The following is a 46,179-nucleotide window of genomic DNA, read 5'->3' as shown; positions in this document are numbered from 1 at the left end:
GGGGTTGCCGCTGACCTGGGTATTACGTACCGAAGTCGGGAAAGGGCCGCTGGTATTATTGAAACTGAGAGGATTTACCCTGCCGAAAACCATTTTTGAGGAGAATAGGGGAAATAACCGGCCTGAGTCGGTGAGAAAGAGAAATAATGACAACTGGATGACAGAATAATCGCTTATTTGACGGCATAAACCGGCGGCGATAAATGGCGATTATCCTCCGGTTATTATCAGATAAATAAATTTTCAAAATAGTAGATCACTGGAAGGGAACTCAGTCCGATTTTTGCGATCTGATCAATTGCGAAAAATCCAAAACCCCAAAACGGACTGAGTGATGTCAATCATAGCATCCATACCTCAAAATGAATGCCAGAAAATGCCCAAACAGAGCAAGTCACCTATGTTAAAGGAATAAAAAAGAACTCTGATTTATTTATCAAAATGTTAGATGAACTGAATCATCAATATCCCCATGCGGAAACCCTTACATTACTCTTAGATAACTACGGTATTCATAAAAGTCAGAAGGTAAAGGAGTGGCTGGCACGACATCCCAAATTTACTCTGTTGTTTTTATCCGTCTATTCACCGTGGCTAAATAAAATAGAACGGTTATGATAATCGCTCCATGAGACAATAACGCGAAATCATTGTTGTCAATTTATTTGGCGGTTGCTTAATTATGTTGATGCTTTTTTGGCATCGTTTTCATTACAGCAAAAGCCAGGAAGAAAAAATAGGTGTAGTACTATTATGAAACCTTATTTAATTAACATAAATATAATCTAGTGGAATTATCATATAATAATATTGTTTTTTATTTAGATAGATTAGAGAGAAATATTATTACAACTAATTTCTATCTCTTTTGTGGACAATGGTGAAAACTATACTATTATGAAATTGGTGCATTGAAATAATTAATGCCAATATAACAGTTTAGTAACTACATCACAGTCTATAATAACAGGCTGAGCATATTAACGCTCTATTAGGGAAAAACTTATACCGTTCATGATGAAAAGGCAATGAAGTGTCATGATAACTCATTGGCTGTAATCGGAAAAGTAATGTTAACCAAGTGGAGATAGATATATGTCTAAATACAAATTAAACCGATATTTATTAGCAATTTCTGTATTGTATGCTTTCATATCAGGAAATGTTATTGCCGCCAATCCTAAAATATCTGCATATTATCTGAGTGGGCCTGCTGCGCAGGTTGATACTCAAGAATATTATGCCAGCCTTGATAACTTTAAAAAATTAAGTAGAGATATTTCTAAGAATAAGAGTAACTTTAATACGTTGGTATTATCTTTTGTCCAGCCTGGTTTTGTTAACTATGAAAAAAATAGCCTGAAATGTTCAGGATTGTTTGGTTATACCTGTATTTCTGGTCAAAGTGTTAGCACCCAAGAAGCTGAAAATGCCAGGGCCGATTTTGTGGCATTGAAAGGTGTTATCGCTGATTTAAAATCTCATGGAGTGAGTACTTATATCGCTGTAGGTGGATGGAATTTTAGTTGTTATCCGAAAATTTATGATGTAACCGCCGGCAAAAAAGATGCTTGTGGTAATGAACCCGGTGCGGTTTATGATATCTTCCCTAATCCCCTGACCAAAATTCCTCGATTTGACAGTACTATTACGGGCAAAGAAGCAGATAAGGCATATAGAAATATTGTCAATTTGGCGGCTGACTTGAAAGTCGAGGGAATTGATGTTGATTATGAGGAATTCTGGCACGCTGATATTAATGCAAAAAGTTGGAAATTAACCCCTGACTCAATCAATGTTCCCCCTAATAACAGCGAAACTCTTATTACATCAACTTTAATAGCCAAGGGACTCGGCGGTTATGTTTATGATGCGTCAATGAAGATTGTCCCTGGCGCAGAAAAAATTCCCCGTGCAATGCCTGTAACCGTGGATAAATTCGCCGCTATTTTAAAATCTTTTTACACTTCAATTAATGCCGTTAAACCATCACTTAAGCTAAGTACCGCAGGTCCTGCAACGGGAGGTATCCCGAATATGTCCGCTAACTGGGGAACTAATGCGAGAAATAGTGATATTTATGGTGGTGCCTGGTGGGGAGGAAACCTCTATGGTTTGATTTATAATACTGCGCTGAGTTATCCCGATTTGATCAACCGACTCAGTTATATTGGTGTGATGACCTATGATTTAAGTGAAAAAGATTGTGGATTTATTGGGGGAGGTGAAACATATATTCCTTGTGATCTTCCTGGACAGGTTAAGTATTATTATGGTCAATATATTAACTGGCTTAAATCCGGCAATGAAGTAGTCACCTTTCATGTCAAATTGAAAGGAGCGCGTAATTATGCTCAGGCATCAGTTCAACCGCAAAAATTATTGGTTTTGCCGCCTATTACAGTTGGGTTTGAAGTGGGTAAACCCGCAACCGGTAATTTACCGCTCACGAAGACAGCTCTCAATAGCATATTAGATGGTACGATCAAATATGGTAAAACGGGCCTTATAATGTGGGATCTATTTAAGAATGAACGTTATGACGGTAATAACTGGAAAGATGAGTGGGCAACACCTAATGATCTTTTGTCTACGGCTTGCAAAAAAATAGGATTGACAGGAGAGCATTATAATTGCGATAGCTCTGTCCCGACACCTGCTCCTGTTTCGGCTTTTACCAAGAAAGAACATTGATGTTGATATTTAATCTTTAATTCTGTCAATATGCAGGTTTCCTTGAAAGGCGACCTGCATTATTAAAGAAAACGGTGGAACTTAGCGGAAATGCTGAATTTTCATGGTTGATTGGATACTGCCCCGCGATGTACCGCGAGCGGGGCAACAGATAAAAATATGTAAAACTATGGGGTTCTTGATGCTGTATCGTTTTCATCCTCACTGACAATAAACCACGGGGTGTACAGCTTTTCTCGCAAATATTTCTTAGCAGTGATGACTTTGTATTCCCGTCCCAATGGATCATAAAGGTGGGTATCGGCAAACAGGTCATCTCGTGCGCTGTCATCACTAACGTAACGCCAGTCATTTAGAAAATAGGGTTGATAAGTACGCACAGGTTGGCCTTTGTCGTCATATTCTGTGCGACCGGAAACGGCCCATCGGGTGTCTGTAGGGGCACTGACCAGAACGCCATTTGCATCCACGACCAGCCCGCCATCCTCTTTACGTTGCCAGGCATCACCTGACTCATGACGAGCTGAACTCTGGAGTAACCGGCCAAAACCGTCACTAAAGCTCACCGTCTGTTGGTGCTGCTGTTGCGGATCGCTATCATAGCGATCAGTGGTGATCCCCAGTACATGTGGCGGTAAACGGGGAATACTTGCCAATAGCGAAATAAGTTGAATCGTCAGGTTCTGATGGCTTGTTCCTCGTTTCCCGCTTAACGCACACACTTTCCCATCTTCGGTAATCATATGAGCGGCACGCAGTTGCGCCCATAGCGCTTCTGCCTCTTCTTGTGACTGAGAAAGCTGAGACAAAGATAACGACGGCATCCAGCTATCAACGGCATAGACTAAACATTGGGCAACAGGGAGTGCGCCGGTTAATGCCAGCGCTTTATCTACGGAGTCCGGTGGTGTGAAGGGCTGGTTGGAATAGCCTGCGGCTTGTCCTGCCTCTGTGCCCCAGAACCGGCTGGTGGTTACGCGACCTAGCGCGTCCAGAGTCACAATATGTTGATTATCATTAATATCTGTCAGTTGTACCGGTGTAAGGAAACGATAATCGTAATGGGCTTGCGTCGTTAATCCAGCGGCATCTTGAGTCTGTATTATTACACAATGATGGGTATCCCAGGTCAGTGTGGTTTTCCCTGTCAGCAACGAGTTACGCTGAGCCTGAGGCCGCCAGAACTGTGCGGCGTCACCGTAATCGGTATAACCTTGCCGTGCCGCCCATACCGGGCTTTCTGATCTGGTATTAAACAACCGCGCGACTTGCTGATAACCGGCCTGTGTCAGCGCGGTATTCAACTCTTGCTCTTCAATCACGCCTTCATACGCCTGTAATGAGGTATCGTCCATCATGGCGGTTTCTTGGAACGCGACCAGTGCTTGTAACGTGGGTTTTTCTAGAGTGACTTCCGCTTGACCGGCGGTGTAAAACGTCTGTTGTTGTCCCAGATAAACGGCCGCTTTTTCATCTGCTAGCAGGCCATCATCTTTCAGCAAGATTTCAAGGGAAATCCCTTCGGTTGGAATTTTGCTCCGGTCATAAGTATAAACATCACGGCGTTGTGCATTCGGTAAACCTAATCGCCAGTTTTCCCCATCAGTCAGGTGATGCCAGCTATTTTTTTGTCTCACCAGACGTAATAGTTGTTGTTGATCATCATAGCTGCTGTCAAATAGCGTTTCCGGCAGGGTAGGCGGGTAGGGATTCACTGCTGGTTTTTCGCGGCGCGGCCAGGCAATATCGACACTTTGCAGTGATTGACCAAAGATATCGTGTTGCAACTTGATACTCTGGCTGAACTGTGGGTCAGTGATGATACGTTCATAGTGGTAGCTGCGATTTTCAATAGCAGTCACCCAGGCAGATAATTCAGTTTCTTTATTTACGGGAATAGAGCGTACCTGATAGCGCGATTCACTGACGGTATAAGGCACTGTTTGCTTATCTGTTCCGTCCAGACCGTAGAGCTCAGTGCGTAGCAGTTGGCCTTTAAGCGCTCGCGTCAGCCAGTTACGTTGTGTCTCATTGGGGGTAAATGCTTGGTCTGTCTGGTTGGTGTGATCCCAGACGGTATAACGGGTTTCAAATCCGCTATAAGCTTGCGTGTCTGCCTGCCAATATTCCGTAGCTAATTGGCTGTCTACTTCATCCATGCCGGTGGCAAACCAGCTAATACTCAGCGACGGTGCCGCCTGTTCGGGGGCGGTGCCGTGAGAAAACGTTGTGGTATCTGTCTGTTTGATGCAGCCAAATCCTCTGAATTCCCGCTCTTTACCATCCCAGACGCCGTGGCTGTAGTTGACTTCACTGGTGAGCCGGTTGCCGCTGATTTCATCCTGAATTTCGGTATACCATAGCAAATGCATTGGAAACGGCAGATAACAAGCCGGAGATTTGCCTGCTTTGGTGAGCTGTAATTTTTCATCCAACCAGAATTGCGCGGAACTACGATAATGTAGCGTGTGATGTGCGCCCCGGTTATTGTTCATTACATTCAACAACCAGGGTTTGGTCAGTGACAGGTCACAACGCCAGTGATGTGGCGCGATATGTGGCACAGTCAGAATCAAGCTGGCTATCCCTAATCCCTGAATATCGGCGACTTGAAGTTGGCAAGTGTTGTCAAATTGTACGCCTTCTGGCAACGCTAATGTCAACGGGGCATCAAACTGATTACCACTTTGGTTGAGATAAATGAGCAAAGAGCCGGATTGCGCATAGATAAGGTCGGTGGTGCCGGAGCCGTCGATATCCGCCAGAAACAGCCGTTCGGGATTGAAGCTATTTTCGGGCTGGCTAAATCCTGACAGAGTTAGTGGTTGACCGAAACGGCCATGCCCTAGATTCGGCCAACAGGTGACGCGATTAGCCTTGATTTCCACCAGATGTTGTTGACCGGAACCGAGCATATCACTGAAAGCCACCAGTTTGCGGGCATCGGTCCCTGTGACAGGCAGGGTGATACCTGTGGATTGGGGGACATCTTCTCCTTTACGCCAGCCGTTTCGCTGGTTGGCATATAGACGCACGCTTTTCGGCCCGATCAACACTAAATCAGATAAGCCTGCCCCGGTAAGGTCAGCGAACTGGATGCTTGGATGAAAATATTCCACGGGCAAGGCATTGATTGGCGTAAAGTGCGTCCACTTTCCATCGGGTTGCTGACTATGGTATCCGCGAATACCGGAGGCGGTAACAACCCAATCCAGTTGGCCGTCTCCGTTGATATCCATCAATGAGGCATTATCCTGCAAATTGGGTAGGGTAGGCAGTGGGGCGATTTTGTCGTAAGTGACGGCATTGCTGTCTCCGTCTTCCTGACGTTGCGGAGCTTTATACCACCAAGCGCCTCGATCTTGATACAGCATACCTGGCAACCCTTCTCCCCGCAGATCAACCAGTTGATAACGTTGCTGCGAGTTAAAATTATCTAGTGCGTCAAAGCGTTGCCATGTCGGCATTTTCTCCAGATCAAACCGTTGCCAGGCTAGTTCTAGTGGTGGCTGGGTGACTGGGCTGCCGTCCGATTCATGGCTTAATTGACGGATGGTAATCAACGTGGTGACGCTGGCGTTTTTGTCATATTCCAGTATTAAGCGTCCAACCAGTTCCGGGGCGTCATTGGTACTGGCTTCTCCGGCCATGAGCGCGGTGCGGTGAAACATCAGCACTTGTTGACATAAGCGGCGAGTACGCACTTCAAAACCATATTCATAGCGAGAGAAGATATCCGGGCGTACAGACCATTGCGCTGTACCTGCATCCCATGTTGGCACGGTATGAAGTGAGGTATCGCGCTCACCGTGGTCAAAGACCAGATGAAACAGCCACTCTTCCGGTGCGGGAGGTGCGTTATCCAGTACGAACAGGCTGGCTTGTGGTTTGATGTTGCCGTAGTTCACCTGTACCAGATAGCGCTGTGCGGTAACATTGGGATGAGCGGTTTTTTCATTGTCGTCACAATGGGCTTCATCTTCGGCTCGATATTGATAGCTGACATGTTCACCGGCTGGCGTCACAGTTTCTTCCAGCAACCACTGGGCGATTTGTTGGTCATTTTGCGGATTTGCCAGACAAGCCTGCGCGGTTTTCCCTAAGATGTGTAGTTGGCCGTCCGGTGACGATATCAGCCAGAAAGCGCGTCCTTCTTGACCGGAGGCAGGTTGCCAGTATTCGATTTTACTGAAATCCAGGATCTGGCGGGCTTGATAGCGGGTCACGGTATAGGAAATTGGCAAGGTAACGCCTTGCAGCGTTTTAACGTCTTGACGGATATCAGGTTGCCCTTGGTCATTCAGGGCGATATTCATGACCTCGCCTTGTGGGGATAGGAACGTGTCGTCATTACCGTATTGTGGAATGCCATGTTGGGTGCGTCGGCTAATGGACATAACACCGCATTGCCAGCCGATGCCGAAAGGCCCATTACCTGCACTGTTGCTGTAAATCAGCGATAATCCAGGAGCCGTCCCTCTGCCGGTCGAAAGGGGTAATGGCAGAGATAGGGAGGCCATTCCATCAGGGCCGGCAGCATTCAGTGCTTCTCCCATGCCATTGATAGCACCGCCACCTTTGGGAAGTGACAGCGTTGTAATCGATACTTCTGGTGAATCCTGCATAAAGTACTCCTTAATAACAGGCCCCTGATAGGGACCTGTAATCGACAAAGAAAAGAAATTTACGCGTCTCGAATGATGTAATTCAGATGCACAATGATGTCACTCAGATTCGCGACCAACTCGTGTTGCGTTCCCTCTTTACCCGCATGGAAAATATTGAGCTCCAGTGTGCCGGTTGTTGCATCTCGACCTTCAAAAGGCAGAAAACGGCTGTCGTTAAAGTCGGTAACAAACCGGCCTCCGTCATTCACACCGTGTGATAAGGCGGCGATTTCCGCACCCATTACCAGTGTGGCTTCAAGATCTTGATATGGCCCCAGAAGTGTTGGCAGGGTGACGGCGATACGTTTAATACGACGTTTCTTCTCGTTACCCAAGTTGTAAGAGTTATCCAAACCTAGCTGACTCAAATCCAGTGTTGCTTGGAAGATATCCCCTGTCAGCGCCAGAGTGACGCCACCGGATGGAGATACCGTTTCCCCGTTAAGCACTTTATTGATATTTTCACTTAACGTCCCTGTGCCAAACAGGGTATCCAGCGACACGGTGCGGATGGCTTCTAGCCCAATACCACCACGTGCAAGCCAGATGGCATCCAGTTTCTGTAGCTCTGAACTTAAACCTTCTCCTGCTAACAGCCCTTGCCACAGATCATTCCACACCGGAACCTGGAAAAGACTGTCGCTCTCTTTCTCGCCTAATTCCTGTACTAATGCGGCTTTTGCCTGGAGACAGATTGGCAGAGTGGAATCATACATTTGGTAATAGAGCGCGGAGAGACGACCGGCCATCCAGTTATACAGTGCCTGCCCGGTAAAACGAGTGGTTTGCAGGTCATAAATCGCTTGGGCATTCGCTTGTTCGGTTTCAGAGAGCGTGATCTGTTTTTGTGCCATCGTGATTTGCTCTTGCAGGCTTTGTATCTGGGCATCCAGTTGGGTTATTTCGTTATCAGCAATATCCCGTTGCAATGCCCATTCTTCCTGACGACGCTGATAGCCTGCTGTCACTTCTGAAATGCCCGCGCTCTGATCCTGGATGCCGGCGCCAACTTGGGTTGCTTGCCCGGAGCCAATTAATGGCGCTCCCCATTCCGATCCACCGTTAGCCAGCCCGAAGACGTTAGGTACCGCGTTGGCGATTCCGCCGGCAATCAGCAATCCCGTTGCAACGCCATTGGTAATCATGGCGGTGCTGCGTAGTGTCAGACCGGCGATTTCTGCCGCAGATAGACCACCGTTAATCAGGTCGCTGTAATGTTTTTGCCGCAATGTGGCGCCATCACGGCTAGCCTGTAATGCGGTCAGGCTGTGTTGTAATCCTTTTAGATTATTTTGTTGTATATCGTGCTGTTGTTTCAGGATGGCTTGCTGTTGAGTCTGCAACAGTAGCGTCATTTTTTCATTATCCTGATGTTCTAACGTTGTTTGTAAGCTGTTGCCGAACTGAGTCAACAAACTCACGGCAGAGCGGGCGCGTTCTACCAATAACGGATAGCGCCAGCCCTGAACACTGCCTTGACCACCAGCCGGACTACTGCCTGTACCGTCCCCTCCGGCTTGCTGGCGTTGCAGGGTTTTCGGGTCTACCGGCGTGGCATACAGTGGCAGATTTAGCGGTTGACCATCCAGACTCAGATTGTGGCGCAGGTTGTATAGGCGTAACTCAAGTTTATCCCAGTAACCGAGTAGTACATCGTTGTACGGTGGCAAGAAATCACCGTCGCCAATATTTGCGGTATCGCCTGCGCTTAGCCAGGCAGCGAACGTCATCACCTCCGGTGAACTGAGGAATGTCGGTGTGGCAATAGCGCCAGCTTCTTTACTCAAGGTGGGATTTGGCCAAGTATTGGTGGTATGGATATCAGGGCGCGGTCCCAGTAGCTGTTGTGCCTGAATGTAGTACATTTTGGCTTCGACTAGAGTATCGCGTTCAAGTTGACGGTAAGCGCTGTCGCCTCGGGCAATCAATAGATCAAGGGTATGCAGGAATATCGCCAGCTTGTAATGCATCGGGTCCGCCATAGCGATCACATCTGGATCAGTGGTGGCGGGCTGTGTGGTATCCCATGCGGTATCCAGTTGCAATGGCATCACATTCCAATAACGTGGTTTACTGCCATCCATAATGAGCTGGCCATTAGCATCGCGATAACCGGCGCTGCGGAAAATATATTTGTACCAAGTGTCCGCGTCTTCGTAACGTTGTTCGGTTTGCATACGGACCGTAACAAGGAACGGAATATGGAAGAAGATTTCCCATAGATAAATACCATAGGGACCACTGAAATTATCAACCGGATTAGATCCGCCAAACTGCCCCTGAACGTCATAATTAAGTAGTGAATCGAGGCTAATATCTAATAGCGCGTTGAGATCTACATAATTAGGGAGGTGTAAATCAATGGCAGAACCAGAAGGTGGTGTAAATTGTTTTCCATCTGATGAGAATGTGCCGTAGGAGGTGAATTCTATTGTATTAATAGAGAGTGTAAAATTGCAGTAGTTATTATCATTGTAACTTTGTCCATGACACATGCGTAATTTAGTTGTGGCATAATCCTTTGACGATAAATTTGCACTTCCTGTACTAGATAGGTTCTTAATCACGTTGCCAGAGTCATAACATAACGTCACTCCAGTACTGGGAGTAGCTCCGCCGGCATTCTGAAAAATAAGTACAGTCCCATCATCAGAAATATTCATCTGAGCATCAGAACCATATTGTGAAGCTACTTCAGTCGGGCTTGATGATCCTGTTGCTCCAACTCTATTGTAGTCAGTAAAAGAAAGTTCCAAGATTTTTTTCTTTGATGCCCAGCTATAATCGCTACTCATCACCCAGATGTTTTTATAAACAAAATCTATTTTATCTTCTTTCGAGATAGTAAACCAACGGATGTGCAGCTTGTTATTTTCCCAGAAAGGCTCGACATGCCCTGAATATGCCTCACTAATCCCGGCATTAATTGCTCGCCACTCTGACCATTGATCTGGTTTCAACTTACCGCCATCAGTGACTAAAGTTAATTTTCGCCAATAAAATGCATAGGGTGCATTCTGTGTACGGCCAATAAAGAAGATGGTTTTATTATCTTTGCCTTGGCAGGCAGTAATATAATCAAGGGTGGCTAAAGTGTCATAACTAATTAGATAATCACGTAATTTAGATTCGACTAATTCACTTTTTAATTTCCCTTGAGAAATACCTTGTTCAAATGCGGTAAATATCTCGGTCTTATTCAATCGCAATGTTGGATCAATATAATCCCCGGCATAGAATTTCAACCGTTCCTTGCCAGCCCAAGTGCTATAACGGTGGTTAAAACTATCCCAGTTATATAAAAACTGTTCATCGGCAAAATAGGGTTTTGCTGAGTCTGCCAGCGTGCCGTCATAGCCCTCTATCGCACGATGAATAAACAATTGCAGACTGCCAATCGCTTCGGACAGCGGTGAAGTAGTAACCAGATCGCTAATTTTGGTATCCAGCAACAGATATTCGTACAGATCATCCGCGGTCTGGATACTCTCTTTTAAATCTGCGGGCACCTGAGTAGCAATATAATGAGCAACCAATGCATCACGGCGCGCTTCTTTCAACGTTTGTGTAAATAAAGATTCAGACATAATCAATTCCTTCTTATCCGGTTACTGACGATTGCTGATTGCGGCACTTAAGTTTTGGGCTACTGATGCCAATAAAGCGCTACTCTCGGCAGCAGGGTCTGCTTGCATCATGGACAACAGATTGCCCAGAGTGGTACTACCGACATTCAGGCTTTGCCCGACGCGTAACCAGGTCAGAAGTTGCCAGAGAGAGGTAAAACTTTTCGGCCAGTTATTTTCACCTAATAGCAAGGTATTAACTTGCGCTACCGTACCTTTATCCATCTCATGCAATGTGGCGATCAGTGAAGCTGCATTTTCAGTCGTCATATCATTGGCATTTAATTGATCGAAACAGCGCATCGCTTCATCACGGGAAACGGTGACTTGAGTTTGCCACTGCTTAAAACGTGATAGCGTGAGTAATAGCTCCGGATTGGGTACAGGAACATTCGTGATGCCGTTGATTAAACGTTCGGGATAGGTTGTCAGTAATTGCAGATCCTGCTCGGTCAGGCTCAGCCATTTCACAATTAACACTAGCTGGCTAAGTTGCTGAGTAGCAATTACCAGAGAAGTGTCGGTTTGTAAGGACTCTAACGTGGCATTGTCATGGCTAAACAGGGTTTGAATATCATGCCAGTAGTTTGCCAATGTAAAAGGATTATCACTACCGATTGTGATTTTCTCCAGCCAGAAGGTGACGATACCCATCACATTGCTCTTAATGCCGAAACCGGCGCTTAGCGCCCGCAGCACTTTCTGCTGTAACGCCGAATCCATTGTTTCTTTAGTGGCAGCTTGACTATTCACGCTGTCACAAACGTTTTCCAAGAAATTGAACATCTCAGCGGTGGCGGTACCGCTCCATTGCGTACTTACCATCCCTTGCAGATAAGTCAGACTTAGATTTACGGACGACATCCAATCCAGCACCTGCTCGGTACGGCGTAAAATAGCCAGTGGTTGCAGGGATTTTGCCTGACCTAACTGTTGCAATAAGATATCTTTTCCGCCTTCCATCAGACGCCATAAAATTTCGGCTTGGGCAAATGTCAGCCCAAACAAACGGGGAATGGCGCCGAAGCGATACAACTGACTGGCGGTATATTCATCCAAGGTAAAACTGCCTGCATTACCGAAGCAATAGCGACCAATACGGAACAGTTCATCACTGGTGACACCCAATGCTTTGCAGCATATGGCGGCTAACTCATCCTGCTCATTTTCTGCATATTTCACCTCTGTACCTAGCGCAATGACATGATTACCGTCGGCAGAGCGGAAAGCGGTTTCATAGAAACTGGGTGTCTGATCTGGCGTATAAGGATTTACTGCACTAATGAAGGTCGCAAAGGTATTGGCATCAAGCCCATAGCGCTGTTTTAGGCTGACATACTCTGCCAGTGCTTCAAGGACCGGCTTATCCAGCACAATTTTGTCGTGGTGGTCCGGCACACTACGACTGGCATTGGCAATCAGCCAGTCCAATTCTTCAAATGATAGCCCGGTCTGGGATGATAAACGTACCAGCTTTTCAGCGCGACCGGCTAAGGCGACTACCGTATCGTCAGTGAAATTTAGGCTCTTGCCATCAGTCTGAATCCACAGATATTGACCATCAGCCGCGTCTGCCAGTGTGCTGTTCAGATAAGCGGCACCGTAGACATTGACGCGGGTTGGGGTGGTTTCCCCAAAACGAACATAGCGGCTGGCTGCTTTCGCATCAATGCTGCTTTGACTGTAAGATTGCTGAGCGGTCAAATCCATTAACTGATTGAAGCTTAACCGGGTCTTCTCACAGAAAGTATCGATAGAATTCAGTTTGCTGGTCAACTCGCTGGTTGACAATGGAGAAGCCCGTAAGCTAGCGCCGTTAAAACCATAATGGTTGGTAATATCATCTTCTGTCGGTGCCGGATTGGTCATCAATTGATAACTGACCGGCGTCAGTGACAGTGTTTCGCGGGCTGGCGGCGATGGAATATCATTGATAGCGGGAGGAATCACATCATCAGGGTTTGTCGGAGTGCCTGAGCTATCGCTGCAAAAGGTTAATAACAGCCCCTTGTCTTTTGTCCCATTGATAACCAGCGCGTTTTTCCAATTTGACTGTCCGGAACTATCTACCGTGATATAACCCTGCTCTGTTTTCAGATAGTACTGATCTTTATTCTCGCTGTGTTCCAGTGTGACCGGCAGATGGAAGCTTGGCAAAGGCTGAGTACTGCCTGATTTGTTGGCTACCTGAGCAAAAATACCGTCTTTATCCGGGTTAGTTGGGCTGTTGCCTCTTAAGAAACAGCCGGTCAGAACATTACCGTCTCCCATCGTTGTACCATCGGGAGCGCCGAGGTAGTAACACTGTTTTGCCATTGACCAAGTGAGTTTCAACGGTGCGACTATTGCGGCGGCGGCTTGGTCTGGATTACCTGCAATCAATTGTGCGCCGACAATGCCGTTCCCGCTGGTGTACTGTGACAGGTAAACCATAGGTTGCCCGCTGAATCCCACCGCTTTGAAATAAAAAGTGTTTCCGGAAAAAAATGTATCTTGATTACCATCTTGGGCAGCGAACAGTTTGCGTGTATTCGTATTACTGGTTTGTTCTGAAACCGCTTGTGCCGTGGTATCTGTCAAAGTATTCCACACACCGTTCAGCGTTCTGGCTTGTGCCGATAAAGCGGAATCGATTTGCGACAGATGATCGTCATAAGGTAACGTCATTGGGAAGAATGCGCCGGACAGCTCAGTAATATCTTTACCGCCTTTTTGTAGCACATCCAACAAGATATCAAGGGAAGTGACCTCTTTATTCATCGTCGTTTCGCTTAATATCAGATCCTTCAGATCAGCGCGGCGATTATCAATATGCAAACTGGAATCTGATTTATGCAGATCTTTAGCAACTCTGTAGAGTGCGGAAGCATAACGGCCCGGTGAAAATAGGGATTGAATAGAGGCAGCGTCAGCATATTGACTGGCACGGTTCATTAAATCGCTGAAATCCCCATCACCGCCAATATTCTCTACCAAAGCATCTTGAAGCACAGAAACGTTGGATTGTAGGTTAAGTTTAGCCAGCCCTTTAATAACCGGCTCCTGACGCAATTGCCAGGCTCGGTAGAGGGATTTCAGATTTTCCGCACGTTGCCGCGCCTGACGATAGACGGTATGAGCCTCTTTAACGGGCAGGGTGGGAACGGATTGAACGAAAGTAGCCCGGCTGATTGATGCGATATCAAATACGTTTTGATAACCGGCGTCAAGCAGGGGCTGTTCGGATGTACCTGATAAAAATGATATTTTATTTTGCATAACAGTCACCATTACATGGTTTAGAATTAGAACATCTTGGAAGGTTAGTTACGAAAATCGAGCTAGCTTTCTTGGTGTGACAATTCATAAACATTCCTTTTATTTCTGTTTGTTTATTGCTGGTTCAATTGAGGTGATACAGAGACAAACAAAACGACCAGTATGAGAAACTTCATCCAAGGTGCTGATAGCAAAAGTGTTATAAAAATGAAAAATAATTTATGATAATGAGCTAGTTCATGATTTATCTTAGGTATTTATAATCATTTTCACTATTTGGTAAGAGTTGTTAATTGATGGAGGCATGACTTTATAGCGTGGAAGCTTATTATGTTAAGCTCAATTTTTATTAATGTAGGAATAAAAAATTAATTTAATCGTAGCGGCAAATAAACCACGTAAATAGTTTCAATCTGAAAATAATAAAACTTACATTTATCGGGCATTTTTGGTCTTTTGCTGGCTAAAACGCACAAAAACTTATTTCGTTTGTTCTTGCCAGCTTCGTTTGAGCGATAAAGCGAGCTGTTGTTACCGCATCTTACGCCACAATGGCATGATATTGGTCAACACATCAGGGGGAGGGCAAGGATCATTCACCTTTGCCATTTTCCATAAGCCGCTATGGCTTTTACGGGCAGCATTATTGGACATAAAGACTTGATATAACGAACCTGTATCGCTGGCATGATTATGGGTATCAAGAAAACCTTTATCTCCCCATCGGTTATAGAGAGAGATACTATCGCCTTCTCTGATATTTTCATTTGGTGGGGTGGTTTCACAATAAATAATCCATTCTAATGTCGCTCTTTTGCGGGTATCTGAGGTATAGACTTGATGTATTTCGGTTAATTGTTCATTTTGATCCACTACATCATAATATTGTAAATAGCCGCCATCACAGTAATATAGGTTGTGAAGTAAAATAATATCATTATTGATTATTTCACTACCGACAGATTTTCCTGTTGCTGACTCAATTCTCCAGGCGCCGCCATAAATAGCTAAGGAAGCATCTACGGTTACTACGCCATATTTGGTTCCGGGTTTATTGCCGTTGCCAAATACACTGAGATACCCTCCGCTCCAGTTCTTGTAGCTGTTTAATATTGTCACGGTATCGCCATATTTAAGTATATTACCCATCATTTCCTCGGAAAATATGCTATTGCTCTTCAAACAACTGATGCTTACCCTGAAATGCCTTTACTTCCGATGATGCTATTACTGCATAACTTCCGGTGTCATTTCAGGGCTAGGTTATTGTCATGAACAGGTTATCTCGCCTTTTATCTGCTCCCTTGTGGACGTGAAATAGGGTCGAATTCCTGCACTGTTGAATATTCATAGCAACGGGAGATAGGAAAAGAAAAGATCAAAAAATTAATTTTTATCGGATAGGAGGCTATTTGGCGGATAACCGAGTTTCGACTATTATCATGTTACTTGAAAGGGTAAGTCATGTTTTTTCTATTTGTAACCGTGTGTCATATCAGTAAAAGCGGCATAATACCGCTTTAATTTATTGATAAATGTCATCTCGACTGATGTTGCCAGCGTAGTGTATTTGTGGCTTTTTGATTCAGGTCTGTGACCAAATTAACACGACTATGCTGTCATCGTAATTATTATTGCCCCCATTGCTGGCGCCGATAATGGCTGTTCCCGGTTTTTCGTCAAGGGTATTATAGGCGTAACGGAGTTTACAGGGTTTACTGTCGCCTATAATTTCAATGCAGACTTTGCCGGTGCTTGATGAGTAATTTTTAAAGCCCAACACACTATTGACTCCTTGGCTGATTAATGTATCGACTAACTGATCGTCAATATACACTTTTATCGTTTGCTGGTGGGTAGTATTACCATAGGCTGACAGGCTAAGCTTGATATTGTGAGGTAACTGGAAACAGTGTTTACCGGTGTTATTGCTGCCGCATATTCCGCCACAGTTTTTATACTCACTACCTAATGAATCGATATCAACCGATACGGCGGCTTGAACCTTTTTGAAAGTGATTCCGTTCCAGTAAGCTTGAATAAAGGAGGGTTCACCATCGATAACATGAGATTTTGTATTGTATTGGATGTAATAACTATCTTTGAAAAAGTAAATAATAGAACCGGTAATATTCTTCCATAAAATAACAGCATCGAGGTCTTCACTGAATCCTGCATATTTCCCGGTGGCGCCCCATCGTTCTGAAATGGTTTTCTTATTAATCGTGTGTGAACTGACAGTGTAATCGATGCAATCTCTGCCTTTGAAGAAACAGACAACATCTTGTTTTGTATCCATCCACTCTGTGGCTGCGTCTATACCATTTTCAAATCCAGTACCTTTCAACCCCGGCCAGCCGTCAATAATGGGTTTTGGCCCATCAATCACCAGGGCTTTGGCTATATCGAATTTAAGGTATTGTGATCCTTTAAAAAAATATAATGAGCCGCTTAAATTAATTACATCGTCAATATCTTTTTGAAACTCGATAGGGAGACCAGGCCAATCATGACTGATGAATTGAGGGTAATCGGTATCTGCTTTATCTTCTGAGTCGTTATATCTAATGTTTTCTGAGTTAAGAAAGAAATAGGTTTTTGAATTCATTTTTTACATCCTTAATAATGGTTAATCTGAATGTTATTCTGATGTGTTTACTCGATTTTCTATTTTCAGATATCACAGCGATATATTTTTGTCTCATGATAATGGCCAATTCAACACTACCACACTATCATCATAATTGTCATTGGAACCATTGTTAGCGCCGATAATGGCTGATCCCGGTTTTGCTTCGAGAGTGTTATAGGCATAACGGAGTTTGCTGGGTTTACCATCTGCTATAATCTCGACGCAGACTTTGCCGGTACCTGATGTGTAGGTCCTAACATCCGTTATGTGACTTATCCCCTTACCAGTTAAAGTATCGACTAATCGGTTGTCGATATAGACATTGATTGTTTGTTGATGAGCGTCACTATTTACGTAGGCTGTCAGGCCAAATCGGATACTCTGAGGTAATTGGAAACAGTGTTTACCGGTATTATTAATCCCACATGTTCCGCCGCATTTTATATTGATATCACTGCCTAATACATCTGGATCAACTGATACTGCCGCTTGAATTTTATTGAAAGTAACGCCTTTCCATTTAGTTTGAATAAGTTCGGGTTCACCATACAGACTATTCAACATCATATGTAAACGGAGATATTCATTGCCTTTGAAAAGATAGATAAAATAACCGGAGTTACGCCATAGAATAGCGGCATCTAAATTTGCGCTAAATTTCGCGTATTCCTCGGTAATTCTCCATCTTTCTGCGATAGTTTTCTTGTCAATGGCATGTGAGCTAACGGTGTAATTAATACACTCTTTGCCTTTGAAGAAACAAACGATATCTTCTTTTGCATCTATCCACTCTGTGGCGGCGTCGATCCCGTTTTCAAATTCCGTTCCTGCTAATCCCGGCCACCCCTCAATAATGGATTTGGGGCCATCAATCACTTGTGCTTTTGCAATATCAAATTTAAGATATTGCGAGCCTTTAAAGAAATACAAACAACCATTTAAATTAATCACATCATCAATATGCCTTTGAAATTCAATAGGCAGATTAGGCCAATTGTTACGAATGGGTTGAGGATAACCGGTATCGATATTATTTAATGGATCATTATATTTGATATTTTCTGAGTTAAGAAAGAAATAGGTATTTGTATTACTATCATTGCACATCTCGCTGCCTAATAAATCCATATCAATTGACGTCGCAGCTTGAACTCTTTTGAAAGTCACTCCACGCCAATTAGCGCCAATGGGTGCTTGACCATCAATGGTATTCGATTTCAGATTAATTCTGATGTTTGAATTATCTTTGAAAAGGAACAGAAAAGGGCTACCAATATTTATCCATAAAATAGCTGCATCCAGATTTTCACTAAATTCTGAGTATTGTTCTGTTATCCCCCATCTATCTGCGATAGTTTTTTTACTAATAGTATGTGAACTCACCGTATAATCAATACAATCACTGCCTTTAAAGAAACAGATGATATCTGTCATACCCGTTTTTGCTGCATAGGACCATTCTGTGGCGGCGTCGATCCCGTTTTCAAATTCCGTTCCTGCTAATCCAGGCCATCCTTCTATAATGGGTTTCGGTCCGTCAATCACTTTTGCTTTGGCGATATCAAATTTAAGATATTGTGAGCCTTTAAAAAAATACAAAAAACCATTTAAATTAATCACATCATCAATATGTCTTTGAAATTCGATAGGAAGATCAGGCCAATCGTTATTTATAGGCCGGGGATAACCGATGTCTGCCTCATACGATTTCTGATTGTGTCTAATGTTTCCTGAGCCAAGGAAAAGATAACTTGATGTATTCATTGATATATCCTTTTTGGTGGTTGGGATTTAATATGTTGTTTAAATTTATTTTTTACAACAGAAATAGATGAAAATAACATTAAGATACACCGATTTAACTCTGCCATATTGATCATCTGTCTGGTGAATAGGGAAATTTATATTATTTAAATTAATCCTGATGATAGGTTATAAGCAAGACTATATATTAACAACTCATTAATGGATTTAATATTGTTGGATTTTATGTGGATTACTTTATTTAAGAATTAAAGATGAACTTATCTGAGGTATAAAATACAAGATTAATATGTAATTTTATTTTTTATAGGAGATATTTTAGTCATGAAATTAGAACAACATGAAAGTTCAATCTCAATTGAAAGTTTCTCTAATTCCACTGCGGTTCCAATAACGGTATGGGAACCAAATTTATATCCTGAAGGTCGATGGATAGATGCGACAACACAGAGAGCTGGCGTGTTGTTTAAGGACTCAGGTTACGGGACTAGCGCTTGGGATATCATCAGTGTTGGGGGAAGGAAAGCTTTCAAGGCACAAACTTTGTCTAAATTCGGCAATATCGGTAGTCATTGTCTCGGGATTGCAACAGATACACCGGTTGATGCCAGACATTGTTATTGTGAACTTGACCTGTTTTGTAATCCATATCCTGACATTTCAGTGAGTGTGTTATCCAGGAAAACGAGTGCAAGCGGGACATATCAAAATATTGGTTACGGCTATATGGCGATTCACTTGACTGGTGGGTATCAAGGTAAGCCTCAATGGATGCCATCGAACATTTCATTAGGTACTTCGATTGATACTGCAACGCCTTATGTTATGGTTTGGAATCTTCAAGCTAATTTGATTCAGTCAGTTAATTTTGTTGGCAAACAGATAGATGGTATTTATAAAGGGCAACCGACACTAGGTAATACTCATTCTGGTGTTCCACTGAGTTATGAATGGCCGAAGAATTCTTGGTCGCGTTGGCGTATTGGATTGCTTGCAGCAAATAACGGTACATTAATCATTGAGTGGTATAACACTGTGGCAGATAAATGGAAGGTAGAGCTTTGCCAATATAATATGAACACGCTGATGACGGGAAATCTTGCGTCTGGTCAGATAGGGATTATTTCTGGTATGTCTTCTCAGGCTACCACAGTAGATCAACAAAACTCTCTTTACCGAACACCGTTTGATCGAGCGATATTTTTTCAAGATTTCTAATATGGAATACTGAGTCTGATTATTTAACCATCTTGTGTGATATATACCAAGGGGCTTTCTTCCTGGCCCCATAATTGTTGTAATATAGAAAAGTGATTTTAATTATAATCTTATTATCGTTGTTAAATATGGCGTACAAGAAAAGCGGTATAATACCGCTTTAATTGATTAGTAAATGTTTTTTCTTGTGGTGAAGTTTACCAAAGTATTTTTAATTTACACCAGCGGCCAATTTAATATTACTACACAGTCATTGTAATTATTATTGGTACCATTTTCAGCACCGATAATGACTGTTCCCGGTTTTCCATCGAGGGTGTTATCGAAATAACGTAGTTTGCTAGGTTTGTCATTTCCTTCAATTTCAATACAAACTTTTCCTGTACCTGATGTGTAGGTTTTGGTCGCCATCGGATTATTTGTGCCTTTACCGGTTAATGTATCTACCAGAAGGTCGTTAATATACACTTTTACCGTTTGCTGAATGTTCGTATTATTGTAGGCTGTCAGGCCAAATTGAATATTTTTAGGTAATTGGAAACAGTGTTTACCGGTGTCATTGGTGCCGCATTCTCCACCACAATTTGAGGGTTTGGTAGGCGGACAAGGGTCATTGATTTTTTCCATTTTCCACTGGTCTACCTTATGTACTTTACGAGCGCTATTACCAGAAAGAGATACACCATATAACGTGTTTGGTTTGTTGGCATTACCATAACTATTAAGGAAACCTTTATTTCCCCATCGATTATGTAGGCTGATAATTGCTCCTTCTATGATATTTCCCTTTATAGAATAAGGTGTCTCGCAATAAATAATCCACTCTAATGTTTTTGGAGAATATGTATTTATATCAGATGTGACTATCGGATGTATTTCTCCACTTGGTACCGGTTGATTTGGGCCATCATAATATCCCAAATAACCACCATCGCAGAAAGCCAGATTATGAAGCAAAATAATATCATCATTAATTATTTCGCTGCCGATAGCTTTTCCCGTTCCTGATTGTATTCGCCATATTACCCCTAGATCAGAAAAGGAAGGAGCTACAGTTAATACGTTATGTTTTGCTCCCGGGATGTCGTTACTTCCGTGTGTACTGAGATATCCTCCTTGCCAGTTATTGTAACCATTTAATATTCTTACTGTATCGCCATATTTAAGTATATCTGCCATAATTTATCCTTAATGTTTGTGGTTTATTTTTAACAATGAGTATGATACTGAAATTACCCTGGCTTAATTATTCTGTTTCATAATTTTATGGGTTATTTCAGAATAGGTTATTAAAATCAGCGAAATGCTCAATTTTTTTGTAATCCTAAAAAAATGATTAACGCTTGATTTGGATTAATTATGAATATTAATGGTTGTTGAAGAAAGGCAGAGGATTTGTTTCTTGCTTCTGACAATGAATATATCACTAAAAATTCCTTTACTTAATTTTCGATATTTTTATCTTGAACTGTAAAAAATAGCATTTACTGATTTATTTACATTGTTTATTAAGTTAAATTATTTAATCGTGATGGGAAAATAAAACTTAATTTTTATTGACGCGAAGGTTACAACCCTAATAGATTGATACTTTGATATAAATAACATTTATACCCAATAGATCATCTGGATGGAACTCAGTCCAATTTTTTCGATCTGAATATTCAAGATTAACGAAAATATAAATAATCAATGTTTTGATAAAGGGATTATTATTATGCGAATGAAAATTAAAAACTCATTTAAATTAATGGCTTTCATAAAGTAATTATTGTAAATATAATATTTTATCATTTTTCCTTTTCTGATATTTGATTCTTTAGGTTCTTCTATTAATGCATTCGGTAAAGATTTGCCTGAGGAAATCTGAGACAATGTTTTTTATGACTTGGTAGAAATACTATACCTTGGCAATGAGTGGTAATGACTAACTAATAAGACAGAGAAACAGATTGTGGTAAAGAAAGAAAAACAACGACCTCACCATGACGCGTTATTCAAGCATTTTTTAACGCAGCCCGAAACGGCCAGGGAATTTTTATCCCTTTATCTGCCCGAAGAGATCCAGTCGTTGTGTGATTTAGCCACATTGAAACTGGAATCCGGCAGTTTTGTGGATCGGGATTTACGTCAACTGCACAGTGATGTGCTCTACTCGGTTGAAACAGCTAGGGGACAGGGCTATATCTATTGTCTGATTGAACATCAGTCCACTCCTGACCCGCTGATGGCCTGGCGGCTGATGTATTATGCCATGTTAGCAATGGCGGCCCACCTGAAAAAAGGCCATACTGAACTCCCTTTGGTAGCGCCGCTGCTGTTTTATCATGGGGAGGTTCGGCCGTATCCTTACTCAAACCGGTGGCTGGATTGTTTTACGCTCCCTGAACAGGCTGCTCGCTTATACCACCAGGCGTTTCCGTTGGTGGACGTCAGTGTGCTCAGCGATGAAGAAATCCTGACACATAAAGGGGTTGCCCTGATGGAACTGGTGCAAAAACATATTCGCTGCCGGGATATGCAGGAATGGCTTCTCCAATTGGTGGAACTCTTGAATGCGGGTTATAATACAACCGAGCAGCGCAATGTGGTGTTACGCTATATTTTACTGAATGGACATACGCCGGATCTCTCCCAATTTGTCCATCAACTGATTGAACAATCTCCGGAGCATGAAACGATGTTGATGACTATTGCAGAACAGCTTGAACAAAAAGGGCTTGAGCGAGGTATCAAGCAAGGTATTGAGCTAGGTCGAGAGGAAGGCCGAGAGGAAGGTCGAGAGGAAGGTCGAGAAGAAGGTATTGAGCTAGGCCGAGAGAAAGGTAAAGTGGAAACGGCTCGCGCTTTATTACGGCATGGCGTGAGTTTGGACATTATTGTCGCCAGTACCGGACTGAGCCGGGATAAAATTGAAATGTTAAAGCATTAAATTCATCTTCTCTTTTACAGTAAAATGCCGATATTCAAGATCGGCATTTTTGTTTTTATTTTTACTGAATGGACATACGCTGGATCTCTCCCAATTTGTCCATCAACTGATTGAACAATCTCCGGAGCATGAAACGATGTTGATGACTATTGCAGAACAGCTTGAACAAAAAGGGCTTGAGCGAGGTATCAAGCAAGGTATTGAGCTAGGCCGAGAGGAAGGCCGAGAGGAAGGTCGAGAAGAAGGTATTGAGCTAGGCCGAGAGAAAGGTAAAGTGGAAACGGCTCGTGCCTTATTACGGCATGGCGTGAGTTTGGACATTATTGTCACCAGTACCGGACTGAGCCGGGATAAAATTGAAGCGTTAAAGCATTAAATTCATCTTCTCTTTTACAGTAAAATGCCGATATTCAAGATCGGCATTTTTGTTCTTATTTATAGAGAGCGGAATGACACCTTATTAAACATAAAATTATCCATCAGCACCTTCTATTATTACTGACATACATAGGTATCGTGTGGCGAAGGGCAGCGCTGATGGGTATTTAAAAGGGCAACAGAAACTATAGTGATACTAGGAAAAAACCAAAAACATGATTTTCATGCTGTAACTCTTACATTGATTTTGGATAATTACAGTATCCATAAAAGCCGACTGATCAGTGATTGGCTGGCCCGTCATCCTAAATTTAACCTATTGTTTTTATCTGTTTATTCTCCCCGGCTGAATAAAATTGAGCGTCTGTGGCAATCCTTGCATGAAACGGTGACATGAAATCATGGCTGTCAGTATGTGTGGCGGTTGCTTGAGAAAGTGAAAACGTTTTTAAATTCATCCCCTACATGAATAGCAGAGAATAAAAAGAGTCGGTGTCCATATAAGTTATTTATGATTGTTTTTTATCACCAAACCGAATTGGTTGCGTCAAAATAGAGTTTAACTTTTACATTAAAACTGTTAAATTCCGAACTTTCAAGATATGGCAGTGCCAACTCTGCTCATAACACCTTTATTGAGACAAAATTCATTTTGATTTCCAATGAATCATAAGGCAACAACACAGTGAAAACAGGGCTAAAACAACGCTTTCGTATGCTAATAGGATTAGCAGTAATACTGATCATAATACAATTGTTTGATACTTTAACCGGTGGCGCACTAAGTAATTTAGGCATCATTCCTCGATACTCCCGAGGGTTAATTGGTATTCCGCTATCTCCATTCCTGCATGGTGACTGGGGGCACTTATTCAGCAATCTCCCCGCATTATTAGTATTGAGTGCGTTACTAATGGCACACTCTATACGTTATTATGTGATAGCCAGCCTGTTTATTATCTTTGCGGGCGGAACATTAGTTTGGTTATTTGGGCGCACGGCTATTCATATAGGTGCCAGCGGATGGATTTTTGGTCTATGGGGATTGCTGCTGGCTAACGCCTTTTTTCTGAGAAGAGTAAAAGATTTCTTCTTTGCGATTCTGGTGTTTGTGTACTACGGTGGGATTGTGTTTGGCTTATTACCGTGGCAAGAAGATATTTCAACGGAAGGCCATATTTTTGGTGCGATATCTGGGCTGGTTTTCTCTTGGCTGTCGAAGAGATGGGTAATAACGAGCCATTAGTTTTATGGCATCGGGGATAGGCCGTAAGTAGATTATCCCCATTTCAGATATTCATGAATAGTATACCCTATGGATTTCAAGATGCATCGCGACGGCAAGGGAGCGAATCCCCGGGAGCATAGATAACTATGTGACCGGGGTGAGTGAGTGTAGCCAACAAAGAGGCAACTTGAAAGATGACGGGTATAAACAGTAAAAAAATAAACTTGGTTACCTTTATGCCAGGAATAAATGAATGACCATTTAAAATGGAATGACGAATTAGGGTATTGAAGAGTGCGATATTGCGATTTTAGCCCTAATCTCATTTCTGAATTAAGAATCATATTCTATATCATTTGAAAGAACTCAATTTATCTCTCACTTTATTAATCCTGTTTTTTAAACAGAACAATGAACTCTATTTTCATGAAGTAAGAATTTTATTTGTGTTTTAAAAAAAACCAAATAATATAACGTCAATAAAAGTATAAATAGGACATATTCAATGCGTAATAGACTTTTTCTTTGGTTACTTGCCTTGCCGTTAGTATTAAGTTGTTATGGTGGCTGGCAATATTACCGAACCAGTGAACTGACTGAATCCCTCGATAGTATTAAATTGTTACATGCCAAAGCGACACAGTTGTTGCAAACTGATCCCAATATTACAATGAAATTCGGCGACACTTCTTTTACCGTCAATCAAATCCTCAATAGAACAGATGAAATAATTAATAGCAAAGAAGCCACATTCAGCGAGTTTCAGTCAATTTTAGATCTAGGGACGATTGGCGGCGGCGTATTATCACTGCTGTTAGGCGGATTTGCGATTTTGCTATGTATACGCAGTGGTAATGTGGCCCGCAAATCCCGCGATGAATTATTGAGGGTATTTGATCGCTGTCGTCGGTTACTACCTTTTATTCTTATCGGACAAATGACATTAATTGGCCTCGGTATTTTTTCCCTGATCAGCTACGAAATACTTTGGTTTATTGGTAATTTTGAAATGAGAGGTGGCGGTGCAAAAATTGTTGCTGTTGCGGGCGTGATAGCATTGGCAATTCTGTGGTGCATCATTAAGGGTATTGCGAAACTCAAACACTGTTTTGTTATGTTTTCCCCTTCGGCTTCCCATTTGATGGGAAAAGCAGTGACTCCAGAGGAAGCTCCTGGCCTATGGCAATGGATCAATGAGTTAGCTGAACAAGTTGGTACAGCGCCGCCAGACAATATTGTTGTTGGTTTGACGGAATGTTTCTTTGTGACTTCCTACCCTGTTTGCATCAATAATGAGCAGGTACTTGAAGGTTGTACCTTATATTTTCCGCTAATCTATGGAGCATTGTTAAGCCGTGAAGAATCCGCAGCGGTGATCGGTCATGAATTAGGGCACTTTACCGGTGAAGATACTACCTACAGTCTCCACTTTTCACCTATCTACGCAGGAATGAGCCGCAGCATCGATGTGATGATCAGTAACATCAAGGATAGAGAAGATTACTATAGCCGTCTGGTGATGAGTCCTTCCATTTATTTGGGTATCTTCTTCATCCAACAATTTGATTTTGCGGTGAATCATTGGAGCCGTATCCGTGAATATGCTGCCGATGCTGTGGGTGCCAGGTTGAGTAGTGCTCAAGCTATTTCTAGCGCTTTATTGCGTATTTCTGCGGTGAGCGAGTCAATTAACCAGCAATTGTCAGTGTTGTTTGCAGGTAAATTGAAAGCCGATGATCTATTGCCTGTCATTATTGATAACCTGCGCGAAAATGGCATTCCTGATGCGGGCCAGTTCTTGGAAAATGAGCTTACTCACCCTACGGATACCCATCCAACAACTAAATCACGTATTGAAGCATTAGAGTTGCCAATAGAACAGGAATTGCTGGATTATGCTTCGCGTCCGGTTGAAGCAGGACATTACAATAGTATTGATGATCTATTTACTGATGCTAAAGCGCTTTCAGTGGAATTAACACAAAACTTGTCAGGTGAAATTGACGAGTATTATCAAGAGCAGAAACAAATTTGGGAAGAGCAGGCGGTATCAGCATCTGAAACTACCACTTTGACCGTATCCAGTAAACGTAATCTTATGTTTATTTCGCCTTTTATTTTTATGATTATGGTGGGCAGTGGGTTCTTTTTGTCTTTCGTTATAAAAGAAATCAATTCAGAGCGTATATTAGAGGCAATTTTTTTAGTCTCCGCACTAATTGCTTTAGTCAATTTACCTTGTTTGTTATTCGCAATTATCATCTATAAACGCTGCAAAAACAGCATGATAATTTGGGAGCCAACAAAAATCAGTGGCCCTGATTTTCAGACGCCTTATCCTCTGCATAATATTATTGATTTCAATTATACGACTTTTGATTCCTTCTTCTTCAAAGTGAGGACATTAACGCTTGAGCTGGCAGATGATGCCACTCTGCCAGATATGACGCCTAAAAAACGATTAGGTAGAGGAAAATTACGGAAGAAAAAACGCCATCTCTTTTATGGTTTTGTAGGAACGCTGAAAGCCAATGGTAAAAAAATATCTGATGGAGAAGTTATTGAAATGATCCATAACTATCTTCAAGCCGCTCATGCCCGACATGCTTTAAATCAGCATCAATCCGATTAATAACAACAACCAGCCCGTTTATTTATCATAACGGGCTGGTAATCTTAATATAACCACTGATTTTTTAATTTCGTGAAGTTATATCCATTTCAACGCGGCATCATCTACAGGCTGCTCCAAAACTTGTTTATCTTTTTTGTAATCATGTGGAACCCGCCAAGTTGAGCTATATCCCTGACGAGGAAGCAAGTCCTTTGCACGTTTTACGTAACCAGCTCGCAAGGCGCCAAAAATATGCTCGTCCTCCTGCATCTCACCCCGCTCAGCATGTGGCGTCACAACGGTAGCACCGCGACGGTCCATCTCGTTCAACAAACGGCAGATATAATCCGCAGATAGATCAACTTTCAACGTCCAGGCGTTATTGATATAACCAAACAGACAGGCAAAATTAGGGACATTCTGTATCAACGTTCCCTTATAAAGCATGCGATCATGAGCTTGCTGTTTTTGCCCATCAATAGAGAGTTCAATTCCACCAATAAAATGTAATTTCAGCCCAGTCGCTGTAACAATAATATCTGCGGGTAATTCCTTACCTGATTGTAATAAGATACTGTTTTCAGTTATGCGTTCAATATAGTCAGTAACGATAGAGGCTTTACCTTCTTTCAGTACCTTAAATAGGTTATTACTGGGAATAAAACAGAGCCGTTCATCCCACGGCATGTATTTTGGCGTCAAATGTTTCATGTCAAAATCTGGGCCGACACGTTTGCGAGCAGATGACAGTAAAAGTGATTTCAATAAATTAGGTAAATGTCGACTCGTTTTATAAATTAAGCGCTGGAAAAAGAGATTGCGCTTTCTACTCAATGTGTAAATCCAGCGCTGTGGAATAATGCCTTTGCAGAACTCTGCTATTTTGTCCCTGCCAGGGATTGAAAGAATATAACTCGGGGAGCGCTGTAGCATCGTGATATGGGCAGTATCATGTGCCATTGCCGGCAGTAAAGTGACAGCTGTTGCGCCACTACCAATGACAACAACTCGCTTTCCTTTGTAATTCAATGCCTCAGGCCAGAGTTGAGGGTGAATTACCGGGCCTTTAAAATCTTTAATGCCGGGGAATTCAGGTAAATGAGGTTCATCATAGTTGTAATAACCTGTTGCCGCGACGAGAAAGCGACAGGTAAATTGCTGAGTTTCCCCACTGATTTCGTCAATCGCGGTAACGGTCCACTGGCGAGTCGTATTTGACCAGTCAGTATGCGTAATTTTTAGCCCAAACTTTATTTTCTTATCAAGGTCATACTCTTTTGCCGTTGCATGGATATAACTTCTAATTGAAGGTCCATCGGCAAAAACACTGGTATCTGTCCAAGGGCGGAATGTATAGCCATAGCTCATCATATCTGTATCTGAGCGAATGCCTGGGTAGCGAAATAAATCCCAAGTACCGCCTATTTTTTGGCGACGTTCTAATATCATAAACTGCTTATCAGGACATTTCCTTGTTAAATGACATGCTGTACCAATGCCTGCAATACCAGCGCCAATAATCAAAACATCATAATGGTTATTCACTGTCTCTCTCCTACAAGGTCATTTTTTGATGAGTTGAAACTCACCTAGCTAAAGCAATGTGATTCTTGTCATCATTGACAGTAGCATAGCAATATGAAATTGCTTTAGTCTTACATTGCTCATTACCAATGTTTAACGTGTCAATATTTCCTACCGCCACAAATAAATAATTAGCTTGAGAATATTTTCAACCCTTAAATATGAATATTGGGCACGGTGCTTAAGTCACGTTATAGACTAAATAAACACAACTAAAAGTTTGCTAGAGCATTTTTGTCTGCTCTTGAGTCAATATTTTATGATGCAAGGATTTCGAAGTGAACTAGACAGAACTTGGCGGAGGGAGATTAGATGCATTTTATACCCGTTATCTTTCAAGTTGCCTCTTTGTTGGCTGCGCTCGCTCACCCCGGTCACATAGTTATCTATGCTCCCGGGGATTCACTCCCTTGCCGTCGCGATGCATCTTGAAATCCATAGGGTATATTGATTGAATATCTTGCCAAAGTTTTTAGAGCCTAGCCATTCGTGGGGAGATTTTTTGGTTAATTCGATAAAATAATCCAGAGAACAGGATATTCTCTGAATTATTTTAAATATGTGAAGTTGTTCAAGTGTTTTAACCGAACAGCATTATTTCTTAGGGATTTGGCATTTTATTTTTATTTGTGATGCAATTTCTAGAGCATATGTCATTCACACTAGCGGCCAATTCAGTATCACAACGCAATCATTGTAATTATTCTTGGTGCCGTTTTCGGCGCCGATAGTGGCTGTCCCGGGTTTTCCATCAAGGGTATTATAGGCATAACGGAGCTTGCAGGGTTTACCATCGCCTTCAATCTCAATACAGATTTTGCCTGTACCGGATGTATAGGCTTTAGTCGCCATCAAGTTATCTGTTCCTTTTCCGGTTAATGTATCTACCAGAAGATTGTCAATATAGACTTTTACTGTTTGCCGATGAATATCGGTATTAGAATAGGCTGTCAAACCAAATCGAATACTTTGAGGTAACTGGAAACAGTGTTTACCGGTGTCATTGGCACCACATGTTCCGCTACAGCCTCCATTATTTCCTCGGTCACTGCCTAATAAATCGATGTCAATCAATACCGCTGCTTGAGCTGTTTTGAAGATCCCTCCGGTATAAGCAGAAACAGGAACAATGTCATGTGCAAGAGTGTGTGATTGTGGATAAAATCCGATATGCTGATCCTCTTTGAGGAAATCAATAAAAGGATTATTTTGATGAATTTTTCTCCATGTAGCAGCATCCAGGTTTTTACTAAATGCTGGGTATTTCTTTGTTATTTCCCATCTGTCTGAGATAGATTTTCGCTTAATCGTGTGTGAGTTCACGGCATAATCAATGCAATCACTGCCTTTAAAGAAACAAACGCTACTTGTTGTTAATTCTATGGCCGCATCTATCCCATTTTCGAATTCGGTTCCTTCCAATCCGGGCCATCCCTCTGCAATAAATTTTGGGCCATCAGTGATTTTGGCTGTCGTTATGTTGAATTTAAGATATTGAGATCCTTTAAAAAAATATAAATAACCATTTAAATTAATCACATCATCAATATGTCTTTGAAACTCGATAGGAAGATCGGGCCAATCATTACTGATAGGTTGATGGTAGTTTGTATCTGGTATATTTAATGTGTCATTAAATCTGGCATTATCTGCATTAAGGAATAAATAGACATATGGATTCATTAATATATATCCTTCATGGTTTTTAGGTTTGTCATTGATTTCTAATGTTTTTTAAATCTACTATTTACAGATAAAATATAGCAATAATGATATTAAGGCTATTTGGTAAAACAGAAAAATTCACGCTATGAAAATTAGTATAAAAGATAGGCTATGGCAATGCTATATATTAATAGGTTATTTATTGATTTGATGATGTTGTTTTTTTGCAAAAATTCAAATATATACTATGAGGTAAGGCTTATATTGTGCAATTAAATTTCAAAACACTATTTTATATCTATATTTAATTTCTAATTTTAACAATAACATATTAACAATATATTAAATTGATAATGTTTTCATATGAAAAGCGGCATAATACCGCTTTAATGTATTAGTGATTTCTTGTAGTGAAATTAATAGAGTATTTTAAATTAATTCGCCAGTGGCCAATTCAATACCACTACGCTGTCATTGTAATTATTATTGGAATCATTTTCGGCGCCAATAGTGACTGTCCCCGGTTTTCCGTCAAGAGTATTATAGGCGTAACGGAGTTTACAGGGTTTGCCATCCCCGATAATTTCGATACAGACTTTTCCTGTACCTGATGTATAAGCTTTGGTATAGGTTCCTTTGCCGGTTAATGTGTCTACCAGAAGATCGTCAATATAGACTTTTACTGTTTGTTGATGGGTGGTTGTATTAGTGTACGCTATCAGACCAAATCGAATACTTTGAGGTAGCTGGAAACAATATTTTCCGGTGTCATTGGTGCCGCATGTTCCGCTACAGCCTCCATTATTTCCTCGGTCACTGCCTAATAAATCGGTGTCAACGGATACTGCTGCTTGGGTTTTGTTGAAGGGACCTCCGGTATAATTAGAAATAGGGGCAGGTCCATAATCAATAGCATTTGATTTCAGATTAAACCGGATATAATTACCTCCTTTAAAGAGGTCAATGCGAGAATGTATTCTCTGTACAGCCGCATCTAGATTGGTGCTGAATGCTGTGTATTTCTCTGTAATGCCCCATCTGTCTGAAATAGAGTTCCGTTTAATCGTATGTGAATTCACAGCGTAATCGATACAATCACTGTCTTTGAAGAAACAAACAATATTTGTTGTAAATTCTGTAGCTGCATCTATCCCATTTTCAAATTCGGTTCCTTTCAGTCCGGGCCATCCATCTGCAATGAATTTCGGCCCATCAATCACCTTAGCTTTTGCGATATCGAATTTAACATATTGCGAGCCTTTAAAAAAATATAAATAACCATTTAAATTAATCACATCATCAATATGTCTTTGAAATTCGATTGGGAGATCAGGCCAATCGTTACTGATAGGTTGAGGGTAAGCTATGTCTGCGCTTTTTAATGTTTCATTATATCTAGTGTTATCTGCATTAAGGAATAAATAGACATTTGAGTTCATTAATATATATCCTTCATAGTTTTTAAATTTGTCATTGATTTTGCGTATTTGTTAAATTTACTGCTCATAGGTAAAATGCATTAATAATGATATTAAAATTATTTTTCGAAACAGAAAAATTTACGCTGTGAAAATTAATATAAAAGATAGATTGTGGCAATGCTATATATTAATAGATTATTTATTGATTTAATGATGTTGTTTTTTTGCAAAAAAATTAAATATATACTAAGGGATGAGAGTTATATTATGCAATGAATGTGTAAGACACTATTTTGTATTTATCTTTGATTTATTTTGATTGTAATACATTAAAAATATATTAAATTGATGATATTTTTATATAAAAAGCGGCAAATAATACCGCTTTAATGTATTAATGATTTCTTGTAGTGAAATTAATAGAGTATTTTAAACTAATTCGCCAGTGGCCAATTCAGTACCACCACGCTGTCATTGTAATTATTATTGGCATCATTTTCGGCGCCAATAGTGACTGTTCCCGGTTTTCCGTCAAGGGTATTATAAGAGTAACGGAGTTTACAGGGTTTGCCATCCCCGATAATCTCGATACAGACTTTTCCTGTACCGGATGTATAAGCTTTAGTATCGGTTCCTTTGCCGGTGAATGTATCTACCAGAAGATCGTCAATATAGACTTTTACGGTTTGTTGATGGGTGGTTGTATTAGTGTACGCTATCAGACCAAATCGAATACTTTGAGGTAGCTGGCAGCAATATTTACCGCCATCACTCGTACCGCATTCTCCGGCGCAATTGGAGGGTTTGGTAACCGGGAGGCAAGGATCTTTAACTTGTGTCATTTTCCACAGGCCGGTATAGGGCTTACGGAGGTTATTAGCAGAAGTATATACATGACATACCGTTTCAGGGACGCCAACCCAACCATTAGTATCAAGAAAGCCTCGGGTTCCCCATCGGTTATATAACGTAATGCTTTCATCTTCTTTGATTTTCCCGTCAATAGATGGCATATCAGAATAAATAATCCACTCTAATGTTTCTGGGCGGATATTTTTATCTGATGTGTGTATCGGGTATATTTCACCTTCTGGAACTTGTTGACTTGATGATGAATAATGACCTAAGTAGCCACCATCACATTGATAAAGATTGTGGAGTAAAATAGTATCGTTGTTAATAACTTCACTGCCGATAGGTTTTCCCGTTCCTGATTCAATTCGCCAGAATGTTCCGGCTTGAGTGGTGGTTATCACAGTATATTTTCCGTCTGGAATACCACTCGTTCCATATACACTAAGATATCCGCCATCCCAGTTTCTGAAACTATTTAATATTTTTACGGTATCGCCATATTTAAGTATATTCGCCATAATTTCTCCAGAAAGTTTGTTATCTATTTCTAATCGTTGATATATCCCTTGAAATTGTTCTGAGCTCACCCTATTACCACTCAATAATCCTTAAGTTGAGCCATTGTGATAAGCAGGAGGGCTTCACTCTTGTGGGGCTTGGTAGGGATAGCAGTAGCGATAAATGCCTACGGATTGAGTATCAATCCTAATGATTATTCGGTAAAGGCAGTGCCTTTGTGACTTACTTCTAACAATGAATTAGACTGCTGAAATTGTTGTTGCTTGACTATGTTACTTTACCATCATCAGCCTCATTCCAAGCTTGATTACGCCGTGCATTCACTGGATGATACAACGGTGCTTTTTTTTGCTCTGCATGTGAGGTAAATTGCTCACTATGTCGATGAAATTTAAGCCAACAGGAATTGGGATTCATAATGTCGAAGTTAATTGGAAATAATCAGGTAGTTGGAACTAATAATATAGTTGTTATTGCGATGATTGTAGCATTAGTGCAATTTATTAATGCATTAGAGTACATGATGGTCACGCCGCTTTTTGTTTATATGTCGAAAGATTTTCACATGCCGGTTACGATGGCGGGGGTTGTTGCTGGTGTTTATGTCTTCTCCTCGGTATTTTCTGGCCTAACATCCTTTTTCTTTATTGATCGCTTTAATAAAAGAAAGGTTCTCATTTTAAACACCCTGTTTCTCGGTTTAATTACGTTCCTGACGATTTTTGCTTCGGAACCTTACCAACTTATTCTGCTACGTATCATTGCCGGTCTGTTTGGTGGTGTGACATTGGGAGTCGGCATCGGGATCTTACTTAATAACTCCCCGGAAAGTATGCGAGGAAGGGTGTTGGGCATTGCGTTTTCATCTTTTTCATTCGTTAGCATTTTAGGTATACCATTGTGCTTATATTTGGCCGAGAGTTTTCACTGGAAAGTCTCTTTTTTACTCATCGTTATTTTATGTGTAGTGAGTGTGCCTCTGATCCTCTTCTTTATTCCAGGCGCAGAGAAAGTAAAAAATAGTCAGAACAAAATTGTGCTAACCAAAAAAATAACGTTGGCCGGGATGGCAAGTGGCGTCAGTAATTTTAGTCCTTTCATGCTTATTCCGATACTTGCTCCGCTATTAACAAATGTGTTTTATATCCCGGAAAATCAGGTTTCACTGGTATTCTTTTGCGGTGGTATTGCCTCTTGGTTAGGCACTTATTTAACCGGGAAACTTTGTGATAGATATCCGCCTCAGAGAATTACCATTGCCGCGGCGACTTTATTTATTGTTAATATCTTTCTAGGATTGACGGGAAAAGTAGATGGATACGTTTTCTTCTCACTTTTTATGTTCGCGACTTATGTACAGGTGATGGCTGCAAACGTGTTGGCTTCTTATGCTTCGACGCCTGAAAATCGTGCGGGCTTTGGTGCCCTCCAGATGGCATTTTCCAATTTGGGCGCCGGTGTGGTGTTTTTCTTCTCCTCTATTTTCTTAGACGGTAAGGAGATTATTGCTGAGAATGTGCGGCCTATTTTCATACTGACTATGGTTAGCGCCCTGATATTACCTGTATATGTAATGAAATTAGCTCAAGTGATGAAAAGAGGGACGAAAAATTTAATGAATAATGCTTAGCGTAATAATTAAGGAGAAATAACGACAGATATGTGATCTAGCCTTAATGGTAAAATAGAGATTTTGCGCTATATTTGAATTTAAGGCTAATCATTGATATAAGAAGACAGAGGTGATTAGTAATAATTAAATGTTGTTTGGAGTGTAATGTCACTGGAGGAAATTAATATTATAAGGATAATTTTGGTCAATGCTGGATGATAGTGTGCGAAAGGATGAAGTTATTATAAATCCTATCATAATTATTATTGAACTTATTAATTGATATAGGTGGGTAAAATGGAACGAAAATCAAATAACGCTCAGAATAAACCAGCCATGAATATTATCGCGGGAGTGACAAATATTAAATCTATTTATAATAAAACGCCTTGTAAAATTGTCATTGAACATGGATATGTTGCCAGGAAAAATTTTCATGTGGATAAAATGTCTGAATGGCATGGCGATTTATGGGCGCCCTGGATAGGTGATAAATATGAACCTAATAAAGCAATTCATATCTATACTGAAAGGGGATTGAGATCTGAATTCAGATTTAATATTTGGATATTTCAGGATTATTGGAATCCACCAAACGAAAATGCAGTTAAATATTCCATAAATAGGGAATTTACTTACGATGATGCATTAGAGATCCCTGGTAATAATCGAGGTGGTGGAAATAAAATCCTAACGCTGGAATTTAATGATAATGATATTAATTTGGAAATGATATAGCGTTATAAGATATTGAATATATCGGGTAACGTTCTGTATCAAATAGACATCTGTTGAAATGACAGCATTTCTTCGCGTGTTGTTCGGCATTTTTAATTACTCTATTGATGGTTAATCTTGTTGACTATCAAGTGAGTTTTTATTTGAACTAATAACTAACTTATTGAAATGCTGATACGCGTAGAAATCGGTTATATCTCTAATGATTAACTCCAAAATACTTATATTATTAAACTATTTAATTTATTGATTATTGTAATAAAGTGTCAATTTGTTGAAAAGAGAGGGATGGTGTAAATCATTTGTCATGTATGGCATGTGTGTTAATACGCTTGTTAATGGAGATTTTTATATAAGTCATCATGTAATTAATAATCAATCTCATTTGAGAAAATAAGATCAAATAAAGTCGTGAAACAAAAATAACAATTATCCGATGTTTATTGCATATTATTACTGTTTGTTACAAATTGTTACAATTTGTAATAAATTAAAAGTAAAAAATAGTAACAATTATAATTGGTTATGAAATGTCATTAAGAATTTCCTGAATTTTGTTTATTTTTATTTAATTAAATCTTGTTTAACTTCTGTTGATGTTTGCTCTTTTATTATCTATGTAAGCTTAATTTTTTCTTTGTTGGATGTTATCTAACATAATTCCTTCATTAGAATGAGTATAAATTGAGGTTGTTTGCATTGGTTGATTTTGTTAAGTCGTTCGTCAGTTAAGGTGCCATTATTCGTTCCCTCATATTGGGTGTCTGTCTAATTATCGATTCGTAACTATCTGATAAAGCGTGTTATTCCGTGAAAATATCATGCCATAACCATGATGTTTTTATTCTATTTTTGCTAGTAAGGAGTTATCAATGACTGCAAGTTTTCAAAATGAAGTTCCTAAGTCGCGTATTAATATTAAATTGGATCTACATACCGGTGGAGCACGGAAAAAGGTTGAGTTGCCGTTGAAATTGCTGGTCATGGGTGATTACAGCAACGGGCAGGAACAACGCCCGCTTTCGGAACGGGAAAAGGTTTCTATAAATAAAAACAATTTTGACAGTGTATTAGCTGAGTTTAACCCTGCGGTCAATTTGACAGTGGAGAATACCTTGGCCGGAGATGGGAGAGAAGAAAATATCGCTTTCATTTTTCGGCAAATAAAGGACTTCGAACCTGAGCAAGTGGCGCGACAAATTCCACAACTGCGAGCGTTGCTTTCTATGCGCAATTTGTTGCGCGAGCTGAAATCCAACCTACTTGACAATGCCGCCTTTCGTCGAGAATTGGAGCGTATTCTCCAGGATGAAATGTTGAGCGATAAACTGCGAGCTGAATTGGCAGCGCTAATGCCGCCAGACAGGTCGCCGCAAGACAGGTAATGGTCACATTATTTTCACGAGATTTAAGTAAGGGCATTTGAATGACTGTACAAGAGCAGGCCACATCTTCTATGGCGACGGCAAACCATCATGCCGGTGGGGTTTACTCGTCTTTGTTTGAGAAGATCAATTTACGTCCGGTGGAGCGATTAAGTGATATTGCATGCTTTCATAACAGTGACGCATTGGCGAGCGTGACGGAAGATGAACGGGTGACCGTGGCTGTTAGCGTTCTTCTCGATCTGCTGCAAGCCTCCGCGCAAAAAGTGGCCCAGTTGGATAAAGCATTGCTGGATTTTGAGATCGGCAAATTGGATCGCAAAATTGGCCGCCAACTGGATGTGGTGATACATCAACCGGAATTCCAGCGAGTAGAATCTGCCTGGCGAGGTCTAAAATTTCTGGTGGATCGAACGGATTTACGCCAGAACGTCAAAATTGAAGTATTGGATGTGGCCAAGGATGATTTGCGGCAAGATTTTGACGATACCCCGGAAATTGTTCAGAGCGGTTTCTATCGTCACGCTTACATTCAGGAATATGACACACCAGGCGGCGAACCGATTGGCGCAGCGATTGCCGACTATGAATTTAGTGCCGAATCGCAGGATATCGCCTTATTGCGCAACATTGCCAAAGTCGCGGCAGCGGCGCATATGCCATTCATTACTGCTGCTGCGCCAGCCTTTTTTGGCAAGAAGAGCATGGATGAAGTGGCGGTGATGAAAGATATCGGTCACTATTTTGAACGCGCCGAATGCACCAAGTGGAGAGCTTTCCGCGACAGCGAAGACGCCCGTTATATTGGCCTCACTCTGCCAAGAGTGTTGGGACGTCTGCCATATGGCCCGAAGAGTGTGCCGGTGCGAACGTTTAATTACACCGAAGAGGCAAAGGGGCCGGACCGCAATAAGTATTTGTGGACCAATGCCGCTTTTGCTTTTGCCGTCAATATGGTCAGGAGTTTTGTCAAAAATGGCTGGTGTGTGCAGATCCGCGGTCCGCAAGCCGGTGGCGCTATCACCGATTTACCGATTTCTCTCTATGATCTGGGTACTGGTTATCGGGCTAAGATCCCATCAGAAGTGTTGATCCCGGAAACCCGTGAGTTTGAATTTGCCAATTTGGGCTTTATTCCGCTCTCTTACTACAAAAATCGCGATTACGCCTGCTTCTTTTCGGCTCACTCCACGCAGAAGCCGGCGGTGTATGACACCGGTGAAGCCACGGCCAACAGTCGCATTAATGCGCGTCTGCCCTATATCTTCCTGCTATCACGCATTGCCCATTACTTAAAGCTGATCCAGCGGGAGAACATTGGCAGCACTAAAGATCGGCGTTTGCTCGAAATTGAACTGAATAACTGGGTCAACACACTGGTAACAGAGATGAATGATCCGACTGACGACATGCAGGCATCTCATCCGCTGCGTGAAGCACATGTGGTGGTTGAGGATATTGATGACAATCCGGGATTCTTCCGAGTCAGGCTGTATGCGGTGCCGCACTTTCAGGTGGAAGGGATTGACGTCAATTTATCTTTGGTTTCTCAGATGCCGAAAGCGAAATCGTAATCATTTTATTGGGAGTTATGATGAAAATTCTACGTCCTCTCTGGATTGAAGACGCCTTTTTAGCCCCTCAACAATTTCAGCAACAAGCGCGTTGGGAGGCGCTGACTAACAATTGTATTGCCCATCTGGGGTTGATTCATCCCTGGGGAGTGCTTGATATTCGGTTTGATCAGGAAGCACTGCGCTTAAACCGCCTGAAAGTTCAGCATCTCAAAGCCCGTTTACAGGATGGGACGCTGATTGATACTGATTATGCTGACAATCTGCCCGCGGCCTGTGATTTACAGCAGGCGGCGCCGGAGGATATGCGTACTGTTGAGGTATTGCTGGCGTTACCGCTGGAGCATGCCAATGGCGGCAATTGCCGCCAGAGTAGTGAAAGTGTGGGGCCGGGACAACCGCCGCTACGTTATCAGCAGGAGTGGGTTGAGATACAGGATAAGTACGGCGATGGGCGTGAATCCATTGCGGTCGAGCGCCATGCGATTTCCCTACGCTTTCAGCATGACCAAAATGAGGCTTATCTGACATGCCCATTGGCGCGTCTGGTTCGTGACGGGCAAAACGGTTGGATGCTGGATAACCGTTTTGTTCCGCCATTGCTCTCTTTTGCGGCTCATCCTCCGTTGCTGGAACAGCTTGATCTGTTGTTGACTCAGCTACGTGCTAAGCGTACCCGTCTGATGGGAATGCGCCGTGAAAGCCATCAACGCATGGCGGATTTTGCTGTCGCGGATGTATCGCTGTTCTGGCTGTTGAACGCGCTTAACAGCTATGAACCGGTGTTGAATAATTTTAAAGCCGCGCCTGCACTGCATCCGGAAATCATCTACCGTGAACTGGTGAAATTAGCTGGCGCATTACTGACGTTTTCACTGGAGAGTGATCTCGACGCGATCCCTGATTATCAACACAACCAACTAAGTGAGGTTTTCCCGCCGCTGATCCGGCTTATCAGCACATTACTTGAGGCGAGCCTGCCATCAAGGGTGATTTCCATTGAACTGGAAGTGGTGCGTGAAAATCAGTGGAGAGCATCACTGCATGACAGGCGATTGTGCGAAGAGGCCGATTTCTATCTCTCTGTGCGATCGTCAATGCCGGCTCACCTGCTACAAACCCAGTTTCCGCAACTGTGCAAAGTGGGGGCGCCTGATGATGTTGAGCGACTGATTAACTTGTCACTGAGCGGCATTCCTTTACATCCACTCAGCCATGTACCGGCGGCGATCCCGTTGCGGTTGGAAAACCAATATTTTGCTTTCGATCTGAATAATCCAATGGCTAAAGCCATGCTGGAGGCGGGAAGCTGCGCCTTCTATGTGCCCGGTACGTTATCGGGCGTTCAGTTAGAACTGTTTGCGGTGTTACGTACATGAACAAAGAAATTTCAATTGATGACCTGATGCTTGACATTGGAATGTTAGTGATTGCGCTAAAAAGCGGTAATAAATCGCTGCACGGAGAGGCGTTATATCAAAAAGGGGTTGAATTGGTAGACGCGGCACGGCAGCGATTAAGTACAAGCAGCATCAGCGAAGAGAACATGGCTCACATCATTTATGCCTTGTGTGCGTTGCTGGATGAAACCGTACTCAGACGTCCTGAGCGGGATAAAGGCTATGAAACCTGGTCGAAAACGCCGTTGCAGACACGATTTTGCAATAGCAACCATGCGGGAGAACGGTTGTTTGAACGTATACGTCAAGTGCTGGATCAACCACAGCCTTCGCGGCTGGTATTAGCCGGTTTCCAGCGCGTATTGGCATTGGGCTTTCAGGGCGGCGACTTGGAAAAGATCTCTCAGGAACGCCAGTTATTACTGGATGTATTGACTGATCGTGCCGGTGTGATGGTGGTGCAACCTTATCAGATGATACGTCCCAATGCAGACCGTCATCAGGACCGATGTTGGCATGCACGCTCTCCGTGGGGTTGGGGATGCTTGGCCGTAGCCGGAGTAACTTTGGTGTGGTGCGGTCTGCGTCTCTACCTTCAACAATATTTGTCTGTTGGATAAGGCTAAGGAGAGCAAATTGAGTTGCGTACTAAAACGAGCGCTGTGGCTTTTAGCTGGTGTTCTGGCGGCGCTGTTATGTCTGTTTTTCTTGCCGCTAGGGAATGTGTCTGTTGCATGGTGGTTGGCCGCGATCTTGATGGCGGCGGCGATTGCCTGCTGGCGGGTGGGACGTCCCACATCTGGAATCTCCCATCAGGACAGTGTTTGCCGTTTGCTGGCGGCATTGCCTGCGGCTTCGTGGCGTCAGCCTGTGGTGCTAACTTGCGGAGATAACGTGGCGACGCTATTTGCGGAAGAGCCGGTACGCTGTACGCCACAGGGCTGTTTTATCTGTGTGCCGAGACAAAGTGAGATGAGCGCACTGGTAGAAGCGATTATTGCCGCCAGACCGGATTGGGGTAGGCAGATCAGCGTGCTATTAACACTCTTTCCTGAACAGCAACGAGATCACGCGGTGATGACGGCGAAGATCAGAGAATTTCGCTATCAGGTTGGCCGTGTTGCGCAACTGACCGCCTGCCATACACCGGTATTGATCGCCGGTTATCTTGATGGCGATATCAGCTCGTGGTTCGAGTTACAGGCAGACAGCCCGACAATGACGGTATGGGGAGAAAAACATGCCGCTGTTGGGATGAATATCTGGTTGACCGAAGGGGATGCACAGCAACGCGCCGCACGTTTGCAACAAACGATTGCGGCGGCGGCATGGCAACGCTGGATGGTAGAAAACATCTTGCATGAATGCCGATCACAGGAGCTGGTCAGTCGGCCTTGTTACCCGATAGCAATGGCGCTGACGTTTTTGCCGCAAACGCCGCAAGCAAACAACTTGTGGACGAAATGGCTGATCGACCGTACTACTTTACCTCGCATTAGCCACAGCATGGCTGAGGCGGAGAACGTACCACCATTTCCCGATGCCATGTTACGCCTGTTGCCACATTATGTTGGTCATACACCGCATCGACGAGCGGTCATCTGGGGCATCGGCTTGCTGAGCGGATTTGTCTGTCTGGCATTGGTTTCCAGCGCCTGGAACAACTTGCGCCTGTGGCGCCAGATACGCAGTGATTTACAGCATTATCAGGTCGTTGACGTAAAAGATCATAGCGCGAAAGTTCAGGCTTACCATCAACTCAAGCTTGATGCGACATTGCTGGAGAAATATCAACGTGATGGCGAACCAGTGCGCTTAGGGTTAGGGCTTTATGTAGGCGAGCGCCTTTATACGCCGCTGATGGATGTGATCAATCGTGCAGTGTTACCGGTATCTCCGCCTCCTGTGCCGAAGAGCGGCAAACCGTTGCCGCAGACATTGAACCTGAGCAGCATGTCACTGTTTGACGTTGGACAGTCACGTCTTAAGCCAGACGCGGCCAAAGTGCTGGTCAACGCATTGATCGACATTAAAGCTAAACCGGGCTGGATGGTGATGATAACGGGCCATACTGATTCAACCGGAGATGCCGCAAAAAACAGCGAGCTATCACTGGCGCGAGCCAAAGCAGTACGCGATTGGATATTACAAACCAGTGACGTATCACCGACTTGTCTGGTCGTAAAAGGTGAAGGCGCAACGCGGCCGATTGCTGCCAATACAACCGCTGCGGGGCGTGCTGTCAACCGTAGGGTTGAAATCAGTTTAATGCCGCCGAGCGTAGCCGCCTGCCAACGGCCGCAAAGAGAAACACGATCTTTGGGAGCACATTGAATTTCGCGATCAGAAAATCACTTGGGCTGATAAAGACGTCAGCACCATTCACTCTGATGTTTGGGAACACAATCAGACCAACGCGCTAACAGGCTGCCATGCGTGGGTATGGCGACTCTTTAAGCAACTCTTTTAATTCAGCGGATGAAGTGTTTGTAAACGTAGAACTGGCTAGGGGAACCTCGCCAGATAGATAAATTTTTACCTGAGAATGGGGGCTTGTTGAATGCCGCCTAACCTCTTAATGACAACTGGAACTTTAATATGGATACCATATTTACTGCACTATTGTGCCGTTTAAACCCCTATTGCGCGCAGGCATTAGAAGCTGCCGCTGCATTTTGCCAGACACGGGCACATGCTGAAATCACGGTGGAACATTGGTTGCTCAAGCTGCTTGAAGGCGGCGAAGGCGATATTACGGTGATTGCTCGACGTTATGAGTGGGATATGGATGCGCTGTGGCAGTCGTTGCTGACGACGATTAACCGTTTGCCGCATAGCATCAATCAACGCCCGCGATTATCAAGCGACCTGTGTAGTTTGCTACAGGTTGCCTGGTGTGTGGCTTCGCTGGAAGAGGGTAATGAATCGATTCGCTCGGTGCATCTTTTGCAGGTACTGCGCGGTCAACCGGCTTGGTTGCGTACCCATCATGGCTGGCCGTTACTCAACCTGAGTGTGACGCAACTACAACGTTTGCGCCCATTGCTGGATCAACAATCGGACGAACGCCCGGAGATACAGGTTGCGGCATGTCTGACGACGGATAGATCAATCGCTGAAATTGAGGATAACGACACAGATAACTATGCGCTAAATTCCCAACCATTATCATCCGCTTTGCAGAACGTATTGGACAAATTCACGCTGGACATCACAGCCAGAGCCGCTGAGGGTGGCATTGATCCGGTATTTGGTCGCGACAGTGAAATCCGCCAGATGATCGACATCCTATCGCGTCGGCGTAAAAACAACCCGATTCTGGTGGGGGAACCGGGAGTAGGGAAAACCGCGCTGGTGGAAGGATTGGCCCTGCGTATTGTTGAGGGCAATGTCCCCGATAGCTTAAAAACCGTCAGCGTGCGGATGCTGGATCTGGGCTTGTTGCAGGCAGGGGCGGGGGTAAAAGGCGAATTTGAGCAGCGACTGAAAAACGTCATTGAAGCGGTGCAACAGTCACCAACCCCTATTCTGCTATTTATTGATGAAGCGCACACGCTGATTGGTACCGGTAATCAGGCGGGGGGCGCTGATGCGGCTAACCTGCTGAAACCTGCGCTGGCACGAGGGGAATTACGCACGATTGCCGCCACCACTTGGTCGGAATACAAACAGTATTTTGAACGGGATGCCGCACTGGAGCGACGTTTCCAGACGATTAAAGTCGATGAACCGGACGATGAGACAGCTTGCCTGATGCTGCGTGGACTGAAAGCGCGTTACGCTCGTTATCATGGCGTACATATTCAGGAAGATGCGGTGAAGGCTGCTGTTGCCTTATCTCGCCGTTACCTGACTGGGCGACAGCTACCGGATAAAGCGGTAGACCTGCTGGATACCGCCAGCGCACGAGTCAGGAGGAGCCTGGATACGGTACCGGAGGCGTTGACGCGACTCCTGTCCCAATTGACCGCGCTTGAGATAGAACAACAGGCGATACTGGAAGATATTGCACTGGGGCAATGCCATCACTCGGACCGTTTGGCACAAATTGAAATGCAGCGTCATGAACTGTGCCGACAGCAACAACAGCGGGATAAACAGTATCAACAGGAAAAACAGCTCACGCAACAGTTGCTCGATGCCCGGAAGGACATCAGCCGACAGCATGATATAGCCCTGTTGAGACAGCAACTGGCGACACTACAACAAGGGCAGCCGTTACTATCGTCGGATGTTGATGTGCGTTCCGTAGCGACAGTAATCGCTGATTGGACAGGCGTTCCATTAAGTAGCTTGTTGAAAGACGAACAGACCGGTTTGTTGCATTTGGAGCAACATTTAGGGGAGCGGGTTATTGGTCAGGAGGCGGCGTTACGGGAAATCGCCCAGCGTTTACGTGCCGCTAAAACCGGATTGACGCCGGAACAGGGGCCATTGGGCGTATTCCTGTTGGTTGGGCCGAGTGGGGTAGGGAAAACCGAAACCGCGCTGGCATTGGCGGATAACCTGTTTGGCGGGTCGCGTTCACTGATCACTATCAATCTATCGGAATATCAGGAACCGCATACGGTGTCTCAACTTAAAGGCTCACCGCCAGGTTATGTCGGATATGGTCAGGGGGGGATCTTAACGGAAGCGGTACGTAAACGCCCATATAGTGTGGTGTTATTGGACGAAGTTGAAAAAGCCCATCGTGACGTCATTAACCTGTTTTATCAGGTATTTGATCGTGGCTTTATGCGCGATGGCGAGGGGCGCGAGATCGATTTTCGTCATACCGTAATCTTAATGACCTCTAATCTGGGCAGTGATCAACTGATGGCGTTATTGGCGCAACAACTTGACGCCCCGAATGCCGCGTTGCATGAACTATTGCATCCGATGCTGCGTGATCACTTCCAGCCGGCTTTGTTGGCTCGCTTTCAGACCGTGATTTACCGCCCGTTACAGGCAGATGCGCTCAGACGTATTGTTGAAATCAAACTGGAACAAGTTACTCGACGTCTTCATCGCCATTATGGCCTGACTTGCACGGTGGAAAGCAGCCTGTGCGATACCTTGGTGAATGCTTGTCTGTTGCCGGACAGTGGAGCGCGCAATATCGACAGCCTGCTTAACCAGCAAATATTACCGGTGTTATCACAGGCGCTGCTGGAACGTCTGGCCCATCACAATAAACCTGCTGGCGTGACGTTAGGTTTCGACGAAGAAGAGGGGATCACCCTTGCTTTTATTGATGTTGAACCGGTCGCTTCATTGGATATCGAGGAAAAATAAGTAATGGCTGAATGAATTTGTATGAAACTGCACATAGGGTTCGGCCCTATATCTGATGGAATAAGAAGTTCGCACATAAAATAACGTGGCATGTCGCCCGAATGAAAAGGTATTAAAAAGATGAAAGTAAAAAATGTAACGATAAAAAAAGAGGGGAGATTATTGGGTGACGAAGCAACGACGGGTACGCCTTCTCTTCCTGAAAAACACAATTGGTTGGCGCGTAAATGGAAATGGATGACTATCTGCTTTATTCCGGTTTTCATCGTCGGTGCATTTACGATTGTCATGGGCGTAATGAAATCTTCGGAACCCTATAAGAAAGCTTTATCGCTGGCACAAAGTAATCCTATTGTGAAAAATATTTTAGGCCAGCCAATTAAAACAGGATGGTTTGTTTCTGGCAGTGTTAACGAGAGAGAGGCGGAATTGGACATTCCTATAAAAGGAAATCGGTCTGGCGGTACGGTGCATGTTGATGCAAATAAGTATGCAGGACATTGGCGATATAAAAATATTACTGTTCAACCTGATTCAGATGGGCAATTGATCGATTTACTGGCTGTCGATAATCCCATGCAATAAAGATGATGTTCTTTGTATAGTTGCTATTAAAACGCCTTTGAGCCGATTTAATTTCATTGGAAAGTCATGAGAATCATGCTTAAAAGAGAAAGTTAAGCGACGTAGAGTCAATGGTATTTTATGATGTTTTATAACGCATTGTTTTATCTGTGTAATTTTTAGGTTATTTCAAATGTTTTCTGTAAAATTATGGTTTGGATACATCAGGTCGCGACAGTGGCGGATAATTTTTTGTGCGGCGGGCTTAATCGGATTGGCCATCTTTGGACTGCGGTTATTACTCTTTGATTATCGGCCGGAGATATATCACTTTTGGCATCAAGAGCGACAATCTATTGATAGAGAGTGGCAAACCTGGGCCAGCCGATATATGCCTGTGTTGCACAATAATGTATTTTTACCGGAGAAAGCGATTGCTACGATTATCTTGCAGGATGAAGCAGGATAATCGCTGCCTTGAATTAGGATTGAGTTATTATCTGTGATTATTTTGGGTAATGAAATCTATTCTCATTCGCATTATCTAATTGAGAATCATTATTTTTTACCTCGA

At 42.9% G+C, this 46,179-nt stretch carries 26 protein-coding genes and 3 pseudogenes; 18 read left to right on the top strand and 11 right to left on the bottom strand.

What is annotated here, in order from left to right; genetic code table 11:
• Positions 1 to 375 precede the first annotated feature (375 nt).
• Both EAE93_RS21945 and EAE93_RS21940 read left to right on the top strand, forming a co-directional pair.
• Positions 376 to 789 (top strand): annotated as a pseudogene (locus EAE93_RS21945) (transposase); the annotation flags it as partial.
• Between the two features lie 306 nt (positions 790 to 1,095).
• Positions 1,096 to 2,694, top strand: a complete 1,599-nt coding sequence (locus EAE93_RS21940) for a toxin (RefSeq protein ID WP_214040576.1) — start codon at positions 1,096 to 1,098, stop codon at positions 2,692 to 2,694.
• A gap of 167 nt (positions 2,695 to 2,861) precedes the next feature.
• On the opposite strand, the gene tcaC is transcribed toward EAE93_RS21940, so the two are convergent.
• From tcaC to ppxA, 6 genes are all read right to left on the bottom strand, one after another.
• Positions 2,862 to 7,319, bottom strand: coding sequence for an insecticidal toxin complex protein TcaC (gene tcaC, locus EAE93_RS21935; protein WP_214040575.1), 4,458 nt, complete (start codon positions 7,317 to 7,319; stop codon positions 2,862 to 2,864).
• 59 nt (positions 7,320 to 7,378) lie between these two features.
• Entirely contained in the window at positions 7,379 to 10,948 is a 3,570-nt protein-coding gene (gene tcaB, locus EAE93_RS21930; RefSeq protein ID WP_214040574.1) for an insecticidal toxin complex protein TcaB, read from the bottom strand.
• Positions 10,949 to 10,969: 21 nt separating this feature from the next.
• Positions 10,970 to 14,257 (bottom strand): insecticidal toxin complex protein TcaA, encoded by a 3,288-nt coding sequence (tcaA, locus tag EAE93_RS21925; RefSeq protein ID WP_263987319.1) that lies wholly within the window; start codon positions 14,255 to 14,257, stop codon positions 10,970 to 10,972.
• 519 nt (positions 14,258 to 14,776) lie between these two features.
• Positions 14,777 to 15,394 (bottom strand): hypothetical protein, encoded by a 618-nt coding sequence (locus EAE93_RS21920; protein ID WP_036809649.1) that lies wholly within the window; start codon positions 15,392 to 15,394, stop codon positions 14,777 to 14,779.
• A gap of 436 nt (positions 15,395 to 15,830) precedes the next feature.
• Positions 15,831 to 16,853, bottom strand: coding sequence for a photopexin PpxB (ppxB, locus tag EAE93_RS21915; RefSeq protein WP_110086904.1), 1,023 nt, complete (start codon positions 16,851 to 16,853; stop codon positions 15,831 to 15,833).
• Between the two features lie 93 nt (positions 16,854 to 16,946).
• A complete protein-coding gene (gene ppxA, locus EAE93_RS25165) occupies positions 16,947 to 18,641 on the bottom strand; it encodes a photopexin PpxA (RefSeq protein ID WP_263987318.1) in 1,695 nt (564 codons plus the stop codon).
• Between the two features lie 324 nt (positions 18,642 to 18,965).
• On the opposite strand from ppxA, the gene EAE93_RS21900 reads away from it, so the two are divergent.
• On the top strand, positions 18,966 to 19,859 hold the full coding sequence (locus EAE93_RS21900) for a hypothetical protein (protein WP_214040572.1): 894 nt from the start codon (positions 18,966 to 18,968) through the stop codon (positions 19,857 to 19,859).
• A 216-nt stretch (positions 19,860 to 20,075) separates the two neighbouring features.
• Here EAE93_RS21900 and EAE93_RS21895 read toward each other — a convergent pair whose 3' ends face one another.
• Positions 20,076 to 21,038: a fucose-binding lectin II gene (locus EAE93_RS21895; protein WP_214040571.1), complete on the bottom strand. Its 963-nt coding sequence runs from the start codon at positions 21,036 to 21,038 to the stop codon at positions 20,076 to 20,078.
• Positions 21,039 to 21,813: 775 nt separating this feature from the next.
• Here EAE93_RS21895 and EAE93_RS21890 point away from each other — a divergent pair.
• The 5 genes and pseudogenes from EAE93_RS21890 to EAE93_RS21870 all read left to right on the top strand — a co-directional run bounded on the left by EAE93_RS21890 (position 21,814) and on the right by EAE93_RS21870 (position 27,029).
• The gene (locus EAE93_RS21890) at positions 21,814 to 22,791 is read left to right on the top strand and encodes an Rpn family recombination-promoting nuclease/putative transposase (RefSeq protein WP_214040570.1); all 978 of its coding nucleotides are present in this window, start codon (positions 21,814 to 21,816) and stop codon (positions 22,789 to 22,791) included.
• Between the two features lie 49 nt (positions 22,792 to 22,840).
• Positions 22,841 to 23,167 (top strand): annotated as a pseudogene (locus tag EAE93_RS21885) (ISNCY family transposase); the annotation flags it as partial.
• Positions 23,168 to 23,392: 225 nt separating this feature from the next.
• A pseudogene (locus EAE93_RS21880) lies at positions 23,393 to 23,652 on the top strand (transposase); the annotation flags it as partial.
• Between the two features lie 202 nt (positions 23,653 to 23,854).
• Positions 23,855 to 24,415: a rhomboid family intramembrane serine protease gene (locus tag EAE93_RS21875; protein WP_214040569.1), complete on the top strand. Its 561-nt coding sequence runs from the start codon at positions 23,855 to 23,857 to the stop codon at positions 24,413 to 24,415.
• A gap of 487 nt (positions 24,416 to 24,902) precedes the next feature.
• Positions 24,903 to 27,029, top strand: coding sequence for a M48 family metallopeptidase (locus EAE93_RS21870; RefSeq protein ID WP_214040568.1), 2,127 nt, complete (start codon positions 24,903 to 24,905; stop codon positions 27,027 to 27,029).
• 78 nt (positions 27,030 to 27,107) lie between these two features.
• Here EAE93_RS21870 and EAE93_RS21865 read toward each other — a convergent pair whose 3' ends face one another.
• The 4 genes from EAE93_RS21865 to EAE93_RS21850 form a co-directional block, all read right to left on the bottom strand.
• Positions 27,108 to 28,556 (bottom strand): flavin-containing monooxygenase, encoded by a 1,449-nt coding sequence (locus EAE93_RS21865; protein WP_036809629.1) that lies wholly within the window; start codon positions 28,554 to 28,556, stop codon positions 27,108 to 27,110.
• A gap of 696 nt (positions 28,557 to 29,252) precedes the next feature.
• On the bottom strand, positions 29,253 to 30,278 hold the full coding sequence (locus EAE93_RS21860; RefSeq protein WP_214040567.1) for a fucose-binding lectin II: 1,026 nt from the start codon (positions 30,276 to 30,278) through the stop codon (positions 29,253 to 29,255).
• Positions 30,279 to 30,694: 416 nt separating this feature from the next.
• Complete coding sequence (locus tag EAE93_RS21855; RefSeq protein WP_036809622.1) at positions 30,695 to 31,699, bottom strand: fucose-binding lectin II; 1,005 nt, start codon at positions 31,697 to 31,699, stop codon at positions 30,695 to 30,697.
• Positions 31,700 to 32,115: 416 nt separating this feature from the next.
• Positions 32,116 to 33,054 carry a fucose-binding lectin II gene (locus EAE93_RS21850; protein ID WP_214040566.1) on the bottom strand — a complete coding sequence of 313 codons (939 nt, stop codon included), beginning with the start codon at positions 33,052 to 33,054 and terminating at the stop codon, positions 32,116 to 32,118.
• A 419-nt stretch (positions 33,055 to 33,473) separates the two neighbouring features.
• Here EAE93_RS21850 and EAE93_RS21845 point away from each other — a divergent pair, with 419 nt between their 5' ends.
• From EAE93_RS21845 to EAE93_RS21800, 10 genes are all read left to right on the top strand, one after another.
• Positions 33,474 to 34,685, top strand: a complete 1,212-nt coding sequence (locus EAE93_RS21845; protein ID WP_110086306.1) for an MFS transporter — start codon at positions 33,474 to 33,476, stop codon at positions 34,683 to 34,685.
• A 279-nt stretch (positions 34,686 to 34,964) separates the two neighbouring features.
• The gene (locus tag EAE93_RS21840; RefSeq protein WP_036809616.1) at positions 34,965 to 35,405 is read left to right on the top strand and encodes a hypothetical protein; all 441 of its coding nucleotides are present in this window, start codon (positions 34,965 to 34,967) and stop codon (positions 35,403 to 35,405) included.
• Between the two features lie 872 nt (positions 35,406 to 36,277).
• Positions 36,278 to 36,790: a type VI secretion system contractile sheath small subunit gene (tssB, locus tag EAE93_RS21835; RefSeq protein ID WP_105399198.1), complete on the top strand. Its 513-nt coding sequence runs from the start codon at positions 36,278 to 36,280 to the stop codon at positions 36,788 to 36,790.
• Between the two features lie 41 nt (positions 36,791 to 36,831).
• A complete protein-coding gene (gene tssC, locus EAE93_RS21830; RefSeq protein ID WP_110086304.1) occupies positions 36,832 to 38,364 on the top strand; it encodes a type VI secretion system contractile sheath large subunit in 1,533 nt (510 codons plus the stop codon).
• A 20-nt stretch (positions 38,365 to 38,384) separates the two neighbouring features.
• Entirely contained in the window at positions 38,385 to 39,743 is a 1,359-nt protein-coding gene (gene tssK / locus EAE93_RS21825) for a type VI secretion system baseplate subunit TssK (RefSeq protein ID WP_214040565.1), read from the top strand.
• Positions 39,740 to 40,384 (top strand): type VI secretion system protein TssL, short form, encoded by a 645-nt coding sequence (gene tssL / locus EAE93_RS21820; RefSeq protein ID WP_214040564.1) that lies wholly within the window; start codon positions 39,740 to 39,742, stop codon positions 40,382 to 40,384. Before tssK ends, tssL begins: the two co-directional genes overlap by 4 nt.
• Positions 40,385 to 40,400: 16 nt before the next feature.
• Complete coding sequence (locus EAE93_RS21815; RefSeq protein ID WP_214040563.1) at positions 40,401 to 42,098, top strand: OmpA family protein; 1,698 nt, start codon at positions 40,401 to 40,403, stop codon at positions 42,096 to 42,098.
• Positions 42,099 to 42,362: 264 nt separating this feature from the next.
• Positions 42,363 to 45,041 (top strand): type VI secretion system ATPase TssH, encoded by a 2,679-nt coding sequence (gene tssH / locus EAE93_RS21810; RefSeq protein WP_214040562.1) that lies wholly within the window; start codon positions 42,363 to 42,365, stop codon positions 45,039 to 45,041.
• Positions 45,042 to 45,161: 120 nt separating this feature from the next.
• Positions 45,162 to 45,626: a cytochrome c oxidase assembly factor Coa1 family protein gene (locus tag EAE93_RS21805; RefSeq protein WP_105399203.1), complete on the top strand. Its 465-nt coding sequence runs from the start codon at positions 45,162 to 45,164 to the stop codon at positions 45,624 to 45,626.
• Positions 45,627 to 45,798: 172 nt separating this feature from the next.
• Positions 45,799 to 46,074: a hypothetical protein gene (locus tag EAE93_RS21800; RefSeq protein ID WP_214040561.1), complete on the top strand. Its 276-nt coding sequence runs from the start codon at positions 45,799 to 45,801 to the stop codon at positions 46,072 to 46,074.
• Positions 46,075 to 46,179: the final 105 nt, after the last annotated feature.

It is taken from the genome of Photorhabdus akhurstii (genome assembly GCF_018448925.1).
GTDB lineage: Bacteria > Pseudomonadota > Gammaproteobacteria > Enterobacterales > Enterobacteriaceae > Photorhabdus > Photorhabdus akhurstii.
The sequence above is the reverse complement of the archived record's forward strand: the minus strand, read 5'-3'. Positions and strand labels throughout refer to the sequence as shown.

Excerpts from the sequence above, each read along its gene's own strand:
- EAE93_RS21940 (WP_214040576.1), top strand. The coding sequence starts at position 1,096 with ATGTCTAAATACAAATTAAACCGATATTTATTAGCAATTTCTGTATTG.
- tcaC (WP_214040575.1), bottom strand. The coding sequence starts at position 7,319 with ATGCAGGATTCACCAGAAGTATCGATTACAACGCTGTCACTTCCCAAA.
- tcaB (WP_214040574.1), bottom strand. The coding sequence starts at position 10,948 with ATGTCTGAATCTTTATTTACACAAACGTTGAAAGAAGCGCGCCGTGAT.
- tcaA (WP_263987319.1), bottom strand. The coding sequence starts at position 14,257 with ATGGTGACTGTTATGCAAAATAAAATATCATTTTTATCAGGTACATCC.
- EAE93_RS21920 (WP_036809649.1), bottom strand. The coding sequence starts at position 15,394 with ATGGGTAATATACTTAAATATGGCGATACCGTGACAATATTAAACAGC.
- ppxB (WP_110086904.1), bottom strand. The coding sequence starts at position 16,853 with ATGAATTCAAAAACCTATTTCTTTCTTAACTCAGAAAACATTAGATAT.
- ppxA (WP_263987318.1), bottom strand. The coding sequence starts at position 18,641 with ATGAATACATCAAGTTATCTTTTCCTTGGCTCAGGAAACATTAGACAC.
- EAE93_RS21900 (WP_214040572.1), top strand. The coding sequence starts at position 18,966 with ATGAAATTAGAACAACATGAAAGTTCAATCTCAATTGAAAGTTTCTCT.
- EAE93_RS21895 (WP_214040571.1), bottom strand. The coding sequence starts at position 21,038 with ATGGCAGATATACTTAAATATGGCGATACAGTAAGAATATTAAATGGT.
- EAE93_RS21870 (WP_214040568.1), top strand. The coding sequence starts at position 24,903 with ATGCGTAATAGACTTTTTCTTTGGTTACTTGCCTTGCCGTTAGTATTA.
- EAE93_RS21860 (WP_214040567.1), bottom strand. The coding sequence starts at position 30,278 with ATGAATCCATATGTCTATTTATTCCTTAATGCAGATAATGCCAGATTT.
- EAE93_RS21855 (WP_036809622.1), bottom strand. The coding sequence starts at position 31,699 with ATGAACTCAAATGTCTATTTATTCCTTAATGCAGATAACACTAGATAT.
- EAE93_RS21850 (WP_214040566.1), bottom strand. The coding sequence starts at position 33,054 with ATGGCGAATATACTTAAATATGGCGATACCGTAAAAATATTAAATAGT.
- EAE93_RS21845 (WP_110086306.1), top strand. The coding sequence starts at position 33,474 with ATGTCGAAGTTAATTGGAAATAATCAGGTAGTTGGAACTAATAATATA.
- EAE93_RS21840 (WP_036809616.1), top strand. The coding sequence starts at position 34,965 with ATGGAACGAAAATCAAATAACGCTCAGAATAAACCAGCCATGAATATT.
- tssB (WP_105399198.1), top strand. The coding sequence starts at position 36,278 with ATGACTGCAAGTTTTCAAAATGAAGTTCCTAAGTCGCGTATTAATATT.
- tssC (WP_110086304.1), top strand. The coding sequence starts at position 36,832 with ATGACTGTACAAGAGCAGGCCACATCTTCTATGGCGACGGCAAACCAT.
- tssK (WP_214040565.1), top strand. The coding sequence starts at position 38,385 with ATGAAAATTCTACGTCCTCTCTGGATTGAAGACGCCTTTTTAGCCCCT.
- tssL (WP_214040564.1), top strand. The coding sequence starts at position 39,740 with ATGAACAAAGAAATTTCAATTGATGACCTGATGCTTGACATTGGAATG.
- tssH (WP_214040562.1), top strand. The coding sequence starts at position 42,363 with ATGGATACCATATTTACTGCACTATTGTGCCGTTTAAACCCCTATTGC.
- EAE93_RS21805 (WP_105399203.1), top strand. The coding sequence starts at position 45,162 with ATGAAAGTAAAAAATGTAACGATAAAAAAAGAGGGGAGATTATTGGGT.
- EAE93_RS21800 (WP_214040561.1), top strand. The coding sequence starts at position 45,799 with ATGTTTTCTGTAAAATTATGGTTTGGATACATCAGGTCGCGACAGTGG.